The organism is Raineyella fluvialis (assembly GCF_009646095.1).
In the GTDB taxonomy this organism is placed as follows: domain Bacteria; phylum Actinomycetota; class Actinomycetes; order Propionibacteriales; family Propionibacteriaceae; genus Raineyella; species Raineyella fluvialis.
The window spans coordinates 285,935-343,605 of record NZ_CP045725.1; the positions used below are offsets into that span (position 1 = coordinate 285,935).

Consider the following 57,671-nt stretch of genomic DNA (forward strand, 5'->3'; position numbering starts at 1 on the left):
GATCTGCGAAGGCACATTCGTCTCGGCACGGAAAAGCGGGGACCCGCTATCGGGTCCCCGCTGAGCCTGCCGGTACGGAATAGGGGTCAGGAGGCACCGGGGTGGTCGCGGCGGATGGCCTCGTGGTGGCGGACGACCTCGGAGACGATGAAAGTCAGGAACTTCTCAGCGAACTCCGGGTCCAGGTGCGAATCCTCGGCGAGCGCACGCAGCCGCTGGATCTGCTCAGCCTCACGGTCGGGATCGGCGGCCGGCAGGTCATGGGTGGCCTTCAGCACGCCGACGCGCTGGGTGATCTTGAATCGCTCTGCCAACAGGTGCACCAGGGCGGCATCCATGTTGTCGATGGAGGAGCGCAGACGCCTCAGCTCGGCCATCACGTCATCATTGTCAGCAGCCACGAGCCGACCCTATCCCAGCGGATGCCCTCCGCCTGTGCGGTTCCGCCCCCGAGGCGCGTACGCCGCACGTCGGCGGGAGCAGCCCTCGGTCATCATGGCCACAGGCACGAATGGCCACAGGCACGACACGCTGCGGTCGTCCGGACTGGGGAAATCTTCCGCAATTGCAGAGCGGGCCGACACCGTGAGGGTGTCGGCCCGCTCTGTTACACCACCCGAGGGGTGGTGTGTGTTGTCCGGCGATGTCCTAGTCTCCCACACACTCCCGTGTGCAGTACCATCGGCGCTGGAAGGCTTGACTTCCGGGTTCGGAATGTGGCCGGGTATTTCCCTTCCGCCATGATCACCGTAACACTGTCGAAACAGTTTCACACTATTCAACTGTCACCACCCCGCCCTTACGGGTTGGGTGGCCAGGAACCGTGTGTTTGTGTTCCGGGAACAACATAGTGGACGCGAGTCTTTGCAGCATATTTTCTTGGTGTGTAAGGTAAGCCCTCGGCCTATTAGTATCGGTCAGCTCCACCCATTTCTAGGCTTCCACATCCGACCTATCAACCCAGTCGTCTACTGGGGGCCTTACCAAAAAGTGGGAGTCCTCATCTTGAAGCGTGCTTCCCGCTTAGATGCTTTCAGCGGTTATCACTTCCCAACGTAGCCAACCAGCCATGCTCTTGGCAGAACAACTGGCACACCAGAGGTTGGTCCGTCCCGGTCCTCTCGTACTAAGGACAGCCCTTCTCAAGACTCCTACGCGCACAGCGGATAGGGACCGAACTGTCTCACGACGTTCTGAACCCAGCTCGCGTGCCGCTTTAATGGGCGAACAGCCCAACCCTTGGGACCGACTCCAGCCCCAGGATGCGACGAGCCGACATCGAGGTGCCAAACCATGCCGTCGCTATGGACGCTCGGGCAAGATCAGCCTGTTATCCCCGGGGTACCTTTTATCCGTTGAGTGACGGCGCTTCCACACGCCACCGTCAGATCACTAGTCCCGACTTTCGTCCCTGCTCGACCCGTCAGTCTCACAGTCAAGCTCCCTTGTGCACTTACACTCGACACCTGATTGCCAACCAGGCTGAGGGAACCTTTGGGCGCCTCCGTTACTCTTTGGGAGGCGACCGCCCCAGTCAAACTACCCATCAGGCACTGTCCCTGAACCAGATCATGGTCCGAGGTTAGATAACCAGAACAACCAGAGTGGTATTTCAACAATGACTCCACAACCACTGGCGTGGCCGCTTCAACGTCTCCCACCTATCCTACACAAGCTGTACCGATCACCAATACCAAACTATAGTAAAGGTCCCGGGGTCTTTCCGTCCTGCTGCGCGTAACGAGCATCTTTACTCGTAGTGCAATTTCACCGAGTTCGTGGTTGAGACAGTGCCCGAGTCGTTACTCCATTCGTGCAGGTCGGAACTTACCCGACAAGGAATTTCGCTACCTTAGGATGGTTATAGTTACCACCGCCGTTTACTGGGGCTTAAGTTCAGTGCTTCACCGAAGTTGACACGTCCCCTTAACCTTCCAGCACCGGGCAGGAGTCAGTCCGTATACATCGTCTTACGACTTGGCACGGACCTGTGTTTTTGATAAACAGTCGCTTGGGCCTGGTCTCTGCGGCCATCAACGCTTCACCACGCAAAGGCGGATCACGCATCCGGCCCCCTTATCCCGAAGTTACGGGGGTATTTTGCCGAGTTCCTTAACCACGATTCTCTCGATCGCCTTAGTATTCTCTACTCATCCACCTGTGTCGGTTTAGGGTACGGGCGGCTCATGACATCGCTCACGAAGCTTTTCTCGGCAGCATAGGATCACCCACACCACCACACGAATGTGGCAGTGGCATCAGGTCTCAGACACACAAGGCACGGATTTACCTATACCTCGTCCTACACCTTTACCCTGGGACAACCACCGCCCAGGATGGGCTACCTTCCTGCGTCACTCCGTAGCTTGCCTACTACACGTCTGGGTCGCAGAGTCACTGAACCCGGCCACCCGAAGGTGACATGGGAACAGCTTCCGTGCTCAGCATCGCGCGCCTCGGCAGGGGCGCCATTACACCGGTACGGGAATATCAACCCGTTGTCCATCGACTACGCCTGTCGGCCTCGCCTTAGGTCCCGACTTACCCAGGGCAGATTAGCTTGACCCTGGAACCCTTGGATATTCGGCGGACGGGTTTCTCACCCGTCATTCGCTACTCATGCCTGCATTCTCACTCGCGCACACTCCACGGCCGGGTCACCCCGCCGCTTCACCACGTGCACGACGCTCCCCTACCCATCCACAACTAGTGTGAATGCCATAGCTTCGGCGGATTACTTAAGCCCCGCTGAATTGTCGGCGCAGAATCACTTGACCAGTGAGCTATTACGCACTCTTTCAAGGGTGGCTGCTTCCAAGCCAACCTCCTGGTTGTCACCGCAACTCCACATCCTTTTCCACTTAGTAACCACTTAGGGGCCTTAGCTGATGATCTGGGCTGTTTCCCTCTCGACAATGAAGCTTATCCCCCACTGTCTCACTGCCACGCTCTGGCTTCACCGGCATTCGGAGTTTGGCTGATTTCGGTAAGCTTGTGGGCCCCCTAGACCATCCAGTGCTCTACCTCCGGGAAGAAACACGTGACGCTGCACCTAAATGCATTTCGGGGAGAACCAGCTATCACGTAGTTTGATTGGCCTTTCACCCCTATCCACAGCTCATCCCCCCAGTTTTCAACCTAGGTGGGTTCGGTCCTCCACGACGTCTTACCGTCGCTTCAACCTGGCCATGGATAGATCACTACGCTTCGGGTCTAGAGCATGCGACTCAACGCCCTTATCGGACTCGCTTTCGCTACGACTACCCCACACGGGTTAACCTCGCCACACACCACTAACTCGCAGGCTCATTTTTCAATAGGCACGCCGTCACCCTCACAGGCTCCGACGGCTTGTAGGCGACCGGTTTCAGGTACTATTTCACTCCCCTCCCGGGGTACTTTTCACCATTCCCTCACGGTACTGATCCGCTATCGGTCACCAAGGAGTATTTAGGCTTAGCGGGTGGTCCCGCCAGATTCACACGAAATTCCAGGAGTCCCGTGCTACTTGGGAACCGCCCCATGGAGTGCACACCTTACGTCTACAGGGGTATTACCTGCTCTGCCGGACCTTCCCAGAATCCTTCGACTTCAGCGCACATTTTTGACTCCACGACCCGTCGACAGCCAGGTCAAAGACGGCCCCACAACCCCACGCATGCAACCCCTGTCAGGTCTCACACACACGCAGTTTGGCCTCATCCGCGTTCGCTCGCCACTACTTACGGAATCACTTTTGTTTTCTCTTCCTATGGGTACTGAGATGTTTCACTTCCCCACGTTCCCTCCCACTACCCTATAGATTCAGGTAGAGGTCGCTCCACATGACTGGAGACATTCGAGGTTTCCCTATTCGGACATCCCCGGATCACAGCTCGTTTACCAACTCCCCGGGGCTTATCGCAGGTTACAACGTCCTTCATCGGCTCTTGGTGCCAAGGCATCCACCGATCGCCCTTAGTAGCTTTCCCAACACAAATATCAAGAAAATAAATCTACAAAGATGCTCGCGTCCACTATGAAGTTCTCAAAACACAAACAACACCACAACCACACACACGTGCAGATGCAATCCCGTCCAAGACCACCACCCCCAAAGGGAGCAGCAGCCGCGTCACGCGGCCGAGGTCTCAGGACCCAACAGTGCGCCCCACCCACCACACCACCCCCGGACCCGAAAGCCCACGGACGCGCAGTGACCCCCGCCAGGCCAACCGGCCCAACGGGAGCAGTCAATGTTCCACCCAGAAAACCCTTACCGGCACGCCGGCCACACCACGTGACCGATCCACCGGCAACCACCCCACCCCCACCCACCAACGCGGGCAGACGCGGAATGTTCTGTTTCGGGCTCCTTAGAAAGGAGGTGATCCAGCCGCACCTTCCGGTACGGCTACCTTGTTACGACTTAGTCCTAATTACCAGCCCCACCTTCGACGACTCCCTCCCCAAAGGGTTGGGCCGCCGGCTTCGGGTGTTGCCGACTTTCATGACTTGACGGGCGGTGTGTACAAGGCCCGGGAACGTATTCACCGCAGCGTTGCTGATCTGCGATTACTAGCGACTCCGACTTCATGGGGTCGAGTTGCAGACCCCAATCCGAACTGAGACCGGCTTTTTGAGATTCGCTCACCCTCACAGGCTCGCAGCTCTTTGTACCGGCCATTGTAGCATGCGTGAAGCCCTGGACATAAGGGGCATGATGACTTGACGTCATCCCCACCTTCCTCCGAGTTGACCCCGGCAGTCTCCTATGAGTCCCCAACCGAATTGCTGGCAACATAGGACAAGGGTTGCGCTCGTTGCGGGACTTAACCCAACATCTCACGACACGAGCTGACGACAGCCATGCACCACCTGTAAACCGGCCCAAAGGGAGGCCACATCTCTGCAGCTTTCCGGCATATGTCAAACCCAGGTAAGGTTCTTCGCGTTGCATCGAATTAATCCGCATGCTCCGCCGCTTGTGCGGGCCCCCGTCAATTCCTTTGAGTTTTAGCCTTGCGGCCGTACTCCCCAGGCGGGGCACTTAATGCGTTAGCTACGGCACGGATCACGTGGAATGTGACCCACACCTAGTGCCCACCGTTTACGGCGTGGACTACCAGGGTATCTAAGCCTGTTTGCTCCCCACGCTTTCGCTTCTCAGCGTCAGGAAATGTCCAGAGAACCGCCTTCGCCACTGGTGTTCCTCCTGATATCTGCGCATTCCACCGCTCCACCAGGAATTCCATTCTCCCCTACATTCCTCTAGTCAGCCCGTATCGAAAGCAAGCTCAGGATTAAGGCCTGAGTTTTCACTTTCGACGTGACAAACCGCCTACAAGCTCTTTACGCCCAATAATTCCGGACAACGCTCGCACCCTACGTATCACCGCGGCTGCTGGCACGTAGTTGGCCGGTGCTTCTTCTGCAGGTACCGTCACAAAAGCTTCGTCCCTGCTGAAAGCGGTTTACAACCCGAAGGCCGTCATCCCGCACGCGGCGTTGCTGCGTCAGGCTTCCGCCCATTGCGCAATATTCCCCACTGCTGCCTCCCGTAGGAGTCTGGGCCGTATCTCAGTCCCAATGTGGCCGGTCACCCTCTCAGGCCGGCTACCCGTCGAAGCCTTGGTGAGCCACTACCTCACCAACAAGCTGATAGGCCGCGAGTCCATCCCCCACCGCCGGAGCTTTCCACCCCCACCCATGCAGGCAGGAGTCATATCCGGTATTAGCCACCATTTCTGGTAGTTATCCCAAAGTGAAGGGCAGGTTACTCACGTGTTACTCACCCGTTCGCCACTCGTGTACCCCGAAGGGCCTTACCGTTCGACTTGCATGTGTTAAGCACGCCGCCAGCGTTCGTCCTGAGCCAGGATCAAACTCTCCATCGAAAAAATATCGCAAAACCCCGAAAGGCTGATGCGTCACAATGAAAAGAGATCTGACAATCCCAGACATAAACTGGTCATTACATATCTCAAAGAAATCCGACCATCACCGAAGCAATGGCCGAGGACAACACAAAAACAACATATTGTGATGTCAGACACCCCACAAAGAGGCGCCTATTTGGCATTGACTAAACAAAGCACACTGTTGAGTTCTCAAACATCGGACACACACCTCACCACCCCGGAACAACCCGGAGCCGCTCGGGGCGACCAGATCAACTTTACTCGCCGTTCCCCCTCAAGTCAAATCCGACTTTCAGCAGAACAACCAGCCCCGAAATCCATCCCTGAACCCCAGGATCACCAACCCGTTTCACCGGCCCGGCAACTCGACTTACTTTAGTGAGAACCACACCCGGAGTCAAATCCGAATCCGTGTCCCACCACCCCCCGAAATCACCCCGGAAAACCCCCGAAAAGGCCACCCGAAACAATCCCGAAAAGCTTTCGCCACCACCCCGACAAACACCCGAAAAACAAGCATTCCCCGCGGAAAGCAACTCCCCCACCCTAATGAAGCCACCAACCGGAGTCAAATCCGACCAGCACCCCCACCCACCCCCGAACAGCCGAAAAGAACCGACCACCCACGAGCAGACCCCACCCGACACACAACCGAGAAGGAGAATGAGTACCCCACCACACCACCCCCAGACGAGGGCCCGTGCCGCAGAGCCAGATGAACATTACGCGTACGGGACGCGCCGGTCAAACCCGGAGTCGAGGCCGGTCCCGTTGTCCAGAACGCCGGACGGCAGGACCGCCCGGACGGGCTGAACCAGCCGAGGCCGGACCCGCGACGTGAGCGGATCCGGCCCCGGGAGGACGGCGACGACCCTACGTCCGCGGGAGCGGTCGTACGGTCCGAACAGCAGGTTCAGAGGCGGTGCAGGACCACCTCGACGCGCTGGAACTCCTTGGTCTCGGTGTAGCCCGTCGTGGCGAGAGCGCGCTTGAGAGCGCCGACGAGGTTCATTGTTCCGTCCGCGGTGTGCGAGGGGCCGACCATGATCTCCCGCAGGGATCCCACCGTCGGGAAGTGGACCCGCTCGCCACGCGGGAGTTCCTCGTGCCAGGCCTCGGCGCCCCAGTGGTAGCCACGCCCGGGCGCCTCGTCGGCGGAGGCCAGGGGGGCGCCGACCATCACGGCGTCAGCGCCGACGGCGATCGCCTTGGCGATGTCGCCGGAGCGGCCCACCGCACCGTCGGCGATCACGTGGACGTAGCGACCGCCGGATTCGTCGAGGTAGTCGCGTCGGGCCTCGGCCACGTCCGAGATCGCGGTGGCCATCGGGACCTCGATGCCGAGGACGCGGCGGGTCGCGTGGGTCGCCGCACCACCGAATCCGACCAGCACGCCGGCGGCCCCGGAGCGCATCAGGTGGAGCGCGCTCTGGTAGGTGGCGCAGCCGCCCACGATGACCGGGACGTCGAGTTCGTAGATGAACTTCTTCAGGTTCAGCGGTTCCCGGCGGCTGGAGACATGCTCGGCCGACACCACGGTGCCACGAATGACGAAGAAGTCCGGTCCGGAGGCCACGACATCGTCCGCGAACTCCGCGGTGTTCTGCGGGGACAGGGAGCCGGCGACCGGGACCCCGGCGTCACGGATCTCGGCCATCCGCTCCCGGATCAGCGCCGGCTTGATCGGCTCGGCGTAGATCTCCTGCAGCCTCCGCGTCGCGAGCACCGGGTCGTCCAGGGCGGCGAGTTCCTCCAGAAGCGGCTCCGGGGCGTCGTACCGGGTCCAGAGGCCCTCCAGGTTGAGCACGCCCAGCCCCCGAGGCGGCCCATCTCGATCGCCGTACTAGGGGACATGATCGAGTCCATCGGTGCAGCGATCAGCGGGAAGTCAAAGCTCAGCGCGTCGATCGTCCAGGTGAGGTCGACCTCCTCGATGCCGCGGGTGCGCCGCTGGGGCACGATGGCGATGTCGTCCAGGGCGAACGCGCTCTCGGCGCGCTTGCTGCGACCGATGTCGTACATGACTGCTCCTCCTCGGACCGGGCGCCCGAAGAGCCCCGGCGTGGTCCACGGGCGAACCGGCCCGCGTCGGCTGCGGACGTACGCCCGCGTGGTATCAGACGATCACTTCTCGTGCGCCGAGTAGTTCGGCGCCTCGACGGTCATCTGGATGTCGTGCGGGTGCGACTCGCGAAGGCCCGCACTGGTGATGCGGACGAACCGGCCCTTGGCGTGCAGCTCGGGGATGGTCCGCGCGCCGGAGTAGAACATCGACTGATGGAGGCCACCGATGAGCTGGTACGCGACGGCCGCCAGCGGGCCCTTGTAGGGCACCTGCCCCTCGATCCCCTCGGGATCAGCTTGTCATCGCTGGCGACGTCGTTCTGGAAGTAGCGGTCCTTCGAGTACGAGGCCTTGCGCCCACGGGTCGCCATCGCACCGAGTGAGCCCATCCCCCGGTAGGTCTTGAACTGCTTGCCGTTGACGAAGATCAGGTCACCCGGCGCCTCGGCACAACCGGCCAGCAGCGAGCCCAGCATGACGGTGTCCGCGCCGGCGACGAGTGCCTTGGCGATGTCGCCCGAGTACTGCAGGCCGCCGTCGCCGATAACCGGGACCCCGGCGGGGCGGGCCGCGCGGGCAGCGTCGTGGATCGCGGTGATCTGCGGCACGCCGACACCGGAGACGACGCGGGTCGTGCAGATGGACCCCGGCCCGACCCCGACCTTGATGCCGTCGACGCCCGCCTCGACGAGAGCCTTGGCCCCGTCGTACGTCGCGACGTTGCCGCCGATGATGTCGACGCCCTGGGCGCGCTGCTCCTTCTTGAGCCGCTGGATGATGTCGATCTCGGAGCGGGAGTGACCATGGGCGGTGTCGACCACGATGACGTCGACACCCACCTCGATCAGTGACATCGCGCGCTCCCAGGCGTCGCCGAAGATGCCCACACCGGCGCCGACCCGCAGCCGGCCCTGACCGTCCTTGGTGGCGTTGGGGTACTGGTCGGACTTCACGAAGTCCTTGAGGGTGATCAGCCCGGTCAGCCGGCCGTGGTCGTCGACCAGTGGGAGCTTCTCGATCTTGTGCTTGGCGAGCAGGCCGAGGGCCTCGTCACCGGAGATGCCGACTCGTCCGGTCACCAGCGGCATCTTGGTCATCACCTCGGAGACCTTGCGCGTCGGGTCGGACTCGAAGCGCATGTCACGGTTGGTGATGATGCCGACGAGCTTCATGTCGCCCTCGACGACGGGCACGCCGGAGATGCGGAAGTGCGCACAGATCCTGTCGACGTCCTTGAGCGTGGCGTCCGGCGCGATCGTGATCGGCTGGTCGACCATGCCGGCCTCCGAGCGCTTCACCTGGTCGACCATGCCCGCTTGGTCTTCGACGGAGAGGTTGCGGTGCAGGACGCCGATGCCTCCCTCCCGAGCCATCGCGACGGCCATCCGGGTCTCGGTCACGGTGTCCATGGCGGCGCTGATCAGCGGCACCTTGAGCTCGATGTTCTTCGTGAGGCGAGAGGTGGTGTCCACCTCGGAGGGGATCACGTCCGACTCGTTGGGCTGCAGCAGCACGTCGTCGAACGTGAGACCGAGCACCGCGAACGGGCTGGGAACCTGTGACGTGACCAGATCACCGAAATCCGACACTGTGAACCTTTCGCTGGAGTTGCAGCGCGCCCTCCGCCGTGCGGCGCCCCACCTCATGCTAGCCCTCGTCCCTCAGGGCACCGGTGCGCCGACGCCAGACGGCACGACACCCTAGACCTGCGACGGGCCAGCGGCCCCCTCAGCAGCCGAGTGTGTCTCGCAGGCGGTGCAGGAAAGGGACCTGCGACCGTACGATCCGCTCCTCGGCCTCCTCGGGGGTGAGCCAGGCGCCGCGGTCGGCCTCGGGGAACTCCTGCATCCGCCCACTGCGTGGCGGCCACTCGAGGCCGAAGGTGTTGCTCTCCCGGAAGGCGAGCGCGGGGTCGGCCTCGACCGCGTACGCCCTGATCACCTTCGCACCACTGCGGACCGTCCCGAGGTCGACCAGTTCACCGGCGGGCGCCGGCACGCCCACCTCCTCGGTGAACTCGCGGCGCGCGACCGCCCGGAGGTCGTCCTCCTCACCGGCTTCGGCCAGGCCCTTCGCGAGTGACCAGGCCGCGGTGTCCTTGCGGGCCCAGAACGGTCCGCCCATGTGCACCAGGAAGACACGCAGACCCTCACTGTCGCGGTACCACGGCAGTAAACCGGCGCTGAGGACGGCAGGCATCAGGCCCGCGTGAGCGAAGTGACGAAGTCAGCGATGATCGCGTTGAAGGCCTCCGGGTCCTCCTGGTGCGGCCGCGCACCTGCGGCGATGGCGCGAGCGGTGCCCTGCGGCAAGCGCCCGGCGAGCTGTTCGGCCACCTCCCGGGCGGCACGATCCGCCTCGGGGTAGAGGACGAGGACGGGGCAGTCGACCTGCTCGGGCGCGTCGCCGAGGTCGAGAGTGGCGAGCATGTCCATGGCCGCGAGCAGGCGGTCCTTGTCGATGTTCTGCGCGGCCAGCCGACCGCGGGGCATCAGCCGCAGGGCCGTACGCTGCCGGCGCAGCTCCCGCCCGCCCGGCGCGACGAGGGGGTTGACCAGCACGAGCCCGCGGACCAGGGCCGGGCTGTCCGCGGCGCAGCGCAGCGCGACCGTCGCACCGAGCCCCATGCCGACCATCGCGAACGACTCGACGCCGTGTTCGAGGGGGATCACGCTCAACGCGTCCGCCGCGGCCTGGAGGTCGAAGACGTCCTTGTCGATCGGCTTCATGCCCCGCAGCCAGGGGGTGAGCGGTCGCCATCCGTCGGGCAGGGCGCCGACCTGGTCCTGCCAGGTCAGTGGGGTGTCGGCCATGTCGTGGAGGAAGACGAGGATGTCCTCCGGGCGTGGCGGCACCGGGGCGTCCGGCTGGTCGAAGGGCGGCAGCGACTCTGACATGACCCCCACTCTAAGGGCCGTACGCTGGGCGCCATGGATTCAGGTGACAGCACGGCTTCCCGGGCGGGCAAGGATTCCGGGGCGGGGCTCTCCCCCGCCGACCGTACGGCACTGGTCAGCGCCGGCACGCAGATGATCCGAAGCCTCGAGGCATGTGCCGCCGCCCTCGACCGGCTGGGCGAGGAGGCCCGCAAGCAGCACGCCGGGGGCGCGACGGTGGAGCAGATCGCGGAGGCGCTCGAGGTGAGCGTCGAGTTCGCCACGGCGCTGGTGTCGACCGACCGGCGGCCCACCGTCCGGCTCCAGCTCCCCTAGCCTTTCGGCAGGGAACGCGGAACGGGGGCCCCCGAAGGGACCCCCGTCTCGCGCAGTTGGTGATCGCGGCGCCGCAGCGCCGACGATCACTCGGCGGCCGCAGCCTCCGCAGCCGGCTTCTCCACCACCAGGGTCTCGGTGGTGAGCAGCAGCGAGGCGATCGAGGCGGCGTTGGTCAGCGCGGAACGCGTGACCTTGACCGGGTCGATGACGCCCTGGGCGATCAGGTCGCCGTACACACCGGTGGCAGCGTTGTAACCCTCGTTCGGGCCCATCTCGGCAACCTTGGTGGTGATGACGTAACCCTGCTCGCCACCGTTCTCGGCGATCCAGCGGAGCGGCTCGACGACCGAGCGGCGGATGATCTCCGCGCCGACCTTCTCGTCACCCTCGAGATCGAGATCGGCGAGCACCTTGGAGGCGTGGATGAGGGCCGCGCCGCCGCCGGCGACGATGCCCTCCTCGATGGCCGCACGCGTCGCGGACACGGCGTCCTCGATGCGGTGCTTGGTCTCCTTGAGCTCCACCTCGGTGGCGGCGCCGACCTTGATCACGCACACACCGCCGGCCAGCTTCGCGACCCGCTCCTGGAGCTTCTCGCGGTCCCAGTCGGAATCGGTGTGCTGGATCTCGGCCTGCAGCTGACCCACCCGGGCCTCGACCTCGGCGACGTCGCCGCCACCGTCGACGATGGTGGTGTCGTCCTTGGTGACGACCACGCGGCGGGCGCGACCGAGCACGTCCAGGCCGACCTGGTCGAGCTTGAGGCCGACCTCGGGGGCGACGACCTGGCCACCGGTGAGGATGGCCATGTCCTGCAGCATCGCCTTGCGGCGGTCACCGAACGCCGGGGCCTTGACCGCGACGGAGGTGAAGGTGCCGCGGATCTTGTTCACGACCAGGGTCGACAGCGCCTCACCGTCGACGTCCTCGGCGATGATGAACAGGGTGCCGCCGGCGCCGATGACCTTCTCCAGCAGCGGGAGCAGGTCGTTCATCGAGGAGATCTTGCCGGCGTGCAGGAGGATGTACGGGTTCTCCAGGACGGCTTCCATGCGCTCGGTGTCGGTCACCATGTACGGGGACAGGTAGCCCTTGTCGAACTGCATGCCCTCGGTGAACTCGAGCTCGGTGCCGAAGGTCTGGGACTCGTCGACGGTGATCACGCCGTCCTTGCCGACCTTGTCGAACGCATCGGCGATCAGGGCACCGATCTGCTCGTCACGCGAGGAGATCGTGGCGACGGACGCCATGTCCTCGGTGGTCTCGATCTGGCGGGCCTGCTGGGCCAGCTCCTCGACGACGATCTGGACGGCCTTGTCGATGCCGCGCTTGAGCTCGATCGGGTTCGAGCCGGCTGCGACGGCGCGCAGGCCCTCGTGGACCATCGCCTGGGCCAGCACCGTCGCGGTGGTGGTGCCATCACCGGCGACGTCGTTGGTCTTGGTGGCGACCTCCTTGGCGAGCTGAGCGCCCAGGTTCTCGTACGGGTCGTCCAGCTCGACCTCACGAGCAACGGTCACGCCGTCGTTCGTGATGGTCGGGGCGCCCCACTTCTTGTCCAGCACCACGTAGCGGCCCTTGGGGCCGAGGGTCACCTTGACGGTGTTGGCGAGGATGTCGACGCCACGCTCGAGCGAGTGGCGTGCCTCCTCATCGAACTGCAACAGCTTGGGCATCAGCGCGTCTCCTCAGCAGTCACTTGCTGACGACCGCGAGGATGTCGCGGGCGTTGAGGAGGAGCAGTTCCTTGCCGTCGTACTTGACCTCGGTGCCGCCGTACTTCGAGTAGATGACCACGTCACCCTCGGCGACGTCCATCGGGACGCGCTGGCCCTTGTCGTCGATGCGGCCCGGGCCGATCGCGAGGACGGTGCCCTCCTGCGGCTTCTCCTTGGCGGTGTCCGGAATGACCAGACCCGACGCGGTGGTGGTTTCGGCTTCCAGCGGCTGAACGAGGACGCGGTCCTCGAGCGGCTTGATCGTGACTGCCACGTCAAACCCCTTTCACATGTCTCGATGTTTCAGTGTCTGTTGAGTGGCAGGGGCGTCGTCGCGGGTGCCGTCCCTGACCGTTGGCACACTCCCAAGGAGAGTGCTAACGAGAACGTTAGTCGGGGTTAGCACTCACGCAACCCGACTGCCAGAGAGCTCTGGTTCCTCCTGCCAGGACCCTGGGACCTGCTGCCGGCCCGGCTCCTAGCATGGATGGATGGAGCAGGGGTCCATTGATGCGTTCGACAGCCTCGCGTCCGACTACGACGCGTGGTACGACCGGCACACGCCCGAGTTCGCCGCCGAACTACGCGCCGTGCAGGCGATGTTGGACGCCCCGGACGGGAGTTCGCAGCCCCGCGCCGCAGACCGACTCGAGATCGGTGTCGGCACGGGTCGGTTCGCGGCGGCGCTGGGCATCCGGTTCGGCCTCGAGCCGGCCCCGCGGATGGCCGCGTACGCCCGGGACCGCGGGATCGCCACGGTGATCGGGGTGGCGGAGGAGCTGCCCTTTGCCGACAGCGCCTTCGCCGTCACCGCGTTCATCACCTCGCTCTGCTTCGTCGCCGACCCGTTGCGGGCGCTGCGGGAGGCCCATCGGGTGACGCGCGCCGAAGGATCGATCGTGGTGGCGTACCTGGAACCTGAGAGCGAGGCCGGGAGGCGGCTGCTCGACGAGAAGGCGGACAGTCCCTACTACTCCACCGCCACCCTCCTGTCGGGGCGGGAGGTCGAGCGCTTGCTCTCCTCGGCGGGCTTCGTGGTCGAGGATGCCTGTCACCTGGAGGCGGTCGCGGCAGGTGGTGCCGAACGACCCGAACCGCACCCGGGGCGGACGGGTGGCCTGTTCTGTGTGATCCGGGCGCGGCGGTCGTCGACGGCCCAGGACGGTGGGAGCATGGCGCCATGACCACACCGGAGACAGGGCCGGAGCAGCGCCCCGACGAGGTGCCCCAACCTGCGCGGCCTGCCTCGCCGGGGACCCCCCAACCCGAGGCGCCGTGGTACTCGTCCACCCCGCGCCGCGCGCCCGAGGGACCTGCGTCGTCCTCCACGCCTGGGCGACCGGCACCCGGGCCGCTCTTTCGGCCGGCGGTGCCTGACGCGCCTGAGGACTCTGCGGTGGCGGACCAGCCGACGTACGACTCCTTCTACCGGGACGTCTACGGGGAGCCGGTCCCCCTCGACCGCCCGACGCCCCCGGCCTCCCCGGTCCAACCGCCGGGCCCATGGTCCGCCTCGGGACCGCGCCCCTATCCGACCCCAGGCTCCTATCCAGCCCCACGCTCGTATCCGGCCCCGGCTCCTCTCCGGCCGCGCCGGGCTACCCCACAACAACGCCTGGCTACCCCACGACCGGTCCGGGCTACCAGGGCACCGGCTACCCCTATCCCACGAGCGGAATGGGCTACCCCGTGCCCACCTCGCCCCCGCGGGATCTCGGGCTCGCGATGCTGCTCACCGCCGTGGGCTTCTTCGGCGTCGCCGGACTGCAGTACTTCTACATCGGCAAGATCGGGAAGGGCGTCGCGTACCTCCTGACCGCCGGCTGGGTCGGTATCGGGACCATCGTCAGCCTCTTCACCATCGGCGACGAAGTGGCCCGTACGAACGACGAGCGCCGGCGGGGTCTGCGCTGACGCGCGGAAGGAGGATGCTGGTCGCGTGCATTTCGTCGGAATCGACCTCGCCTGGGGCGAGCGCGCCCGTACCGGTCTCGCCGTCCTCGATGACGCCGGCACGCTGATCCACCTGTCGGCCGCCACTACGGACGACACCATCGCCGCCGCGCTGGCACCCTTCCTCGATGACGAGTGCCTGGTGGCCATCGACGCCCCCCTCATCGTCACGAACGCCACCGGGAACCGGCCGTGCGAGGCCGCGCTCAACCGGGACTTCGCCCGCTTCGAGGCCGGCGCGCACCCCTCGAACACCTCCCGTCCGGAGATGCGCGACACGCCTCGGGGGCCCGGCTGGCGGCCCGCTTCGACCTGGATATGGATCCCGAGTCGATCCGTACCCGCCGAGCCATCGAGGTCTACCCCCACCCGGCGCTCGTCGCCCTCTTCCGCCTCGGCCGCACCCTGAAGTACAAGCAGCGGCAGAACCGGCCCTTCGAGTCGATGCGCGACGAGATGCTGCGCCTGATCGGCCTGTTGGAAGGGCTGGCCGGTGCCGAACTACCCCTGCGCCTGGACTCCTCCCCGGAGTGGCACTCGCTCGTGACCGGGGTGCGGGAGGCCCGGCGGAAGAGCGAACTGCGCACCCTCGAGGACCGCATCGACGCCGTCGTCTGCGCGTACGTCGCCCTCCACACCCACCGGCACCCGGAACGTACGACCGTCTACGGGGACGCGGCGATGGGCTTCATCGTCACGCCCACCCTTCCGCCCGACCTCGTCCCCGAGCCACCCTCCCCGATCCCCGCCGTCCCTGACGCCACCGCCGCCCTGCTGGTGCGCGGCGCCGTCCGGGAGTACGCCGAGATCCAGCCGTACGCGGCGGAGGCGGCCCGTCGCCTGACCGCCTGGCTGACCACCACGCTCGACGACGCGGGCGTCAACTACCTCGACATCACCGGGCGAGGCAAGGGCACCGCGTCCTTCGCCGCCAAGGCGAACAAGTCCGTCGACGGCCACCCCGTCCATCCCGACCCGTTGGCCGACATCACCGACCAGATCGGGACCCGGGTCATCACCTACGTCCGCAGCGACGTCGCCGTGGTGGCCGACCTTTTGACCGACCAACTGACCGTGCTCGACGATCGCGACATGGGGCAGCTGACCGCCAGCGAGGGCCGCTTCGGTTACGTCAGCCGCCACCTGGAGGTCGCCCTCGACCCGATCTGGCTCGGTGACCTGCCCGTCGAGACCTTCCGCGTGCCGAGCGCGCAGGTGCAGATCCGTACGGTCCTCCAGCATGCCTGGGCCGAGTTCGAGCACGACATCCGCTACAAGGGGTCGGTGCCGGAGGAGCTCGCCCCCGACCTGAACCGCCGGTTCACCCTGGCGGCCGGCCTGCTGGAGCTCGCGGACCGGGAGTTCGAGGTGATCCGTGAACGGTTGCGCGAGCGGATACCCCCCCGCGACCTCGACGCGGACCCCAACGATCCACGGATCCGGGCCGAGGAGCTGACGACGTTCCTGGCCGGGCAGTTCCCCGACTCCGGCTGGTCGCGCACGGACCACTACACCTGGATCTCCGGGGTGCTGCTCGAGTTGGGGATCGATTCGCTGCACAAGCTGGCCGGCCTGCTCTCGTCGGTCGATTCCGCGGCGATCACCGACCGGATGGGCTATCGCCACCCGCCGGGCGCCGTCCGACGGCTCGACGACGCCCTGCTCGCCGTCTTCGGGACCGCGTACATCGCGTTGCCGAGCAACGCCCATCGGGTCGCGCTGCTGAACACCCGGCTCGACCGGTTGCGCGGCGGCACCGTCCAGGCCTGAGCCACGGGGTCGGCCGGTCGCCCGGGAGTGCGGTCTGCAGGGGCGAACTGGGTATCAGGCGCCGACGATGGCCTGGCCGCAGACCCTGATCACCTGGCCGTTCACCCCGCTGGTGGCCGGGTCGGCCAGATAGACGATCGTCTCCGCCACGTCGATCGGCCGGCCGCCCTGGTGGAGGCTGTTCATCCGGCGGAACATCTCCTTCTGCACGAACGGGATGGCCGCAGTCATGTCCGTCTCGATGAAGCCCGGGGCGACGGCATTGACCGTGAGCGGACGGTCCGCGTACGCCTCCCGCAGCGCCAGGACGATGCCGATCACCCCGGCCTTGCTGGTGGCGTAGTTGGTCTGCCCACGGTTGCCGGCGATGCCGCTCGTCGAGGCGCTGGCGACGATGTGGACGTCCTCGGCGTAGCCGCCGGGCAGGGTGGGATCGAGCAGGACGGCGTTCAGCCGGAGCTGAGCGGCCAGGTTCACGTCGAGCACCTGCGCCCAGCGCTTCTCGTCCATGTTGGCCAGCATCCGGTCACGGGTGATCCCGGCGTTGTGCGCGATCGCCTGGATCCGGGCGTCCTCCCCGTAGCGTTCGGCGACATGCTCGGCGATCCGATGCCCCGCGTCGGGCGCGGTGATGTCGAGCTGGAGCGCGGTGCCCTGCACCTCGTTGGCGACCGCACCGAGCGCCTCACCGGAGCGGGGGACGTCGACGGCGACGACCGTCGCCCCGACCCGGTGGAAGGTCCGAGCGATCTCGGCGCCGATACCGCGGGCGGCGCCGGTGACGACGACGATCCGGCGGCTCTCGGGCCGCTCCGCGGCCGAACGGCGCCGGCCGACCAGCCACGCCTGGCCCGAGACGTACGCCGACCTGCCCGACAGCAGGAAGTCGAGGGTGGAGGCGAGGTCATCCGCTCCGGCATCGGCTGCGAGCCGGACGAGATTGGCGGTGGCACCGCCCCGCACCTCCTTGCCCAGGGAGCGCACCAGCCCGTCGAGGCCGCGGGCGACCGCCTTCGCCTCGAACCCCTCGACCTCCTCGACCACCGGACCCACCAGGATCACCCGGCCGCACGCCTCCAACCCCCGCACCGCCGGGCGGAGCACCGCCCGGACGCTCTCGAGCACGGCGACGCTGCGCACCCCGGTCAGGTCCAGCACGACCCCGCCCAACGGGGCGTCGTACGCCGGGGGCTGGGGTCCATGGTCGGGGTCGGCGGTGCGCGTCGCCGGCTCATCGTGCAGGGGCCGGATCGTCGACACCCCGAGCCGCACCAGGGCGGCCAGCACCGGAGCATCCTCGCGGGCCGCCTCCCCCAGGGCGTCGTACGCCACCGGGCCCGTCGGCAACCCCGACCCGCGGCGCAGTCGTGGCCCCTCGGGCAAACCCAACTGCTTCGCCAGCGAACGGCCGAACGGCGAGGAGAGCAGGCCCTCGAGCAGGGCATCGGGTGAGAGCGGATTGGCCGGTCGGGACATCACATCGCCTCCAGGATCGCGGCGACGCCCTGGCCGCCGGCGGCACAGATCGAAATGAGCCCACGGGCACCTGGACCGCGAGCTGCCAACAATTTGGCCAGGGTCGCGACGATCCGCCCGCCGGTGGCGGCGAACGGATGCCCGGCCGCGAGCGAGGACCCGGTCACGTTGAGCTTCTCCGGGTCGATGGTGCCGAAGGCGCCCGGCAGACCCAGGGTGCGGCGGCAGTAGTCGTCATCGGCCCAGGCGGCCAGCGTGACGAGCACCGTGGCGGCGAAGGCCTCGTGGATCTCGTACAGGTCGAAGTCCTGCAGGGCCATCCCCTGGCGGGCCAGCAGCCGGGGCACGGCGTGCACCGGGGCCATCAGTAGGCCTTCCTTGCCGGATGCGTAGTCCACCGACGCGACCTCGGCGTCGACGATCCTGGCGAGCACGGGCAGCCGCCGCTCGCGGGCCCACTGTTCCTCGGCGAGCAGCACCACGGCGGCGCCGTCGTTGAGCGGGGACGAGTTGCCGGCGGTCATCGTCGCCCCGGGACCGCCGAACACCGTTGGGAGCGCCGCCAGCTTCTCGAGTGAGGTGTCGGGACGCAGCGATTCGTCGCGCGTGACGCCCCGGCGCGGGGTGACGAGGTCGTCGAAGAAGCCCGACTCCCACGCCGCGGCGAGCTTGCGGTGGCTGCCGAGGGCGTACTCGTCCTGGGCGGCGCGGCTGATGCCCCACTTCGCCGTTGTCACCGCCTGGCTCTCGCCCATCGACAGCCCCGTCCGCGGCTCGGCGATCAGCGGCGGGATCGGCGCCAGATCGTTGAGGCGCAGGTCGGCGAGCGCGGCCAGCTTGGCCTGCGGCGACTTCGCGCTGTTGAACCGCAGCAGCGCCCGCTGCAGGCGAGGGCTCACCTCCAACGGCGTGTCGCTGATGCTGTCCGCACCGCCGGCGATGCCGCTGTCGATCTGGCCCAGCCGGATCTTGTTGCTGATGTAGATGGTCGCCTCGAGGCCCGTCCCGCAGGCCTGCTGCAGGTCGACAGCCGGGGTGTCGGGCGCAAGCGCGGAACTGAGCACGGCTTCGCGGGTCAGATTGAGCAGGGTGCCGTGCTTGAGCACGGCACCCGCGGCGACCTCGCCGAGACGTTGCCCGGCCAGTCCGAAGCGGGCGACCAGTCCGTCGAGGGCTGCCGTGAGCAGGTCCTGGGTGGAGTCGGCGGCGTACGATCCCCGGGCCTTGGCGAAGGGCATCCGGTTCCCGCCCACCACCACCGCCGTGCGTTCTCGAGCTCCGGTGCTCTGCGTCGACTCAGCGTGCTCGGACGACATTGTCGGGACCTCCCCCGGGAGACCTGTGCCCAGCCTGGTCGGCGTGACACCACTCACATAGTCTAGGGGGTAGCCATCGTCGCGGGGCGGGTTCCGGCGCAGGTCCGAACCGCACCCGCGTGGACGGAACGTCCAGGGAGCCGACATGTCTGCCAGCGTTCGACGCGACGCCCCCGTGGGGGCAGAAGTCCCGCCGTCGCGCGAGGCTGCCCCTGACTTGGTCACGGGCCAGGTCGTCGCGGGCCCGGCCCCGGACGGCGCGGAGCCTCTCCGCGAGGCCATCCCCACCTCCACCGCTGAGCTGGTGCCGACGGGGCTGACGCCCCCCGATCTTGCCGCGGCGCTGGTCGAGGCGGGTGACGGGGCCTTCCACGCACTGCGCCAGCGGCTGCGCCGGGAGGTGCTGACCGGCGATCTGGTCCGCGATCCTGGCCAGGACCTGGCGACCGCCCGGGAGTGGACGAGCGAGCAGGCCCGACGCTTCGCCGCCAGCGGTCACGCCGCCCTGGGCTATCCGCGTCACTACGGCGGCACGGGCGACGCCACGGACCTGCCGGTGGGTTTCGCCATGCTCGGGTACGGCGACCTGTCCTTCGACGTCAAGGTCGGGGTGCAGTTCGGGCTGTTCGCCGGGTCGATCCTGGCCCTCGGCGGCCAGTGGCACCGGGAGACGTACCTGCGTGACGCGCTCACGATGGAGCTCCCCGGGGCGTTCGCCATGACCGAGGCGGGACATGGCAGTGACGTCCAGCACCTCGAGACGACCATCACCTATCTGCCGGACAGCGACGAGTTCGAGGTGGATTCTCCGACGCCGTCGGCGACCAAGGTCTACATCGGCAACGCCGCCTGCGACGCCCGGATGGCCATCGTCTTCGGTCAGCTGCGGACGGGCGGCACGGATCATGGCGTGCACGCGATCCTCGTGCCGATCCGCGACGAGGCTGGCGAACCGTTGCCCGGCGTGACCATCGGCGACCACGGCTACAAGGGCGGTCTGCCGGGCGTGGACAACGGCACCCTCAGCTTCCATCGGGTCCGCGTACGGCGTCGGCTGCTGCTCGACCGGTTCGGCGGCGTCGACACGTACGGCACCTACCATTCACCGATCGCCAGCCCGCAGGCGCGCTTCTTCACCATGGTCGGGACCCTGGTCCGCGGCCGGATCAAGGTCGGCGGCTCGGCCGCGGCGGCGGGACGTCGGACAATCGCTCTGGCCACGCGGTACGCGTTGCGGCGGACCCAGTTCCCGCGCCCCGACGGGAAGGGCGACGTGCTGCTGCTCGACTACCTGACCCACCAGCGGCGGCTGCTGCCGCGCATCGCCGAGGCGTACGCGTACAGCTTCGCCCAGAACGAACTGCTGCTGCAACTGAGGCGGTGGGACGCCCTCGAGTCACCGGACGATCGGGTCGAACGCGAGCTGGAGACCAGAGCGGCCGCCCTCAAGGTGGCGCAGACGCGGTGGGCCGTGGACACCGCCCAGGTGATGCGTGAGGCGTGTGGCGGTGCCGGCTACATGGCCGAGAACCTGATCACGCAGATCCGGGAGGACCTCGACGTGTTCGCGACGTTCGAGGGGGACAACACGGTGCTCGAGCAGCTCGTCGCCAAGGAGCTCCTGGTCCATTACCGCACGGTCTGGGGCGATCTGGACCTGCTGGGGATGGCCCGCGCGACGGCACGTAGCTTCGGGGAAGCCGTCCTGGAACGGACCGCGGCCCAGCCACTGATCTCGCGCATGGTGGCCCGCGCCCAGATGCGCGGCGATGACGGCCTGCCGCTGGAGCGCGGCTGGCAGGTGCTGATGTTCGAGGACCGGGAGCGCCACATCCTGGAGTCGCTGGCCCACCGCGCGCGGGAGGCGGCGCGGGCCAGGCCCGACGAGGCCTTCACTGCGCTCAACTCCCTGGCCCCCCACATGCGGGCTGCGGCCAGGGCACACACCGAGCGGCTGGTGCTGGAGGCGTTCATCGCCGGCATCGATGCCACCCAGGACGGCCGAGCCGCGCTGCTGCTCGATCGCCTCTGCGACCTCTACGTGATGTCGACGATCGAGGCGGATCGCGCGTGGTTCCTCGAGCACAACCGCCTGACGCCGACCCGGAGCAAGGAGATCTCGGCCGAGGTCGACGCCCTGTGCGCGGAACTGCGGCCGTACGCCGCCGATCTGGTCGACGGCTTCGGCATCCCGGAGGCCTTGTTGGACGCGCCGATGCTGCGGGAGTGAGCGGGCCGACGGTGTGGAGCTGGGCTGACGGCTCGAGCCGGGCTGACGGTTCGAGCCGGCCGATGATTCTGAACCCGGCCGATGATTCTGAACCAGGCCGACCGCTCTCACCCCGGCCGACCTACGAAGATCGGCCGTCTTCGGAATCATCGCAGTGCCTCAGAATCGTCGCACGACGTGAGGATCGTCGGCCCGCCGGGGCTGCTGAGCCTTCGCCGCGGCCGGCACCCACCCCGCCGCGGCATATCCCACGAGGCGGTGAACCCGTCCGACCCTTCTCAACCCGACCTACGCGTCTCCCCCAGCCGACGATTCTGAACCTGGCGGACGATTCTGAACCCTGACGACCTACCAAGATCGGCCCGGCTGAGAATCGTCGCAGTCCCTGAGATTCGTCGCACTGCCTCACAGCGTCGTACGACATGAAGTGACGGGGACGTTGCGCAGCGGCTGAGTCGGGCGACGGGGGCCTCCGCGACGAGTTGGTGCTGAACCATCGCCGATTACCGGGTGACATGGGACGCTGGGACCACCGGCGTCGAAGGACACATGATGACTCTGAACATTCGGAAGCGGCACGTGGCCACGACGGCCGCTCTCACGGCTGCGACCGCGGTCTCCGGCAGCATCGGTACCGATCCACAGTCGTCCTGGTACCGATCACTGGATCTGCCTGACTGGCAGCCGCCGGGCTGGGTGTTTCCGATCGTGTGGACAGCGCTGTACGGCGATATCGCCGTGACCTCGGCCGCGGTCCTGACCGAGCTCGAGGACGCCTCCCGTGACGAGGACGCCGACGACTTCCGCCGGGCCCTCCTGCTCAACCTGGCTCTCAACCAGGGCTGGAGCTGGGCCTTCTTCACGGGCCACCGCCTCGGGGCGTCCGTGGTCATCGCCGCCCTGCTCGCCGCCAGCTCCGTGGACCTCGCCCGTCGTGCCGGACAAGCCGGTCGGGGCGCCGGGGTGGCGCTTGTCCCCTACGCCGCGTGGTGCTGCTTCGCGACCGTGCTGACCGAGGCCATCCGACGGCGGAATCGCTGACCATCCGTCCGCGCGCTCGTAGAACCAGCCCCGACGTGCGCCCGCTCGTTCCTCTCCGGGTCATGCGTCCGGCGACGGAGGACATCGGGCGTGTCGCCGCCGCGCCTCTCGGCAGCCGCCGCGCCACATCGGGGTGCAGCCGCCGCACTTGTGGTCAGCAGCGGCTGCCTCATTCAGCCGCGGCGTGCCGACGCGCGGCATCTAGCTGGGAGCGCGGCGGCTCCACGAAACTGCGGCGGCTCCACGAAACCGCGGAGATCCGAAGGGCCACGGGTCGCCGGGCCCCGACACCGACCCCCGAGCCCCGACCCCGTACCCCGACGCGCTCAGTCCCCCAACGGCCTGACGTGCCGCTCCGCGATCTCCGCCACCTTGCCGACGCGCCGGGCGTACTTCTCCTCCGTCGTACCTAGGTAATCCGTGGTCATCCAGGCCCTGACCACGTCGAGCGCCAACGCCGACCCGATGATCTTGCCGCCGATGCAGAGGACGTTGGTGTCGGAGTGTGATCGGGCGAGCCCCGCGCAGAACGGGTCCTGGGCCACCGCGGCGAAGACGCCGGGCAACTTGTTCGCGATCATCGCACTGCCGTAGCCGACCCCATCGACGAAGATGCCGCGGTCGGCCTCTCCCCGAGCCACCGCCAGGGCCGCCGGGTAGACGAAATCGGGCAGGTCGCAGGCCTGCGTGTCGTGGGTGCCGAAGTCCTCGACCTCGTGGCCCTGGTCGCGCAGCCACTCGGCGATCTCGAGCTTCAGGGCGTAGCCGGCGTGGTCGTTCGCCATCGCGATCCTCATGGCGTCACGCTACGCCGCCATACTCGCGTCGACCTGAGCTTCGACCGAGCGTCGACCGAGCTCTGGGCGCGGGGGCCCACCTCTGCGACCATGAATCATGGCGGACGGCATGGCAGACGGCCTTCTTCTCGACATCGACGGGGTCCTCGTCATTTCCTGGCAGGCGATCGACGGCGCCCTGCAGGCGTTCGAGACGCTCCGACGCGCCGATGTCCCGATGCGCCTGGTCACCAATACCACCTCCCGCACGCGGGAAGGGATCACCGAGGCCCTCCGTTCGGCGGGTTTCCCTGTGCAGCAGGACGAGGTGATCACGGTGGCGTCCGCTGCGGCCGCCTACGTCACCCGGAGCCATCCGGGCGCCCGCTGCCTGCTGCTGAACAGTGGTGACCTGACGGCCGACCTGGCCGGTCTCACGCTCGTACCGTCCGACACCGACCCCGCTGACGTGGACATGGTACTGCTGGGCGGGGCAGGCCCCGAGTTCACCTACGACGCTCTCAACCACGCCCTGGCTTGCCTGTTGGCGGGGGCCGAACTGGTCGCCCTGCACCGCAACCTGGTCTGGCGGACGTCGGCGGGGCTGTCGCTGGACACGGGAGCATTCGTCGCGGGCCTGGAGCAAGCAGCCGACATCGAGGCGGTCGTCATCGGCAAGCCGGCCCCGGCGATGTTCGCGGCAGGCGTGTCCGCCCTCGGGCTGAGCGCCGAGCGGGTGGCGATGGTCGGGGACGACCTCACCTCCGACGTCCGCGGCGGCATGGCGTCGGGACTCATCGGCGTCCAGGTCCGGACCGGCAAGTTCCGGGAGGACCAACTGCACGACGCGGGCCCGGCCCCTGATGTCGTGCTGGACTCGTTCGCCGACCTCCCGGGCTGGCTCGGCCTCGCCTGACCGCGCCATTCAGCCGGAGCGGCCGGATCGGCGTCCGGTCCAAGCGAGCAGGTCCTCGACCGGCCAGGTGTTCACGATGCGGTCCAGCGGCACACCGGCCTCCTCGGCGCGGGCGCACCCGTACGGTTGCCAGTCCAGCTGGCCCGGGGCATGTGCATCGGTGTCGATCGAGAACAGACAGCCGATCTCGACGGCTTCGCGCAGCAGTCGCATCGGCGGGTCGAGGCGTTCGGGCCGGGAGTTGATCTCCACCGCCACGCCGAAGTGCGCACACGCCTCGAACACCAGCCCCGCGTCGAAGGTCGACTCCGGCCGGGTTCCTCGCCCTCCCGCGACGAGCCGGCCGGTGACGTGACCCAGGATGTTGACGTGCCGGTCGGCGAGCGCAGTGATCATCCGCCGCGTCATGTCCGCGCGGGGCATCCGCAGTTTCGAGTGGACGCTCGCGACGACGACGTCGAGCCGATCGAGGAGCGCGGACTCCTGGTCCAATGCGCCGTTCTCGAGGATGTCGACCTCGATCCCGGCCAGGACGCGGATCCCGGGATCGGATGCGTTGATCTCGGCCAGCACGCCCAGTTGCGTACGCAGCCGCTCGGCCGACAACCCGTTCGCCACCTTGAGCCGCGGCGAGTGATCGGTCAGCGCCAGGTAGCGGTGCCCCAGACCGGCGGCGGTGGCCACCATCTCCGGGATCGGGGAACCACCGTCCGACCAATCCGAGTGCAGGTGCAGATCCCCCTGGAGCGCGGCGCGGATAGTCTCTCCCCCGGTGACGACCGGCCCGGCGACCTCGCCTTCGAGATGGACGAGGTACTCCGGCGTACGTCCCTCGAGGACGTCGGCGACGACAGCAGCCGTACGTTGCCCGATGCCGGGCAGTTCCGTCAGGGTGCCGGCGGACAGGTGGCGACGCAGTTCCTCAACACCGACCTGCTCGGCGGTGTCCGCGGCATGGCGGAACGCGCGCACCCGGAAGGTGTCCGCGGAGGCGCGCTCCAGCAGGTAGGCGATCCGGCGCAGGGTGATGACAGGATCGAGGTCAGCGGTGGCCACGGCCCCAGTCTTCCACCGTGGGAACCGGGGCCCTAGTTCCCGGGCTCCACGAGCGGCCCGGCCGGGCGCCCTCACCAGAACGGCGTGGGGGTCCCAGGCAGGTCTCGCCAGGGTCGCCCCACGGCGCGACAATGGGGGCAGGAGGTCATCATGTCCGCCGCCATCACATCCCGGCCGCGTACCCACGGTCACCACCGACGGGGCCTCACCTTGCTCGGCACGATCCTCGCCGCGATGCCTCTGGCCAGCGGGCTCGCCGCGGGCGTGGCAGCCCTGTTCACGCCGCGGTTCGGAGGGATGGACGGCATCCTGACGACCCTGTGGTACGTCCCGATGGTCATGTCCCCGCTGGCCCTGATCGGCGCTGCCGTGCTGATCGTGGCGGTCCACGCCGAGCGCCGGCCACGGAACCTGGTCATCGTCGCCACCACGTTCACGGTGGTGGGTCTGGTGCTGCTGGTGACCCTCGCCACCTACACCGGTATCACCCTCACGTCCGAACCCCTCACCGCCAAGCCGCCACTGCCGTTCATCGTGGGACTGAGCATCCTGACGCTGATGTACCTGGTCGGTTCGGTGTCCTTGGTCGCTCTGGGCGCCCGCCACCTGCACGGCGAACCCCCGCGGCCCGTTCGTCACCGGAGAAGTGCCGGCCGGATGGCCTGAACCACCGGCACGCGCGCCGATGGCCACCCGGTTGCCCGGGTGGCCATCAGCAGTGGGGTGGAGGAGCCGTCAGCCGCGGCTCGCGGTCTCCCGCTTGTGCCGGGCCGCACCGAGTGAGGCACCGTTGATCTTCTTGAACCCGCTGACGGTGTTGACCGTCGCACCATCGACCTTGACCGGGGCCTCACCGGTCTCGGAGCCGGTGGCCGGCAGACCCAACGCCGGGCCGCTCTCGGCGGACCCGCCGCGGCCGCCACCGACGGCTCTGATGATCATGTCGATGAAGTTCGACTTGCCGCGCAGCTTGCTGATCACGTCGAAGGCGACGGCTCCCAGCAGCACGAGGCCCTTGATGATCTGGATCCAGTTGGAGTCGACCGACATGTTGGCCAGGCCAAGGTTGAGCACGCCCATCACCAGACCACCGATCATCGAGCCGGCGACCGTACCGACACCGCCGGCGACCGCGGCACCACCGATGAACACGGCGGCGATGGCGTCCAGCTCGAAGTTCTGGCCGTCCTTGGGGTTGGCCGCGTTGAGGTAGGCGGTGAAGACCATGCCGGCGATCGCGGCGAGGAAGCCCATGTTGACCATCACGAAGAAGTCGATCTTCTTCGTGTCGACGCCGGACAGGCCGGCCGCGTGCCGGTTGCCACCGACCGCGTAGATGCGGCGTCCGGTGACCGTCTGCTGGGTGACGAAGGTGTAGGCGATGACCAGCGCGAGGAGGATCAGGCCGACGACGGGCACGCCACGGTAGGAGGCGAGGAGCATGCCGAAGATCATGATGAGGGCACCGAGCACGACCAGCTTGATCACGGAGCCGATCATCGACGGCATGGGCATGTCGTGCTGCTTGAGATCGGCACGGCGGCGGAACTCGAACCAGACCATGGCGACGACGGCAAGGATGCTGAGCAGCAGGGTGATGTTGTGGTAGCCCGTGTTCGGGCCGATCTCGGGCAGGTAGCCGTTGGCGATCTTCTGGAAAGCCTCCGGGACCGGGATCGACTGGGCGTTGAGGATCATCAGGTCGAGGCCGCGGAAGAGCAGCATGCCCGCCAGGGTCACGATGAAGGCCGGGATGCCGACGTACGCCACCCAGAAGCCCTGCCAGATGCCGACCACGATGCCCATCGCCAGGCCCAGCAGGATCGCCGCGGGCCACGGGAAGTGCCAGGTGTGCATGGCGGTGGCGACCGTGGCGCCGACGAAGGCGCAGACCGAACCGACCGACAGGTCGATGTGCCCGGCGATGATCACCATCACCATGCCGATGGCGAGGATGAGCACGTAGCCGTTCTGCACCAGCAGGGAGGTGACGTTGCGCGGCTGGAGGAACAGGCCGTTGGTGAGGAACTGGAAGAGCAGGACCAGCAGGCCCAGGGCGATCATCATGCCGTACTGGCGCAGGCCGCCGCCGCCGACCGCATCGCGGAACTTCTTCAGGACGGAGGTCCTGGGGCTCCCCGTCTCGGAGGTGATCTCTGCCATGTCAATCGGCCTTTCGCTGGGTCATGTAGCGCATGAGGGTCTCCTGGTCGGCGTTCTCACGCGGGACGTCGGCAGTGATGACTCCGGCCGACAGGGTGTAGATGCGATCGCAGATACCGAGGAGTTCCGGCAGCTCGGAGGAGATCACGAGCACGCCCTTCCCGGAGTCCGCGAGCTTGTTGATGATTTCGTAGATCTCGTACTTGGCCCCGACGTCGATGCCGCGGGTGGGCTCGTCGAGGATGAGGATCTCGGGATCGGTGAAGATCCACTTGCCGAGGACGACCTTCTGCTGGTTGCCGCCCGACAGCTTGCCCACGCCCTCCTCGATCGAGGGAGCCTTGATGTGCAGCGACGTGCGGTACTCGTTGGCCGCCTTGATCTCGAGGTTGGCGTTCAGCACGCCGCGCTGGGAGATCTTGTGCAGCTTCGCCGACGGGATGGAGCGGCGGATCGTGTCGATGAGGTTGAGCCCGAGCACCTTGCGGTCCTCGGTGACGTACGCCAGACCGTCCTCGATGGCTCCTTCGACGGTGCGCAGCTTCAGGAGCCGCCCGTTGAGGCGCGCCTCGCCGGACACCTTGTGGCCCCAGCTCTGCCCGAAGAGGCTGCGGGCGAACTCGGTGCGGCCCGCCCCCATCAGACCGGCCAGGCCGACGATCTCACCGCGACGGATCGACAGGTCGGCGTGCTTGACCACGAGGCGACGGGGATCGTCGGGGTGGGCGACGGTCCAGTCCTTGACCTCGAACATGACCTCGCCGATGTGCGACTCGTGCGGCGGGTAGCGGTGCTCGAGGTCGCGGCCGACCATCCCGCGGATGATGCGGTCCTCGTTCACCTCGCCGGAACCCACCTCGAGGGTCTCGATGGTGTGACCGTCGCGGATGATCGTGATCGAGTCGGAGATCTGCTCGATCTCGTTCAGCTTGTGGCTGATCATGATGCTGGTGATGCCCTCGGCCTGCAGCCCCTTGAGGATGCCGAGGAGGTGCTTGCTGTCGGTGTCGTTGAGGGCCGCGGTGGGTTCGTCGAGGATGAGCAGCTTGACGTCCTTGGCCAGTGCCTTGGCGATCTCGACGAGCTGCTGCTTGCCGACACCGATGCTGCGGATCGGCGTGTCGGGGCTCTCGTCCAGGCCCACCATGCGGAGGTACTTCAGGGCACGGGCCCGGTTCTCCTGCCAGTCGATCACACCACCCTTGGCGTGCTCGTTGCCGAGGAACATGTTCTCGGTGATCGTGAGCTCAGGAATCAGGGCGAGCTCCTGGTGGATGATGACGATCCCGGCGTGCTCGCTCTCCCGGATGTTCCGGAAGTGGCACTCCTGGCCGTCGTATTCGATCTCGCCGGTGTAGGAGCCGTACGGGTGGACCCCGGACAGGACCTTCATCAGGGTGGACTTGCCTGCGCCGTTCTCGCCGCAGATGCTGTGGATCTCGCCCCGGCGCACCTCGAGATTGACGTCGGACAGGGCCTTGACCCCAGGGAACGTCTTCGTGATGCCGCGCATGGACAGGAGGGTGTCGGTCATGATGCCTTCCTCGTGGTGCCGACGTGGTTTCCGGTACGGCCGGGAGCCGGGTCACAGCCCCCGGCCGTACGGAATCCGGACTACTTGAGCTGGTCGGCCGTGTAGTACTTGGCGTCGGTCAGGATCTGCGAGCAGTTCGACTTGTCGCAGGGGACCGGGTCGAGGAGCATCGTCGGGACGACCTTCACACCGTTGTTGTAGGAGGAGGTGTCGTTCGTGGTGACGGTCTGGCCACTGGCGATCTGCTGGATCATCGTGACCGTGGTGTCGGCGAGCTTGCGGGTGTCCTTGAAGATGGTGGAGTACTGCTCACCCGCGAGGATGCTCTTCACCGACTCGAGCTCGGCGTCCTGGCCGGTGACGACCGGGAGCTTCTTGCCGCCGGAGCCGTAGCCGGCACCCTTGAGGGCGGCGATGATGCCGCGGGAGATGCCGTCGTAGGGGGACAGCACACCGTTGACGTCGGCCGAGGAGTACGACTTGGTCAGCAGGTTCTCCATCCGCTTCTTGGCGGTGGCGGCGTCCCAACGGAGGGTGGCGACGGTGTTGAAGTCGGTCTCACCGGAGCGGACCTTGAGCTCACCGGAGTCGATCTTCGGCTGCAGGACGCTCATCGCGCCCTTGTAGAAGAAGGTCGCGTTGTTGTCGTCGGGGGAACCGGCGAAGACCTCGATGTTGTACGGCTTCGGGGCGCTGCTGGCCTCGAGGCCCTTGACGAGGGACTCGCCCTGCTGCACGCCGACCTTGTAGTTGTCGAAGGTCGTGTAGTAGGCCACCGCGTCGGTCTCACGGAGCAGGCGGTCGTAGGCGATCACCGGGATACCGGCGTCCTTCGCGTCCTTGAGGGCACCCTTGAGGGCCACACCGTCGATGGCGGCGACCACGAGGACCTGGTTCTTCTTGGTCACCATGTCGGAGACCTGGGTGACCTGGGTCGGGATGTCGTCGTTGGCGTACTGGAGGTTGACCTTGTAGCCGGCGGACTCAAGAGCGTTCTTGATGTTGTCGCCGTCCTTGATCCAGCGTTCGGACGTCTTGGTGGGCATCGCCACACCGATCGTCCCCTTGGTCGCCGTCGACCCCGCGGGCGTCGAGGCCGTCGAACGACCACAGGCGGCCATGGCCAGGGCCATGATCCCCGCAAGGATGATCGCAAGAAGCTTGCGCATTATTGCTCACTTTCCCCGATCACGCATCGTTGCGAGATCGGATCAAGCCTGCCCGGGACCCCCGGGAGGCGTTTGGGTCGTGCCTACTGCCCCGGAGCGAGGAGGCGGCAGGTGATGGTCCGGCACCTTGACTGCAAGGGACGGCCGATTTGGTTGGCCCCGGGCCAGATCCTCGAGCGATGGCCGGTCAGGACCGGCCGTTCGTCGAAGCGCTGGACACGAGGGTGACGGAACGAATGATGGGTCACGGGATCGATGGATGCCGTGACCGTGCACGCGCGCGAGAGCGACGGCGACATTCGACCCGTGAAGGTTGTGTCTGCATCATGGCAGAAAAACATTCTCGGCGTCATCCCCCCACTCGCCTCCTTGCGCGTGATGCGGTCCGCGGAAAACCGGGCCGTCCTGGTTCGTTGTCACCATGTTAACGGTAACATCAGCCTGTAGCAGTATTCTCACACCTTGTACCCAGGCTCTGTCAAGCCCGGCGCGACACTCGTTCGGACGGCCTTCTGGGAGACGCCCACGGGGGCCCTGAAACGGCGCTATCGGACAAGTTCATGGACCGAACGCGAGGACGCGGCAAACGGCCCGGCGGCCGACGGCCTCGCCCGGCAACTGTGTCTGAGGGCACACGGCCCGCGAGGGCGCCGGCCTCCGAGGACCACGCTTCGCTTTTCGCGGCCGGCCCCCGAGGGGACGACACTCGCAGCAGACCTCACGAAGATGGCCCCGACGATCCGTGATCGTCGGGGGCCGGAGCCGAGCCGGGGCCTTGTCAGGCCTGGGCGGACCTCGCCTGCCACTGCTGCCAGGAGTCGTTCCAGGCGGTCCACCCGTTGCCGTCATCCAAAGAACGGTTCGTGCCGGAGACGACGACGGGGTCGCCCACCTGGATGATGCCGAAGATCTTCTGGGCATCCGCCGTGCTCATGCCGACGCACCCGTGGCTGGCGTTGGTGTTGCCGAAGTAGGCCTGGTTCCACGGCGCGGCGTGAAGGAACTCACCACTGGTGGTGATCCGGATCGCATACTTGACCATGAGGTCATACCCGTCGGGCGAGTTGTTGGCGATGCCGACGGTCTCGGACGCCATCCGGGTCTCGGGCAGCTTCTCCATCGCCACGCTGGTCCCGCTGCGCGTCTCGTCACCCTGCTTGCCGCCGCTGACCGGGATGGTCGCCACCGACTGGCCGTTGACGTACTGGGTGAGTTGCTTGGAACCGAGGTCCACCTTGGTGATCCGGGACTGGCCGATGGTGAAGTCTGCCGACGCCGAGTTCTGGCCGTACGTGCCGTTGCCCGCGCTCACGCCGTTGAGATCCGCCTTGACCGAGACCTTGGTACCGGGCTGGAAGTAGTCCTGCGGGCGCCACTGCACCTCGCGGTCGGAGACCCAACCCCAGGACCCGTTCTGCGCGGGGACTGTGGTGATCTTCAGGTTCTGCTCGAACGCCTTCTTGTCCTTCACTGGCAGGTCGAACTGGACGATGACCGGCATGGCCACGCCGTACGTCGACCCCGACTGGTTGGTGATCGTGACGTAGATCTGCTGCTTGAGCGAGAGCGCGGTGGTGGTGAACGTCGAGGTCAGGGACGACTCGCCGGCAGGGGCCGAACCCGTGGAGACGACGGTGTACGTCGTCGCGGGGTCCAGGCGCTCCGAGGCGGTCCAGGAACCATCGGCGCCGACCGAACCCTTGACCGTGGTGCTGACCGTCTTGCCGTTGCGGTCGGTGGCCGACCCGGTGACAGCGACATCCTTCAGCGCACCCGTGGAAGCGCTGACCTTGAGCAACGTGTCGACCGGCACATCCTTGGCGTCGGCGGCGACGTTCGACGTCACGGCGAAAGCGGCCGGGGCCGGATTCGCGGACGCGGAGGTGCCGGCAGGCGCGCGATTTGCGGGGCTGGCCGGCGCACAGGCGCTGATGGCGAGGGCGAGGGTGATCGCCGTGAGTGCGGCGACGCCACGGGCCTTCCAGGTCATATGGGCCTCCGAACACTACTACGAGTAAGCATCGATGCAAAGACTACCCGGCAGGAGTCACAGTTCGATGCAGCGGCTCCACAGGTTGCGCTGAGTCTGAGTGTCGTCTTAGGGCTGAGGGCGAACCGCCGGTGCAGCTTCCGCGTCTCGGGGTTTTCGGCGACGGGCGCCTGGCAAACTCCTGGAGTCGCCGAGGCGCCTCGCGTATCGGCGGCCGGCCCGGTGGCGTTGGGTGGGGTCATCCCGACCCTCCGGTCCTGTGGCGGGTGGCGGGTGGCGGGTGGCCGGTGGCGGGTGGCCTCCGACGGCCTGTAGCCGCCGCGCTTCTCGCCAGACGCCGCCCGCTCAGTTCCCCGCCGGGCGCCGATGCCCGGCAGCTGAATGGGAGTCCGGCGGCTGTCCGGAACAGCCGCGACTGCGGCACCGCGGGTCACGGGCAGGACGTCCAGTGCCCGACACGACGAAGGGCGCCGGCGGAAACATTCCGCCGACGCCCTTCGTGGGGGTGTGGATCAGGCGGCCTTGATCGCGGAGATCTCGAACTCCAGGGTGATCTTGTCCGACACCAGGACACCACCGGTCTCCAGCGCCGCGTTCCAGGTCAGACCGAACTCCTTGCGGTCCACCACGGTCGAGCCCTCCAGGCCCACACGCTGGTTACCGAACGGGTCCAGCGCCGCACCCGCGTACTCGAAATCGATCGTGACGGGCTTGGTCACGTCCTTGATCGTCAGCTCACCGGCAACCCGCAGCGTGTCATCGGCCACCGCGGTGACATCGGTCGAGGAGAACGTGATCGTGGGGAACTGCTCCACATCGAAGAAGTCAGCCGACTTCAGGTGACCGTCACGACCCTCGTCGTTGGTGCTGATCGAGGGAACCTGCACGGTCACCTCGATCTTCGGGTCAACAAGACCAGCCTTGGTCGAGGCCGAACCCGAGAACTCCGCGAAACGGCCACGAACCTTGGTCACCATCGCGTGACGGGCAACGAACCCGATCTGGGTGTGCGACGGATCCAGGTTGTAGGTCCCGTCCAACTGGAACAGCGGGCCCGTGGTCGACACCGTCGCGACCGGGGCCGGGGTCTGGTCAGCAGCGCGCTTGGCCTTGTTGAAGAAGCTCATGTTCATCTCGCAATCAGAGTGGAAGTCGTTCAACCCGGGGCAGGTTTAGTTGATAGTTAAATAGTACAAGGTGTGAGCAAGACCAGCAAGTCGACCGTTCCAAAGACCAGCACCCTGACGGGAGGCACTCACGCCGAGTAGCGCCGTGTGCACTCACACCGGGTAGCGCCCTGTCAGCGGCTCCGTCTCAAGCGCACCACCAGACGGCTCAGCGGGCCCCCGCCGCATCAGTGCTCGACCGGAGCCACACCGACTCCCCCACGGACGGCATCCACCCGGAGGAGGACGACTCCCACCCAGCCGAACCACACCGGCAGGAGTAGTCCGTAGAGGAGGTAGGCCACGCCGATCACCGGCCGCAGGACCTCGCTCACCATACCGAGGACACCGGCGACGATTCCGAGGACGGCCAGTCCACGACGGCTGTCACCTCGCCACATCGCCAGGGACAGCACGAGGATGCCGGCAGCGGTCAGCACGCCGGCCCAGGGCATGGCGTTCGCGATGGCCACCAGGGCATCGGCCGCGCCCACCAGGGTGAGGCGCTCTGCCTCGCTGGTCGCGCTCGTATAGGCGTCGCTGAGCAGGACAAGACCACCATGCAGGGATTCGGGGCTGCTGCCGACTGCCAACGCGATGATCTCGGAGGAGATGCCGAAGAGTCCTCCGATTGCGGCAAGCCCCCTGGCCGGGCGTGCGAGGGAAACCGCGAGGGCGGCGAACACCACCAGGGCAGGGATGCTCAGCCCGACAAAGCACACCAACTCGACGAGGTAGACGACACGGTGGGCGGCGATGTAGTCGAGGACGGCGCGACCCTCGGCCGGTGGAAGGGGTGCGACGAAGACGAGCGTCACCGGGATCAGCACGAGGGCGACGTACACCCAGGCCGAAACGCCGCCCCACCGGTAGAGCGGCTGCCACGACAGGTCGGGGCTCGTACGGATGGCCGCTTCGTCTACGAGGTGCACCATTGGACCGTCGCCCCCTGTCGTAGCGCCGGTGGATGCCGTCGCCCGTCTCGTGGCGACGGATGCCATCGCCAGTACCAGGCTAGGACCGTGCGCCGCCCGACATCAGGGGAACGGCATGGGGATGCTGCTCACACGGCGAACAGCACGAAGGGCGCTCCGGGAGTACCGGAGCGCCCTTCATTGGGGGCGTGGATCAGGCGGCCTTGATGGCGGAGATCTCGAACTCGAGGGTGATCTTGTCCGAGACCAGGACGCCACCGGTCTCCAGCGCCGCGTTCCAGGTCAGACCGAACTCCTTGCGGTCCACCACGGTCGAACCCTCCAGGCCCACACGCTGGTTACCGAACGGGTCCAGCGCCGCACCCGCGTACTCGAAATCGATCGTGACGGGCTTGGTCACGTCCTTGATCGTCAGCTCACCGGCAACCCGCAGCGTGTCATCGGCCACCGCGGTGACATCGGTCGAGGAGAACGTGATCGTGGGGAACTGCTCCACATCGAAGAAGTCAGCCGACTTCAGGTGACCGTCACGACCCTCGTCGTTGGTGCTGATCGAGGGAACCTGCACGGTCACCTCGATCTTCGGGTCAACAAGACCGGCCTTGGTCGAGGCCGAACCCGAGAACTCCGCGAAACGGCCACGGACCTTGGTCACCATCGCGTGACGGGCCACGAAACCGATCTGGGTGTGCGACGGATCCAGGTTGTAGGTCCCGTCCAGCTGGAACAGCGGGCCGCTGGTCGACACCGCCGCGACCGGGGCGGGGGTCTGGTCAGCAGCGCGCTTGGCCTTGTTGAAGAAGCTCATGTTCATCTCGCAATCAGAGTGGAAGTCGTTCAACCCGGGGCAGGTTTAGTTGATAGTTAAATAGTACAAGGTGCGAGCAAGACCAGCAAGTCGACCGTTCCAAAGACCAGCACCGCCCGATCAGAAGGGCAAGGGTGCTGTCGCCGTGGCCCGCCCGCCCCGATCACACTCCGGCGAGAGTGCCGGTCGAGCCACCGAGGCGCTGGGGTAAGCCGGCTCCTCGTGCCATGAGTTCGGGAGCCGGCGGTCCTCGGCGTCCCCACGGTCACTCCCGCAGCGCTCCCTAGTCACCCTCGCCGACACGTACGTCGATGTCACGAGACTGCCTGAGAGGGCACGCAGGACCGCGCCGAGGACCCTCGGTGGGTACCGCGATCGGACCATAGGTTTCTCCTATGTCAAGCGGCGGCCGGCAGACAGGGCTGGGGTGCTGATCGTCGGGCGTTCTTGAGGGTGGTGAAGACCAGGCGGATGAGGTGGCGTTTGAGGCAGCGCAGGGCTTCGCGGTTGGACATGCCTTCGGACTTCTTCTTGTCGTAGTAGGCCCGACCCAGACTGTCCTTGAGCCGGGTCTGGGTGACCGCGATGCGGTGGATGGCGCAGTTGATCTGCCGGTTGCCCGAGCGCGTCATCCGGACCCGGCCCTCGGTCCGGCCCGACCAGACCGGGATCGGCGCGATCCCGGCATGGCGGGCCAGCTGGGCCTCGTTGTCGAACCGGTCAAGGGCCCCGATCTCGCCGACCAGCTTGGCCGCGGTCAGCGCCCCGCAACCGGGCAGCGCCACCAGTTCAGGGGCCCGTTGGGCGACCAGGGCAGCAATCCTCTTCTCCAGCACGTTGATCCGCCCGGTCAGGGCGATCACGTCCTCCAGCTCGTCGGTGGCCAGTTCGGCCACGATGCCCGTCTGCGCGGCCAGCCAAGCGGCGAGCGTGCTGGTGCTTGGCCCGGTCCAGGCCGGACGGCTTGATCGGGTACTCGGGGTCGAGTTCATGGACCCGCCAGCGCAGGCTGTTGATCGTGGCGGTGCGCTGGGTGATCAGCGTGTCGCGCCGGTCGACCAGCAGCTTCAGCTCCCGGGCCTGGTCATCGTGGCAAGCCCTGGGCAGGTTCGGCTCGGCCAGCGCGGCCCGGGCGACGGCCAGCGCGTCGATCGGGTCGGACTTGCCACGGGTGCGGGCGATCGCGCGGGCCTGGCCCGTCATCTTGGGCGGGACCCGGACCACCGTCTGCCCGGCGCCCAACAGGTCACGCTCCAGCCGCGACGACAGGTGGCGACAGTCCTCGATCGCCCATTCCAGCTCGTCACCGAACTCCCGGCGGGCCCAGCTCAGGGCCTTCAGATGCCCTGCCGTGATGGCCTCGACGGTCAGCTGACCCAGTTTGCGGCCGGTCTGGTCGACCGCAACGAACGTGTGGCTGCGCTTGTGAACATCGGCTCCGACGACAACCATGGTGGTTGCCTCCTTTCACCCTGATCAGTGAGGGACGGTCGGGCCGGTCGGCGGACACATCTCAGTGGGGGCGGTGCCACGCTCCTATCAAGTCACGCCGGCCGGTCCTTCACACTGACCGGCGACAAAACCTATGAACGCCATGCAGGCAGCACCCCTACGAGTCAGCCGACCAGTGATCCGGATCCAACCACCGCGTCAACAGCGGCACCACCCAAAATGACACTGAGGCAGCCCTATGGTCAAAAAACCGTGCACACACTCCGGCGCGGATCAGTTCCAGTTCGACGGCCCACTGGACCCGGCGCGGTATTCGTCGAGCGGCACGCGCCCGTCGGCCCACGCCTCGACGACCGGGGTGAGGATGCGCCAGCATTCCTCCGCGACGTCACCGCGGACCGCCAGCAGCGGGTCACCCTTGATGATCCCGTACAGGATCTGTCCGTAGGGCCGCACCGGGCTGTCGGTGAGTTCGGCATAGAGATCGGTCTGCTCGAGGTCCCACCGGTCGCCCTCGGCGTTGGTGGCCAGGCGGATCCCGAGGGTCTCGGGGCTCATCCCGATCGACAGCACATCGCGGGCGGCTTGGTTGCGGAAGCCCTCCGGCTGGTGCGCCACCGGACGGAAGACCACGGTGATGCCGCGGACCCCGTCGCCCAGTGCCTTGCCGCTACGCAGCCGGATCGGCACCCCGGCCCAGCGGCTGTTGCGGATCTCGACGATGACCTCGGCCAGGGTCTCGGTCATGGCCGACGGGTCGACGCCTTCCTCGTCCACGTACGCCGGGATCTGCCGCCCTCGATGGTGCCCGCGGTATAGCGGGCACGCCGGGAACTCGCCACGGGGTCGTTGTCCCACAGGTGGGTGGACCGCAGGGTGTGCACCATCAGGTCCCGCAACTCGACCGCGTCGAGGCGGGCTGGCTCCTCCAGGGCGAACATCGCCATCACCAGCAGCAGGTGGCTCTGGATCATGTCCTTCAGCGCGCCCGCGTGGTCGTAGTAGCGCGCCCGGCCCTCCAGGGCCAGCGTCTCGTCGGCGACGAACTCCACCCGCTCGATGTTGGTGGCGTTCCACACCGGCTCGAGGATCCGGTTGGCGAAGCGCAGGCCGAGCAGATTGAGGACCGTGGCCTTGCCGAGGAAGTGGTCGACGCGGAAGATCTGCTCCTCCGGCACCAGCCGGGCCAGCAGCGCGTTGAACTGCTGGGCGCTGGTGAGATCCGAGCCGAAGGGCTTCTCGATCGCCAGCCGGATCCCGGCCGGCAGGTCGACGTGGGCCAGCGCCTCGCAGGACCGCATCGAGACCGCCGGCGGCAGCGCGAAGTAGAGCACGATCTGGCCCGACAGCTCGGTCAGGAACCGCTGCATCTGCGCCGCGTCGGTGACATCGAGTCGCTCGTAACGGGTGCCCTCCACCAGCCGGCGGATGCCGGCCGCCGAACACCCACCGTCGGTGAGTGCCGAGCTCACCCGATCGGCCCACTTCTCCTGCGACCAGTCCAGATCGGACGCGCCGACCAGGGTGACGTCCAGCTCCGGTTCGGCCTTCAGCAGGGTCGCCAGGCCCGGCAACAGGAGCCGGCCCGTGAGGTCCCCGGAGGCTCCGAGGATGACCAGCGTGACAGCTTCAGGGGCATCGGACATGACACGTACTCTACGAGCGCGCGACCCGCCAGCGGCCGCACATGCGGGATCTTGCCACCGCCAGCCGGAATCTCGCACTGGTGTGAACGCCGTCGGCGGGTTGTAATGGGGGTCACACAGTCCCCCGACGATGAGGAGCCGGCCGATGACCGCACCCCCGCAGCTCCGGCGCGCCGAGATCAGCGACTCCTGGACGCGGTGTGCGGCGACGGGCGTGAGCATCGACCTGCCGGCTGCCCCGGTCACCCTGGACGAGGGCGCGCTGCTGCTCCGGCGTGATACCCACCCGCTCGGTCGCGTACGCCCCCTGCTGGAGGACGTCCTCGGCGACGCGGTCCACGACTGCGAGGCGGTGCTGGCGCTGGGCGACGTCGACGGTCACCTGCTCTGGGTCAGTGGCGCCCGGGCCGCGATGCGGCGCGCCGAACGGATCGGCTTCGTCGCCGGCAGCAACTGGGACGAACGGGTCGCCGGCACCAACGCGCCGGGCACCGCCCTGCGGCTCGACACCCCGTTGGTCGTCCGCGGCGGAGAGCACTACGTCGACGCGGTGCGCGGCTGGAGCTGCGCCGCCACCCCGATCCACGACCCGGCCACGCGATCGGTGATCGGGGTGCTGGACGTGACGGGCGGTCCGCGGATCGCCATCCCGCAGACGCTCGCGATGGTCCGGGCCGCCGCCCGGATGGCCGAGGCCGAACTGGCCCGCCTAGCCCCCGGACCGGGCGATGACACGGCCCCCGGCCGACCCCCGGCCGATGTCCGGCTGGAGGCCCTCGGGCGGACCGAGGCGCTCCTCACCCCGACGGCGGATCCGGCCCGCGCCGTCCGACTCGGGCCGCGCCACAGCGAGATGCTCGTGGTCCTCGCCGCCCATCCCGGCGGCCTGACCGGCACCGAACTCGCCGAGCTCGTCTATCCCCACCCCGTCGGCGACGCAACCGTCCGGGCCGAGGTCAACCGGCTGCGCGCCCTGCTCGGGCCCGAGATGCTGGAGTCCCGCCCGTACCGGTTACGGGCCCGGCTCGGCGGGGACTGGTGCGACGTCCGGACGATGCTCGCCGACGGCGATGTCGAGGGCGCGTTGCGTACGTACAGCGGTCGACTGCTCCCCCGCTCCACCTCACCGGCCGTCGAAGCTCTGGCCGCCGATCTCGAGTGGGCCCTGCGCGCCGCGGTCCTCGACAGCGGACGGCCCGACCTGATGGCGTCGTGGACGCGCACCGCAGCGGGCGCGGACGACCTGGAGATGTGGACCGCGCAGCACCATCACCTGCCCGCCACATCGCCGCTGCGGCCGATGGTGGCCGCGCAGATCGCCCGGCTCGACCGGGAATTGGCCGCCCCGACCCCTGTCCGCCGGAGGTAGCCCCCCGCAGCGTCCTGCAGCCTCATGCAACGTTCCCGCAACCTCAGCGTGACTAGTGTCACACGCCATCGGACAACGAGGTTCGGACGAAAGGAATCCAGCATGACGGTGTACAGCCGACCGGGCAGCTCCAGCTCGACGATCGACGTCAAGGACACGTACGGCCACTTCATCGGTGGCGACTGGGTCGCCCCGAAGAAGAAGGACTACTTCGAGAACTTCTCGCCGGTGAACGGCCAGGCGTTCACCCGGATCGGACGCGGCACGGCCGAGGACATCGACGCGGCGCTCGACGCCGCGCACGCCGCTGCTCCGGCCTGGGGCCGCACGTCGCCGACGGATCGCGCGAACATCCTCCTCAAGATCGCCGACCGGATGGAAGCCCACCTCGAGGACCTCGCCGTCGTCGAATCCTGGGACAACGGCAAAGCCGTCCGCGAGACCCTCAACGCCGACCTGCCGCTGGCGGTCGACCACTTCCGCTACTTCGCCTCGGCGATCCGTACGCAAGAGGGCTCGATCAGCGAGATCGACCACCAGACGTACGCCTATCACTTCCACGAGCCGCTCGGCGTCGTCGGCCAGATCATCCCGTGGAACTTCCCGCTGCTGATGGCCGTCTGGAAGCTCGCCCCCGCGCTGGCCGCCGGCAACTGCGTGGTGCTGAAGCCTGCCGAGCAGACGCCGTGGTCCATCCTCAAGCTCGTCGAACTGATCGGGGACCTGCTGCCGGCCGGCGTCCTCAACGTCGTCAACGGCTTCGGCATCGAGGCCGGCAAACCGCTGGCGTCGAGCAAGCGGATCCGCAAGATCGCCTTCACCGGCGAGACCTCGACCGGCCGCCTGATCGCCGGCTACGCGTCGGAGAACCTCATCCCGGTCACCCTGGAGCTCGGCGGCAAGTCGCCGAACATCTTCTTCGACAGCGTGGGCCAGCACGACGACGCGTTCTACAGCAAGGCGCTCGAGGGCTTCACGATGTTCGCGCTCAACCAGGGCGAGGTCTGCACCTGCCCGTCGCGGGCGCTGGTCGAACGGTCGATGTACGGCGACTTCATGACCGACGCCGTCGCCCGGGTACAGCAGATCAAGCAGGGTGACCCCCTCGACACCGAGACGATGATGGGCGCCCAGGCCAGCGACGAGCAGCTGAAGAAGATCACCTCCTACCTCGACATCGGCCGCCAGGAGGGCGCCAAGGTGCTCACCGGCGGCGGACATGCCGAGCTCGGCGGCGACCTCAACGGCGGCTACTACGTCCAGCCGACCGTCTTCCAGGGCGACAACACGATGCGGATCTTCCAGGAGGAGATCTTCGGCCCGGTGCTGTCGGTCACCTCCTTCGACGACGAGGCGCACGCGCTGTCGATCGCGAACGACACCCTCTACGGCCTCGGCGCCGGCGTGTGGTCGCGCGACGCCTCCCAGGCGTTCCGGATGGGCCGCGGGATCGAGGCCGGCCGGGTGTGGACCAACTGCTACCACCAGTACCCGGCGCACGCCGCGTTCGGTGGCTACAAGCAGTCCGGCATCGGCCGCGAGAACCACAAGATGATGCTCGACCACTACCAGCAGACGAAGAACCTGCTGGTGTCCTACTCCCCCGACCCGCTGGGGTTCTTCTGATCGACCCCTGGTTTCTGATCAACTCCCGGTCCGGTCCACGTACGCAGCGAAGGGGCGTACGTGGACCGGCATCGGGTTGAGGCCGATGCCCCAGGTGGCCCGGTAGTCCTGGACGCACGCTGGAGTCATGAACACCACACCTCGCGAGGCCGTAGCGATCCTGACGGCCGGCCCTCGGCTCATCGAGGGAACCGACGAACGCTTCACCGGGTACGGCGTGATGGGCCTGCCGTACGCGATTGGTCACTACCTGGCGCTGCGCGACTTCCTGGCCACGTCGATCGGACCCGCGTACCGGTCGATCTGGCACCGAGCACCGGACGGGCGCTGGGAGATCTTCACCACCGTCGCGCCGGAGTTGAGTTGCCCGCGCTACTTCGGGTCGCAGGCCCCGGGCGAGCAGGTGCCGGCCATCGACGTCCACTGGAGCGACGACTGGACCGTCGAGGTGACCATGGGCCGACGACTGTCCTGGCGGTTGGCTCTGGCGAGCACCCCCGCGACCCGGATGATGACCTCGATGGGCGGGGCCCTGCCGGACGCTGCCTGGAACAGCGACGTCGTCCTCGGTTCGATGGGCCCGATGGCGTCCGCGTTCCTGGGCACCGGCCGGACCCGGCTCCACGGCGCCACGCCGAACGGTCCGCTCTACAAGGCGGCACCCCAACAGGTGTGGCGCGTGGTGGAAGGGCAGGCCCACCTCGACGGCGAGGACCTGGGTGACGTCGGGCCCCTGGCCGAGCAGGGCCACCTGGGCGACTTCTGGCTCCCCCAACGCGGCATCTTCTACGCGGGCCGAGCCAGCTTCAGCCCCGTCCTGGCCAGCGCCACAGCGGTGTGACATGGAGCACACTTGAGGCATGCACCCCACGGCCCGAGACCTCGGCGAGGGCCTCCCGCGTCGCGTCGAGGTCCTGGCGGGTCTGTCGGTGGCCATCGACCTCGGCCTCGGCCAGCCGGCCGAGCACATGCTGAGATCCGCCATCCTCGCCTGCCGCCTCGCCGACCGGCTCGGGCTGACCCGCGACCAGCGCGCCACGACGTACTACACGTCGCTGGTCATGTGGATCGGCTGCCATGCCGACTCCCAGGAGTACGCGCGCTGGTTCGGCGACGACATCGCCGTGCGGCGTGCGGCCTACCTGGTGGACTGGACGGGGCTGCCGTTCCTGCGGTTCCTGCTCGGCAACGTCGCCCGCGGCGAGCCGGTGGCGCAGCGCCTGCTGACGACCGCGGCCCTGCTCCGCGATGCCCGGGGCCAGCTGGGAGCGCTGATGCACTCCCACTGCCTGTCCGCGGCGGCGCTGGCCCACCACCTCGGTCTGCCGGCCGAGGTGGAGCAGGCGGTGACGTACACCTTCGAACGCTTCGACGGGACCGGTCTTCCCCAGGGATGCCAGGGAGCCGCGATCCCGATCGAGATGCGGATCGCGCAACTGGCCGACACCGCCGAGGTCCACCACCGGCTGCACGGGGTCGGCGCTGCGGTCGCGATGGCGCGCCGGCGCCGCGGCGGGCACTTCGACCCGGACGTCGTCGACGCGCTGCTCACGTCACCGGCGGAAGTGTTCGCCGATGTCCCCGACTCCGATGCCTGGAAGGCCGCGATCGCGGCGGCGCCTGACGCCGAGGTCCGCCTCGACCCCGCCGGCCTGGACCTGTTGGTCTGCGCGATCGGGGACTTCGCCGACCTGAAGTGCCCCTTCACGCTGGGACATTCCCGCGCGGTCGCCACGCTGGGCGCCGCGGCAGGGGAGCTGATGGGACTCGCCCCGCGGGAGGTCCGAGCATTGCGCCGCGCCGGCCACCTGCACGACATCGGCAGGCTCGGGGTGTCGAACCAGGTGTGGTCGACACCCAGCAGACTGACCTCGTCGGAGTGGGAGCGGGTCCGGATGCATCCCTACCTCACCGACCGGGTGCTCAGCCGGATCAACGGTCTGGAGCAGGAACGTACGTACGCACGAGCCCACCACGAGCACCTCGACGGCACCGGCTACCCCGTGGGCATGAGCGGCGCCGCCCTCGGCCCCGGCGAACGTATCCTCGCCGCAGCCGTCGCCTACCGGTCCGGACTGGAACCGCGACCCTACCGGGAGGCCCTCGACGCCGAGCAGGCGGCTCGCAGACTGCGGGACCGGAGCGCGGCGGGACACCTCGATCCGGAGTGCGTGGACGCGGTCCTCGCGGCCGCCGGCCAACCCGCACCCCGGGTGGCGCGCGACGATGCGCTGACACCGCGGGAACGCGAGGTGCTCGGGTACGTCGCCCGGGGCCTGACCAACCGCCAGATCGCCGAGAAGCTGGTGCTGAGCGAGAAGACCGTCCGCAACCACGTGGAGCGGACGTACGCCAAGATCGGTGCGACGAACCGGGTCGGGGCCAGCCTGTACGCGCTGGGGCATGGGTTGGTGGCGACCGGAGTCGGTGGGGCAACGGCCTGATCAGCGAGAGGAATGAGCTGCCCCTCCGCGACCCTTGAGGTCCCCCGACGAGATGCCTGCCGCTAGATTCCCCGGCGGTAACGCCCGCCGACCTCGAAGAAGGCCTGCGAGATCTGGCCCAGCGAACAGGAGCGGACCGCCTCCATCAGGGCCTCGAAGACGTTGCCGCCGGACGTCGCCACCTCCTTGAGCCGGGCGAGGGCGGCGGGGGCCTCCTCGGCGTGCCGAGCGTGGAAGTCGGCCAGCCGGGCCAGCTGGGATGCCTTCTCCTCGGTGGTCCCCCGGGCGAGCGGGACGGTGGCGACCGGGCGCCCCTCCCCCACGAAGGTGTTCACACCGATCACCGGGATCGTCGCGGCGTGCACGCCCTGTTCGTACGCCATCGACTCGTCCTGGATCCGGCCGCGCTGGTAGCCGGTCTCCATGGCGCCGAGCACACCGCCGCGGTCGGCGAGCCGTTCGAACTCGGCCAGCACCTCGGCCTCGACGAGGTCGGTGAGCTGTTCGACGACGTACGACCCCTGCAGCGGATTGTCCGAGGCGGCCAGACCCCACTCGGACTCGATGATGAGCTGGATCGCCAACGCGCGGCGCACCGACTCCGCCGAAGGGGTGGTGACCGCCTCGTCGTAGGCGTTGGTGTGCAGGCTGTTGGCGTTGTCATAGACCGCGCACAGTGCCTGGAGCGTGGTCCGGATGTCGTTGAAGTCCATGTTCTGCGCGTGCAGCGACCGCCCCGACGTCTGGATGTGGTACTTCAGCTTCTGCGCCCGCTCCCCGGCGCCGTACACGTCGCGCATCGCGATCGCCCAGATCCGGCGCGCCACCCGACCGATGACGGTGTACTCGGCGTCCATGCCGTTGGAGAAGAAGAACGACAGGTGCGGTGCGACGTCGTCGACCGACAGGCCACGCGCCCGGTAGGCCTCCACGTAGGTGAGGCCGTTGGCCAGGGTGAAGGCGAGCTGGGTGATCGGGTTGGCCCCCGCCTCGGCGATGTGGTAGCCGCTCACCGACGCCGAGTAGAAGTGGCGTACGCCATGGCTGACGAACCACTCCTCGACGTCCGTCATCACCCGCAGGGAGAAGTCGGTGGAGAAGATGCAGGTGTTCTGTGCCTGGTCCTCCTTGAGGATGTCGGCCTGCACTGTGCCGCGCACCCGGCGCCACGTGTCGGCGGCGAGGTCTGCCGTCTCCTCGGCCGTCGGCCCGCGGCCGTGCTCGGCCTCGAATGCCCCTACTCGCTGATCGAGGGCAGCGTTGAGGAACATCGCCAGGATCGTGGGAGCCGGCCCGTTGATGGTCATCGACACCGACGTGGTCGGCGCGCACAGGTCGAAGCCGGCGAACAGGTCGCGCATGTCGTCCAGCGTCGCGATCGACACCCCTGACGTACCCACCTTGCCCAAGACATCGGGAGATTCGGCCGGGTCACGGCCGTAGAGGGTGACCGAGTCGAACGCCGTGGACAGGCGGGTCGTCGGCTGTCCGTCGGCGAGCAGGTGGAAGCGCCGGTTGGTGCGGGCGGCATCCCCCTCGCCGGCGAACATCCGCGTCGGCCGTTCACCGACCTCGCGGGAGGCGAAAACGCCGGCGGTGAAGGGGAAGTGCCCGGGCAGGTTCTCGGTGCGCAGGTAGGCCAGCAAGGCGCCGGGATCCGCGTCGCCGGGCGTGGCGATCCGCGGCAGGCTGAGTCCGGACAGGGTCACGTACGCCTCGGGGGCGGAATCGTCCCGGTCGTCGTTCGGGTCAGTGCGGGAGGCCCAGGCGTCGAGCAGCGTACGGGCATCCGGCGAGACGTCGCCGGCCAGGCGATCCACGAGCGCATCGAGGGCTGGGTCCGGCGCGTCAAGTCGGGCGCGGGTGGCTGCCGCCGAGGTCCAGGCCCGGACGGCATCGACCTGGCGTCGGGTCTCCGCGTGGTAGTCACGCACCGCCTCGGCGACCTCGGCGAGGTGGCGCTCGCGCCCGCGCGGCACCACCCGGGCAAGCGTCGATGAGACGCGACCGGGGACGGTCGGCAGGTGACCGGTGGCGACCTTGAGACCGTGCTCGCGGAGCAGACCGACGAGGTGGTGGTAGAGCGCCGTCGTGCCGTCGTCATCGAAGGCCGAGGCGCGGGTGCCGAAGACGGGCATCTCCTGCCAGGGCGTCCCGAAAGCCTCCCGGTTGCGGACCACCTGGCGCGCCACGTCACGCAGCGCGTCTTCGGCACCGCGGCGGTCGAACTTGTTGATCGCGACGGCGTCGGCGCGCTCGAGCAGAGCGATCTTCTCCAACTGGGTCGCCGAGCCGTACTCCGGCGTCATCACGTACAGGCTGACGTCGGCGTGGTCAACGATGGCGACGTCGCCCTGGCCGACGCCGGGTGTCTCGATGATCACCAGGTCGTGGCCGGCCGCGGCACAGGCCGTGATGATCTCATCGAGCGCCGCGGGCAGGGGGCGGGTGACGTCGCGGGTGGCCAGCGACCGGAAGAAGGTGACGCCGGGGGCGAGCGCATTCATCCGGATTCGGTCGCCGAGGAGAGCACCCGTTCCCCTGGCACGGCTCGGATCGATAGCGATGACCGCGATCCGGGCCGTGTCGCCGGTGTCGCGACGCAGCCGCACGACGAGTTCATCCACCAGCGACGACTTCCCGGATCCGCCGACGCCGGACACCCCGAGCACGGGCACCCGGCGGCCGTGGGCCCGCAGCGTCTCGGCGAGGTCGTCGGCGCGTCCGTCCTGGAGCAGGGTGATCGTGCGGGCCAGCGCGGCCTCCTCCCCTGCCAGGACCCGGTCCGCCAGCCCGTCCGGCGCCGGGGGCATCACGTCGCACGTACGGACCAGCTCGTTGACCATCCGGGGCAGGCCGAGCCGCTGCCCGTCCGCGGGGGTGAAGATGCGGACGCCGAGTCGCGCCAGGGCCTCGACCTCCTCGGCCACGATGACGCCCCCACCGCCACCGAACACGCGTACGTGACCAGCCCCGGCGCGTCGTAGCTGCTCGACCAGGTAGCCGAAGTACTCGAGGTGGCCGCCCTGGTAGGAGGAGATCGCGACGCCTTGGACGTCCTCCTGGATCGCGGCGGTGACCACGTCGTCGACGCTGCGGTCGTGCCCGAGGTGCACGACTTCGACCCCCTGCGCCTGCAGGATGCGGCGGATGATGTTGATCGCGGCGTCATGGCCGTCGAAGAGCGCGGCTGCGGTGACGAACCGGACGTGATGGGTCGGAACGTGGAGGGCGTCGGGGTCCTGCCCGGGCATCGGGGAGGCCATGGTCATCGCCGACCCGTCGAGGGTCGGACGATCCGGGTGCCAGGAGCTTCGCAGAGATCTCCCATGTCTCAACGCTAGCCCCGGATCAATGCTGGCCCCGGTCGTTCGAGTGGCAGTAGTGCGGGCGCTGGGGCGTGGTGCGGGTGGCCGCCCGCGCAGGCGCCGGGACTCCAGTCAGCTGCCGGGCATCGGCGCCCGGCAGCTGATGGGTAGCCCGGCGGCTGTGCGGAGGGTAGCTGCGCCGGGAGGGTAGCTGCGCCCGGCACGTCCGCCCGCCCGGCACGTCCGCCGGACGGACCTGTCACCCCACCAGCGAGGGTCCCGGCTCGGTCACCCTCGCCTCCCGCCGGGGCGCCACCAGCCACGCGGCCAGTACCAGGCACCAGAGCACGAAGACGTAGAAGGTGAAGTAGAGCGGTGCGGTGATCCCGCAGACACTGGCCAGCACCGAGAAGACCCGCAGCCACGTGGGCATCGGTGCGCGGATGGCGAGGATGAGTGCCGCCACTCCGATGACGATCGAGGGGCCGCAGGCGCCGAGCAGGTTCGCCATCTCCGACAGCACGTACGTCAGGGGATGGCTGAGGCCGGCCTGCACCTCCGGTCCCCCTCCGCCAGCGCCACGGAGATGCCGCCGCTGAGCATCCACCCCGCCGCGCCGAGGGTCGCACCGACCGTGGCGAGTCGCTCGAGCGCCGCCCCTCCCCTGCTGCCCAAGACCGTGCGGGCGTGGTGCGCGACGACCAGGAGAGCCAGGGCCGCGGCGACGCCGACGTACGCCATGACGAAGGCTGTCACCCAGTGGTCGCGCCCCACCCAGGTCGTGACGACGGCGTCCTTGTACTGCCCTCCGGGCCCGGCCTGGGTGAGGGCGACAGCGGTCCCCAGACCGAAGAGGGCCAGACCGAATCCGAGGCTGCGTCGAGCGTTCATCATTGCTCCCATGGCTGTGCGGACCGGGCGATCCGGCCCACTCACCACGCTAGGAAGGAGCCGGCGCCACGGCGTCCTGCTGGCCGATGAACCTCGGCTCAGGCCTGGGGAGGAGCCACGATCGTCCGCAAGGAGGAGGCCGCGCGGGGCTTGTTCGGCGTAGGGTCGGCGGCATGGACCGGCGCAGCTGGTGGTTCGACGCGACGATCGCCGCGGGTGTGATCATCGTCGGCCAGTTGGACGGCTGGCTGGGCGTCACGGCGACGCATCGCCAGGGGCCGCACTGGGCCGAAGCCCTCCTCTACGCCATCGGCGGTGCCCTGTTGCTGTGGCGGCGTGCGCGGCCCTTGGCCGTGCTGAGCGCGATCGTCGCCGCCGCCGTGGTCGAGTTCGCCACCTTCGGGTCGCCGGAGGGCTTCGGCGTCGAAATGCCTGCCCTGATCGCGGCCTACACGGTCGCCCGGTGGGAGCAACGCCGCTCGACCTGGTGGGCGCTGCCTCTCCTGGGCGTCTACGGTGCCGCGTGGATCCTGCTGGATCCCCTCCAGATCACGGCGACGCAGCGGTTCGGCGGGCTCTTCTGGGTGAGCCAGTTGTTCATCGGCTGGCTCATCGGCGCGCTGGTCCGCGGCCGCCTGCGCACTCTCGAGCAGAGACGTCTTCGGCGTGCCGAACACCAGCAGCGCGCCATCGCCGAGGAACGCACCCGCATCGCCCGGGAACTGCACGACGTCATCGGACACAGCGTGAGCGTGATGACGCTCCAGGCCGCGGCCGTGCGCCGTCGGCTCACCCCGAGCAGGCCGCCGAACGCGAGGCGCTCGAATCGGTGGAGGCCGTGGGACGCGAGGCGATGACCGAGATGCGACGGATGGTGGCGGTGTTGCGCGACCGGAACGAGCTGGTGGGCCGGGAACCTCCGCCGAGTCTCGCCCAGGTGGAGGGGCTCGTCGAGAACTTCCGGAGCGCCGGGCTCCCGGTCGAGCTCAGGGTCACCGGCACCCCACGGCACCTGGCACCGGGACTGGATCTGGCCGCCTACCGGGTGGTCCAGGAGGGCCTCACGAACGTCCTGCGGCACGCCGTCGATCCCCGCAGGGCCGTGGTCACGATCGACTACGCCACGGACCGGCTCGAGCTCCACGTCCGCGACGACGGGGCGACGATGCCGGTGGAGGTTCAGTACGGCGACGGGCTGCTCGGGCTGCAGGAACGCGTCGCCATGAACGGCGGCACCTTCCAGGCGGGGCCGTTGCCGGACCGGGGCTTCGAGCTGCGGACGACGCTACCGCTGGAGGCGCCATGACCATCACGGTGCTGGTGGCCGATGACCAGGCGCTGGTCCGCCGAGGTTTCCGGATGGTGCTCGAGATCGAGCCCGATCTCGAGGTCGTCGGGGAGGCGGCTGACGGTGCCGAGGCCGTCAGGCTGTCCCGCCAACTGCGTCCGGACGTCGTGCTGATGGACGTACGCATGCCAGGCGTGGACGGCATCACGGCGACCGAGCGGATCGCGGCGGACCCGACGTTGACCACCCGGGTGCTGATGCTGACGACGTTCGACCTGGACGAGTACGTCTACGAGGCGCTGCAGGCCGGGGCGAGCGGGTTCCTGCTGAAGGACGTCGAGCCCGAGGTTCTCGTCGCCGGCATCCGGGCCGTGCAGGCGGGCGAGTCACTGCTTGCTCCCACGGTGACCCGCCGGATGATCGGGGCGTTCCTGGCGCGCCGGCCCGTGGCCGACCCGGCATCGGACCGCGAGCTGGGCCAGCTCACGCCGCGCGAGCGGGAGACCCTGGTCCTCGTCGCCCACGGACTCACCAACGCCGAGATCGCCGACAGGCTGGTCCTGTCCGAGACGACCGTGAAGACCCACGTCGGCCACGTCCTGATGAAGCTGCAGCTCCGCGACCGCGTCCAGGCGGTGATCTGGGCCTACGAACACGGTCTGGTGAGCTGATCCGGTAGGCCTAGAGGCCGGACACCCTCAGAACCCGATCGGCCCTCTCAGCCATGGACTCGATCAGCTGAGCGTTGACCTCGTCCGTGCCCAGCGCCCAGTCGCGGGCTGCCTGCTCGGACTTGCCGTACGCCACGTGGCGCCGGATGAGCCAGCGGTGACGATGCTCCCGCTCCGGGTCAAGGAACCAGGTCTCGGTGAGGCAGGCGCGGGCCCGTGGCCAGGCGCCGACGTCGGCCAACAGATAGTTCCCCTCGGTGATGACCAGGGGACGTCGGCGAACACCGGGATGCTGCCGGCGATCGGCTCCTCGAGGTCCCGGTCGAAGCTGGGGGCATAGACGATGTCACCCGGCTGCTGGCCCCGGATGCGCTCCAGCAGGTTCGCGTAGCCGGCGTCGTCGAAGGTCTGAATGGCGCCCTTGACCTGGCGGAGCCCGTGGGCGAGCAGCACGGCGTTCGCCAGGTGGAATCCGTCCATGGGGACCAGAACGGCCCGAGTAGGTCCCAACGCTTCGACGAGGCGACCGCCGAGCAGGGACTTGCCGGCCCCGGGGGCGCCGGTGATGCCCAGGATGGTGCGGCGTCCGCTGGCCGCGAGCTCGCTCGCGGCGTCGACCAACTCCTCAACGGTGACCGATGTCGTCATGCTTCCCCGTTCCTCAGGAACTCGACCAGCGTCGTCTCGCCGATCTCGGCCAACCACGCGCGGGTACCGGGCGAGATGCACTTCAGCGCAGCGACATGGCTGGCGAAACGCAGGCAGTCGACGGTCCGGAGCGTGTGTTCTTCATGGTCACGCATCACGCGGGCGAAGCTGTAGGCGCCGTGGAAGAAGTCCCCGGCGCCCAGCGTGTCGATCGCCCGGATCTGCTCGGCCGCCACCATTCCCCGCGACGTACGCGTCCTCCACTCGATGGGATCGGGGCCATGGGTGACAGCAGCCAACTCGGGCCCTTGGGACAGGATCCAGGACATCAGGTCCAGCCGTTCACGGCGCTCGTGGTCATCGGGCACCGCGAAGGTTGCCGAGCACAGCACGTCCGTGGCCAGCGGGACGAGCCTCGCCATCACTGTCTTCCAGCGGCCCGCATCGACGACGCGCGGAACGCCGTGCGAGGCGCCCCACTCGGCGACCGTCAGCGTGAGGTCCGGATGATGTCCGTCGCAATGGACGATGTCGACCGGAGCCACGCGCTCCAGGTGGCGGACGATCCTCTGGCGGACATCGGATGCCGACGTCGCCGGCTCCCCCGCTCCTCGGGCATCCGTGGAGACGACCTGGCGTTGTCCGGTCGAGTCGTCGACGGTGATCGTCGAGATGGCCGGCGCGAAGGAAGGGTCGGCGAGGTCGATGATCTCCACGCCGCGCGATGCGACATCGTCCCTGATGAAGGAGGACAAAGCTCCTTCGCCGAGCCGTGTCACGAGGGACGACCGTCCTCCAAGGGCCGAGAAGACGACGGCGGCGTTGAGCGCGGGACCTCCCGCGGCGATGTCCGTGCGCGACGCCGTGACCTTCTCATCAGCTCCCGGCACGTGGGGAACGCGCTGGATGATGTCCAGCGTGGCGAGCCCGACGAACAGCCCCTGCGGATCATGCTCCATCGCTTGATTCCTCCGTCGGTTCCATGGCCGGCTGCTCCGACGGACAGACTCAGCGCTCGAACGTCAGGTGGATCGTCCCACTGGGTGCGGTCTCGGCCATGACGTCGTAGCCCTTGTCCAGGCCCGCATGCCGTCCCAGAGGTTGATGCCGCGCCCGAGCAGGATCGGCGCGATGGCGACGTGGAGGTGGTCGACGAGCCCCGCCTGCAGGAAGTCACGCACGACCGTGGCGCCACCGCCGATGCGTACGTCCTTGCCCTCGGCTACCTCGACGGCTCGCTCCAGCGCCTCGGCGGGAGTGGCGGAGAGGAAGTGGAAGGTGGTGCCACCCGCCATCTCGAGCGAGGGCCGCGGCGTGTGGGTGAGGACGAACACGGGCGTACGGAACGGCGGTTCGTCGCCCCACCAGCCGCGCCAGTCCGGGTCGTCCGGGAAGTTGTGCAGCCCGAACATCCCGGCGCCCATGATCTCGGCCCCCACCTCGGCGAAGTAGGCCTCTGCGTACCGGTCGTCAACCCCGGTCGTCCCCTCCCCGCTGGTGTCGTGGAGCACGCGGCTGCGGAAGGTCTTCGTGGAGACGTACGCCTCCGTCAGGCGGGACCAGTCCTCCCCCATCGGGTCGTCGGGCGTCTGGTCGGTGGTGGTCATGAAGCCGTCCAGTGAGATGTTCAGATCAACCCGTACGGACATGTCGTCTCCCCGTTGTTGTGGTGTGAGTCACTCTACGAGGCAGGGCGGACACTGCGCCGGTAGCGCTCGTAGATCACCCGGGAGCTGAACGTCCTGGTCTCGACCAGGTCCAGCTCGATCGGTGTAGCGACCGGGGGCAGCAGGGGCGTGCCGCCACCGAGGACGATGGGGTGGCGGAAGATCCGCAGTTCGTCGACCAGGCCGAGCTCGATCGCCTGACCGGCCAGGTCGGCGCCGCCGATCTCGACGTCCTTGTCCGTCGCGGCAAGCGCCGCCGCGACCTCGTCGGCAACGGTACCGGTGGCGAGTCGGGCGTTGCCCTGGACGCGGTCGAGCGTACGGCTGAAGACGACCTTCGGGATGGCGCTCCAGACCTCGGCGAACTCGGCCTCGAACTCGTCGTCAGGGAACGACGGATCCGTCTCCCACACCAGCATCGTCTCGTAGAGCCGGCGGCCCAGCAGTTCGACGCCGATCTCACGTACGCGCGCGAGGTGGAAGCGGAAGAGCTCCTCGCTCGGGACGGACCATCCGAGTCCGCCCTCTCGGTCATTGATGAACCCGTCCACGGAGACGCTCATCGAAACCATCAGCATGGCTGCACACTCCTCGTACGTGACTGACGGATGACGGTGTCCATGAGTCCTCCTGGATCGAACCTCAGCGAGCTGATCCCCGCTGCTTACTGGGGACGGGCCTGCTCCTGGATGATGTCGACCGAAACCTCCACCGCGGGGACGGTTCCCTTGTTCTCGAGCCAGTGGACCGTGTTCCGATCCTCGGGCCAGCCCAGTCCGGGCCCGTAGTCGGTGGCGACGCCGTTGCGGTGATCGGTGATCGTGCCCTGCAGGATGTACACGATGCCCGGACGGCCCTTGTGGTCGTGGACCGGGCCGAAGACGGCGCCGGGCTCGAAGGTGAACCGCCGCAGGCGGAGTCGCCGGCCTTCCATCCCGTCGAGCTCGGGGCCGAGATCGACGGTGCCCAGGAGTTCGGCAGTGACGCCCTTGGTCTCGGGCGCCACCTCGTCGGCGGTCACGCTGTGCTCCTCGATGCCGTCCCCACGAGGGCCACCTTCGGTCAGAAGCTCAGCCATGGCGACGGGCTGGGTGAGGGAGCTGAGATGACCGCCCGGCGTCACCTCGACCTCGAGGCCGAGGCGCTCCGCCACGACGCGGCGCTGGAAGTCCAGCGGGAACAGGCGATCGTCACGGGCGGCCAGGAACCGCGTCGGCACGCTCGGCCACGCCGCCAACGGCCAGGGATCCTGCATCGGCCGCCCCGATTGCACCTGCCCCGGCCCGGCCTTGGCCTCCGCCAGCAGCTGCGCATCGGCGTCGTGGAAGAACGTCTCCCAGGGGTCATCAAGCGACGCGAGGTCACGTCCCTGCTGCTCGGCGTACGCTCGGGCAGCCTCGGCCTGCCCGGTGGTGGCCCACCAGTCGGCGCCGGTCTCTCCGGGCGAGGGGGTCATGGCGTTGACCAGGATGATCTGTTCCACGTCGAGGCGGTCACAGACCAGCGGCGCGATCATGCCGCCCAACGACTGCGCGACCAGGGTCACCGGGCCGGCAATGTCGACGGACCGTACGACGGCGTCGGCGTACGCGTCCAGACCGGCGGAGTCGTCGCCGGCAGGAAGGTCCACGGCGATCGCCCGGTGCCCACGCGACCGCAGCTCCGGCACCAGTCGGCGCCAGAACGAGGCCTGACCACCTGCTCCGGGAATCAGCACGAACGTCGTCATCTCACCCCGCTCCTCGCTCCCTGGGCGACCCTGACGTTGCCGAGCGCCAGGAGGACCATGGCCCTCCTCGAGCCCGAGACCACGTGTGACCGAGGTCTCACTGGATGCTTCGGACGCTAGCAGAGAGGTCACTCATCGTCACCGTCCCTGGACGGCCGATCGGTGGATCATGACGCTTCGCCGTCGTGGTCGTCGCTGTCGAATGTCGGCGACGGTCGAGATCGGCTCGCCTCCCTTCGTCGCGGTCGTACGCCCGTGCGAGGATCACCGGGTGAGCGCTGCGCGACGAGGCACCGGAGGTCCGCGACAAGGGTGTCCCGATCTCGGACATCTCCCGGAGGGCGATCCCGCCGACCTCTCCCCCGGTGCCGACGTCTCCGGGGTCGACTTCACCGACCTGGCCGTTGCGTCCCTCGACCTGGCCGGGGCACTCGTCACGTCGACCCGGGTCGCGGCCCTGTCGGCGAAGGACGTCGACCTGACCGGGACACGACTCTCGGAGGTCGAGCTGAGTCGCGTCGACCTCCCCTTGGTGCGTGCCGCCCTAGGTCACTGGAACGCGGTGACGGTGAACGGCCGCTGGGGAGCCCTGGAGGCGTACGAGGCCCAGTGGAGGTCGGTGCGCTTCGTCGGCTGCAAGCTCGGGTTCGTCAATGTACGTCGAGCCAAGCTGGCCGAGGTGGAGTTCACCGATTGCGACATCGAGGAGCTCGACCTGGTGGACGCGCAGGTGCGGCGACTGCGCTTCTCCGACTCACGCATCCGGCACCTGGACGTCACGCACGCCACTCTGCGTGACGTCGACCTGCGCGGTGCCGCCCTCACCTCGGTCGCCGGGGTGACGGAGCTGCGGGGCACGACCCTGACCACGGACCAGGTCACGTTCCTGGCGCCGATGCTGGCTGCCGGGCTGGGGATCAGGGTCGATCCCTGAGCGCCTGAACCACCCTGTCACCGACTCGTGCAGCAGTTCCCCGTATACGCCTACGCTTCAGATATGTGGAGGGTCCTGCGCTCGCGGCTCACGCCGCTCCTCACCTGCCTGCTGGTGCTGGGTGTGCTGCTCAGCGCCTACGTGATGGTCCAACAAGCCCTTCGGCACAGCGCCGACATCCCTCCACAACTCACCGCCCGAGCACTGGCCGACGCAGCCCGAGGCGGAGCTACCGATGCCACCACGCAACTGAACCCGCCGACCGGCACCACGGCGCTGCTCGTCCGGGACGGGGATATCGTCGCGGCGAGGCCGCAATGGGCCGGCGCCATGCCGCCAGCAGGTGCCTTGCAGGCCTCGGAGGCCACAGGCGAGAACCGGGTGACCTGGAAGGACACAACCGGGACGCGGCGGGCCCTGGTCGTCGAACAGGTTTCCGGACAGCCCCACACGTACGCCCTCGCCTTCCAGCCACTCGACCCCTTCGAGCAAGCCATCGACGACGCCACCCGCGTCTGGCTGGGCGCCTCGACCGCCGCCGTCCTCGTGTGCGTCGGATGGGTCCTGATCGAAGCGAAGAACCCCCACGGCACCGATCCACGACGGTCAACGACGAATTGACACAGCACCGGGTCTTGTCGGCATGGCTCCCTGTCCCCGGGTCCTCGGTCCCGCAGCCGGCCCACGGCAGGATGGACGAGCAGAACACCGTCATGGCACCATCTTTCCGACGCCCAACCCATGACATTGACCAACGACCGACATTGGATCGTCCACCGATATTAGACTGGAAAGATCCACTCTCCATGTCGCGGATGCCCACCGGTATCAGCAAGCACGGGAGGCGAAATCGACCGGACCAGTTCCGCGACTCCCTGTGAGCGCCCGAAATCCGGTCGAGGAGTATTCCGATGTCCGTGTATGCCAGGCCGACGATGGCCACTGAAATCCCGGCTTCCATTACCACCCCCGACACCGTGGAGACGCGTCTGGGGACCCTTCGCTTCTTCGACGGACTGCCCGACGAAGCGACCGTCCAGACGGTCTACGACAACCTCGACTTCCAGCGCGCCGTGCAGGCCTTCCTGCTGGCCATGCCGTACGCGCCGCACCACGCGTTGCGGACGGGGTTCCGAGCCTTCGGTCCCGACAACCGTACGATCCTGATCGCCGAGTCGCTGCTGGATTCCCGCACCCTGATGCACGGGGCGAACACGGAAACCATCTACAACTTCGGCTGGCTCGACACGCACAAGGGCCCGTTGGTGGTCGAGGTGCCGCCGCACGTACTCGGCTTCATCAACGACTTCTGGGGGCGCTTCGTCGTCGACGTCGGCAACGCCGGTCCGGACAAGGGCCAGGGCGGGAAGTACCTGCTGCTGCCCCGGACTACACCGGCGAGGTCCCCGAAGGTTACTTCGTCGTACGCTCCCGGACGTACGGCAATCTGCTCACCTTTCGCGGCTTCGTCGTCGACGGTGACCTGCGGCGCGCCGTCGAGAACACCCAACGCCACTACCGCGCGTACCTGCTCGCCGAGGCGGCGGACCGACCGGCGATGAGCTTCGTCAACATCTCCGGTGAGGCCTGCAGTTTCATCCATCCCACCGATGTCTCCTTCTACGACGCCCTCGCCGAGGTCGTCCACGAAGAACCGCTGGACGCGATCGACCCCGAGATCCGCGGGCTGCTGGCCGCCATCGGCATCCGCAAGGATCGGCCCTTCGCACCCGACGAGAGGATGCAGCGGATCCTCGCCGAGGCCGCGTCCGTCGGCAACGCAACCGCCCGCACGCTGGCCTTCAGCACCCGCAACCGGGAGGGCTACTACTACCCCGACAGTGCCTGGCAGATCGGCTGGCTCGGCGACTACCAGTTCTCGCCGGGAGGGGTGCTGGACGTCGACGCCCGTACGTACATCTTCTACGTCGGATGGGGCACGAGCCCCGCGATGACGATCAAGATGGTCGGCCTCGGCTCCCAGTACGCCTGGACCTGCCGCGACTCGACCGGCCGCTACCTCGACGGCGGCAACGCCTACCGCCTCCACCTGCCCGCGGACGTCCCGGCCAAGGATTTCTGGTCGGCGATCGTGTACGACCCGCAGACGCGCTCGATGCTGCAGACCGACCAGCGGTTCCCCAGCCTCAGCAGCCAGAAGCCGGACCTCGCCGTCAATGCCGACGGATCGGTCGACCTCTGGTTCGGGCCCGAGGCACCGGCCGGCCGGGAGGCGAACTGGGTCCAGACCATTCCCGGCAAGGGCTGGTGGATGATCCTGCGTCTCTACGGCCCGCTCGAATCGTGGTTCGACAAGACCTGGCGGCCGGGAGAGATCGAGTTGATGGAAACAGAAGGACAGGCAAACCTCACCTGAGAAGAACCGGATGCCGACATCCGTCCCACGCTCCGAAAAAGTCCCGAGCATCCATTGAAAAGGACCGACTATCGGGCCGTGAAAACCCATCGTTCCACCACAGTAATGGGCAGCCGACCACTATTCCCAAGAGCTGCCGGGCCAATTCCTCTTGGAGCCACACCATGAGTACGTACACCATGACCACGGACATCCCCGCCTCCATCACCACTCCGGACTGCACCGAGACGCGGCTGGGGACATTGCGGTTCTTCGACGGGCTACCGGACGAGACGACCGTGCAGGCGGTCTACGACAACCTCGACTTCCAGCGTGCCGTGCAGGCGTTCCTCACCGCGCTGCCGGCGGCCTCGCTCTCCGCGACACGGGCGGGTATCCGCAGGTTCGGTCCGGACAACCAGACGATGCTGATCACCGAGTCGCTG

Annotated in this window: 46 protein-coding genes, 3 rRNA genes and 5 pseudogenes (1 of these 54 cut by a window edge); 22 read left to right on the forward strand and 32 right to left on the reverse strand. The window is 67.8% G+C overall.

Translation table 11 applies throughout. The features are described from left to right. Window positions 1–86 precede the first annotated feature (86 nt). The 8 genes and pseudogenes from Rai3103_RS01300 to Rai3103_RS01335 all read right to left on the reverse strand — a co-directional run bounded on the left by Rai3103_RS01300 (window position 87) and on the right by Rai3103_RS01335 (window position 10,861). Entirely contained in the window at window positions 87–377 is a 291-nt protein-coding gene (locus Rai3103_RS01300) for a chorismate mutase (RefSeq protein ID WP_153573548.1), read from the reverse strand. Window positions 378–635: 258 nt separating this feature from the next. Continuing rightward, window positions 636–752, reverse strand: a 5S ribosomal RNA gene (rrf, locus tag Rai3103_RS01305). Window positions 753–887: 135 nt separating this feature from the next. Beyond that, a 23S ribosomal RNA gene (locus Rai3103_RS01310) occupies window positions 888–3,971 on the reverse strand. Between the two features lie 388 nt (window positions 3,972–4,359). Beyond that, window positions 4,360–5,876: ribosomal RNA gene (locus tag Rai3103_RS01315) — 16S ribosomal RNA — on the reverse strand. The 16S, 23S and 5S rRNA genes sit together here, the layout of an rRNA operon. Window positions 5,877–6,813: 937 nt before the next feature. Further along, window positions 6,814–7,922, reverse strand: a pseudogene (locus Rai3103_RS01320) (GuaB3 family IMP dehydrogenase-related protein). Between the two features lie 102 nt (window positions 7,923–8,024). Then, window positions 8,025–9,610: pseudogene (guaB, locus tag Rai3103_RS01325) on the reverse strand (IMP dehydrogenase). An 82-nt stretch (window positions 9,611–9,692) separates the two neighbouring features. Then, a complete protein-coding gene (locus Rai3103_RS01330) occupies window positions 9,693–10,163 on the reverse strand; it encodes an NUDIX hydrolase (protein ID WP_153571057.1) in 471 nt (156 codons plus the stop codon). Beyond that, entirely contained in the window at window positions 10,163–10,861 is a 699-nt protein-coding gene (locus Rai3103_RS01335) for an alpha/beta fold hydrolase (protein WP_153571058.1), read from the reverse strand. The genes Rai3103_RS01330 and Rai3103_RS01335 overlap by 1 nt, the downstream gene beginning before the upstream one ends. Window positions 10,862–10,894: 33 nt before the next feature. Between Rai3103_RS01335 and Rai3103_RS01340 the strand changes: the two genes are divergently transcribed. After that, a complete protein-coding gene (locus tag Rai3103_RS01340; protein ID WP_153571060.1) occupies window positions 10,895–11,176 on the forward strand; it encodes a hypothetical protein in 282 nt (93 codons plus the stop codon). An 86-nt stretch (window positions 11,177–11,262) separates the two neighbouring features. Here the strand turns inward: Rai3103_RS01340 and groL are convergent, their stop codons facing one another. Both groL and groES read right to left on the reverse strand, forming a co-directional pair. Continuing rightward, window positions 11,263–12,858 (reverse strand): chaperonin GroEL, encoded by a 1,596-nt coding sequence (groL, locus tag Rai3103_RS01345; protein ID WP_153571061.1) that lies wholly within the window; start codon window positions 12,856–12,858, stop codon window positions 11,263–11,265. Window positions 12,859–12,874: 16 nt separating this feature from the next. Then, entirely contained in the window at window positions 12,875–13,171 is a 297-nt protein-coding gene (groES, locus tag Rai3103_RS01350; RefSeq protein ID WP_153571062.1) for a co-chaperone GroES, read from the reverse strand. A gap of 217 nt (window positions 13,172–13,388) precedes the next feature. Between groES and Rai3103_RS01355 the strand changes: the two genes are divergently transcribed. The 4 genes from Rai3103_RS01355 (at window position 13,389) to Rai3103_RS01365 (ending at window position 16,620) form a co-directional block, all read left to right on the forward strand. Next, window positions 13,389–14,081 (forward strand): class I SAM-dependent methyltransferase, encoded by a 693-nt coding sequence (locus tag Rai3103_RS01355; protein ID WP_153571063.1) that lies wholly within the window; start codon window positions 13,389–13,391, stop codon window positions 14,079–14,081. A 505-nt stretch (window positions 14,082–14,586) separates the two neighbouring features. Then, window positions 14,587–14,811, forward strand: a complete 225-nt coding sequence (locus Rai3103_RS01360) for a TM2 domain-containing protein (protein ID WP_228489066.1) — start codon at window positions 14,587–14,589, stop codon at window positions 14,809–14,811. Between the two features lie 25 nt (window positions 14,812–14,836). Continuing rightward, window positions 14,837–15,259, forward strand: coding sequence for a DUF429 domain-containing protein (locus Rai3103_RS18320; protein WP_277872990.1), 423 nt, complete (start codon window positions 14,837–14,839; stop codon window positions 15,257–15,259). After that, entirely contained in the window at window positions 15,169–16,620 is a 1,452-nt protein-coding gene (locus tag Rai3103_RS01365; RefSeq protein ID WP_277872991.1) for a DUF429 domain-containing protein, read from the forward strand. Before Rai3103_RS18320 ends, Rai3103_RS01365 begins: the two co-directional genes overlap by 91 nt. Window positions 16,621–16,674: 54 nt before the next feature. On the opposite strand, the gene Rai3103_RS01370 is transcribed toward Rai3103_RS01365, so the two are convergent. Together Rai3103_RS01370 and Rai3103_RS01375 are read right to left on the reverse strand one after the other, a co-directional pair. Then, the gene (locus Rai3103_RS01370) at window positions 16,675–18,096 is read right to left on the reverse strand and encodes a 3-oxoacyl-ACP reductase (RefSeq protein ID WP_153571066.1); all 1,422 of its coding nucleotides are present in this window, start codon (window positions 18,094–18,096) and stop codon (window positions 16,675–16,677) included. Next, the gene (locus Rai3103_RS01375; protein ID WP_153571068.1) at window positions 18,096–19,412 is read right to left on the reverse strand and encodes an acetyl-CoA C-acetyltransferase; all 1,317 of its coding nucleotides are present in this window, start codon (window positions 19,410–19,412) and stop codon (window positions 18,096–18,098) included. Before Rai3103_RS01375 ends, Rai3103_RS01370 begins: the two co-directional genes overlap by 1 nt. 145 nt (window positions 19,413–19,557) lie before the next feature. On the opposite strand from Rai3103_RS01375, the gene Rai3103_RS01380 reads away from it, so the two are divergent. Then, the gene (locus Rai3103_RS01380; protein ID WP_153571070.1) at window positions 19,558–21,642 is read left to right on the forward strand and encodes an acyl-CoA dehydrogenase family protein; all 2,085 of its coding nucleotides are present in this window, start codon (window positions 19,558–19,560) and stop codon (window positions 21,640–21,642) included. 549 nt (window positions 21,643–22,191) lie between these two features. Further along, window positions 22,192–22,683, forward strand: a complete 492-nt coding sequence (locus tag Rai3103_RS01385; RefSeq protein ID WP_228489067.1) for a TspO/MBR family protein — start codon at window positions 22,192–22,194, stop codon at window positions 22,681–22,683. A gap of 326 nt (window positions 22,684–23,009) precedes the next feature. Here the strand turns inward: Rai3103_RS01385 and Rai3103_RS01390 are convergent, their stop codons facing one another. Continuing rightward, window positions 23,010–23,480, reverse strand: a complete 471-nt coding sequence (locus tag Rai3103_RS01390) for an RpiB/LacA/LacB family sugar-phosphate isomerase (RefSeq protein WP_153571074.1) — start codon at window positions 23,478–23,480, stop codon at window positions 23,010–23,012. A 109-nt stretch (window positions 23,481–23,589) separates the two neighbouring features. On the opposite strand from Rai3103_RS01390, the gene Rai3103_RS01395 reads away from it, so the two are divergent. After that, window positions 23,590–24,375 carry an HAD-IIA family hydrolase gene (locus Rai3103_RS01395; protein WP_153571077.1) on the forward strand — a complete coding sequence of 262 codons (786 nt, stop codon included), beginning with the start codon at window positions 23,590–23,592 and terminating at the stop codon, window positions 24,373–24,375. A gap of 9 nt (window positions 24,376–24,384) precedes the next feature. Here Rai3103_RS01395 and Rai3103_RS01400 read toward each other — a convergent pair whose 3' ends face one another. After that, window positions 24,385–25,431 (reverse strand): PHP domain-containing protein, encoded by a 1,047-nt coding sequence (locus Rai3103_RS01400; RefSeq protein WP_153571079.1) that lies wholly within the window; start codon window positions 25,429–25,431, stop codon window positions 24,385–24,387. A 150-nt stretch (window positions 25,432–25,581) separates the two neighbouring features. On the opposite strand from Rai3103_RS01400, the gene Rai3103_RS01405 reads away from it, so the two are divergent. Beyond that, entirely contained in the window at window positions 25,582–26,097 is a 516-nt protein-coding gene (locus tag Rai3103_RS01405; protein WP_153571080.1) for a hypothetical protein, read from the forward strand. A 69-nt stretch (window positions 26,098–26,166) separates the two neighbouring features. Here Rai3103_RS01405 and mmsB read toward each other — a convergent pair whose 3' ends face one another. The 10 genes and pseudogenes from mmsB to Rai3103_RS01450 form a co-directional block, all read right to left on the reverse strand. Then, entirely contained in the window at window positions 26,167–27,594 is a 1,428-nt protein-coding gene (gene mmsB, locus Rai3103_RS01410; protein WP_153571081.1) for a multiple monosaccharide ABC transporter permease, read from the reverse strand. Between the two features lies 1 nt (window position 27,595). After that, on the reverse strand, window positions 27,596–29,128 hold the full coding sequence (gene mmsA, locus Rai3103_RS01415) for a multiple monosaccharide ABC transporter ATP-binding protein (RefSeq protein WP_153571083.1): 1,533 nt from the start codon (window positions 29,126–29,128) through the stop codon (window positions 27,596–27,598). 80 nt (window positions 29,129–29,208) lie between these two features. Next, the gene (chvE, locus tag Rai3103_RS01420) at window positions 29,209–30,297 is read right to left on the reverse strand and encodes a multiple monosaccharide ABC transporter substrate-binding protein (protein WP_153571084.1); all 1,089 of its coding nucleotides are present in this window, start codon (window positions 30,295–30,297) and stop codon (window positions 29,209–29,211) included. Between the two features lie 778 nt (window positions 30,298–31,075). After that, window positions 31,076–32,287, reverse strand: a complete 1,212-nt coding sequence (locus tag Rai3103_RS01425; protein ID WP_153571085.1) for a L,D-transpeptidase — start codon at window positions 32,285–32,287, stop codon at window positions 31,076–31,078. Between the two features lie 512 nt (window positions 32,288–32,799). Next, entirely contained in the window at window positions 32,800–33,420 is a 621-nt protein-coding gene (locus tag Rai3103_RS01430) for a YceI family protein (protein WP_338420045.1), read from the reverse strand. 221 nt (window positions 33,421–33,641) lie between these two features. Beyond that, window positions 33,642–34,388 (reverse strand): hypothetical protein, encoded by a 747-nt coding sequence (locus Rai3103_RS01435; RefSeq protein ID WP_153571086.1) that lies wholly within the window; start codon window positions 34,386–34,388, stop codon window positions 33,642–33,644. A gap of 193 nt (window positions 34,389–34,581) precedes the next feature. Beyond that, window positions 34,582–35,202 carry a YceI family protein gene (locus tag Rai3103_RS01440; protein WP_338420046.1) on the reverse strand — a complete coding sequence of 207 codons (621 nt, stop codon included), beginning with the start codon at window positions 35,200–35,202 and terminating at the stop codon, window positions 34,582–34,584. Window positions 35,203–35,594: 392 nt separating this feature from the next. Further along, window positions 35,595–36,648, reverse strand: a pseudogene (locus Rai3103_RS01445) (IS110 family RNA-guided transposase). A 273-nt stretch (window positions 36,649–36,921) separates the two neighbouring features. Beyond that, a complete protein-coding gene (locus tag Rai3103_RS18125; protein ID WP_422396018.1) occupies window positions 36,922–37,395 on the reverse strand; it encodes a hypothetical protein in 474 nt (157 codons plus the stop codon). Then, window positions 37,392–38,294, reverse strand: a complete 903-nt coding sequence (locus Rai3103_RS01450) for a hypothetical protein (protein ID WP_239022374.1) — start codon at window positions 38,292–38,294, stop codon at window positions 37,392–37,394. Before Rai3103_RS01450 ends, Rai3103_RS18125 begins: the two co-directional genes overlap by 4 nt. Before the next feature lie 145 nt (window positions 38,295–38,439). Between Rai3103_RS01450 and Rai3103_RS01455 the strand changes: the two genes are divergently transcribed. From Rai3103_RS01455 to Rai3103_RS01470, 4 genes are all read left to right on the forward strand, one after another. Next, window positions 38,440–39,663: a GAF domain-containing protein gene (locus tag Rai3103_RS01455; RefSeq protein ID WP_153571088.1), complete on the forward strand. Its 1,224-nt coding sequence runs from the start codon at window positions 38,440–38,442 to the stop codon at window positions 39,661–39,663. Window positions 39,664–39,765: 102 nt separating this feature from the next. Then, on the forward strand, window positions 39,766–41,289 hold the full coding sequence (gene exaC / locus Rai3103_RS01460) for an acetaldehyde dehydrogenase ExaC (protein ID WP_153571090.1): 1,524 nt from the start codon (window positions 39,766–39,768) through the stop codon (window positions 41,287–41,289). A 127-nt stretch (window positions 41,290–41,416) separates the two neighbouring features. Next, window positions 41,417–42,130, forward strand: a complete 714-nt coding sequence (locus Rai3103_RS01465) for a hypothetical protein (RefSeq protein WP_153571092.1) — start codon at window positions 41,417–41,419, stop codon at window positions 42,128–42,130. Between the two features lie 19 nt (window positions 42,131–42,149). Then, the gene (locus tag Rai3103_RS01470) at window positions 42,150–43,733 is read left to right on the forward strand and encodes an HD domain-containing phosphohydrolase (protein WP_153571094.1); all 1,584 of its coding nucleotides are present in this window, start codon (window positions 42,150–42,152) and stop codon (window positions 43,731–43,733) included. A gap of 62 nt (window positions 43,734–43,795) precedes the next feature. Here the strand turns inward: Rai3103_RS01470 and icmF are convergent, their stop codons facing one another. The 3 genes from icmF to Rai3103_RS01485 all read right to left on the reverse strand — a co-directional run bounded on the left by icmF (window position 43,796) and on the right by Rai3103_RS01485 (window position 47,935). Further along, a complete protein-coding gene (gene icmF, locus Rai3103_RS01475) occupies window positions 43,796–47,005 on the reverse strand; it encodes a fused isobutyryl-CoA mutase/GTPase IcmF (RefSeq protein WP_422396019.1) in 3,210 nt (1,069 codons plus the stop codon). A gap of 295 nt (window positions 47,006–47,300) precedes the next feature. Beyond that, a complete protein-coding gene (locus Rai3103_RS01480; RefSeq protein ID WP_153571096.1) occupies window positions 47,301–47,597 on the reverse strand; it encodes a hypothetical protein in 297 nt (98 codons plus the stop codon). Then, on the reverse strand, window positions 47,570–47,935 hold the full coding sequence (locus Rai3103_RS01485; protein ID WP_153571097.1) for a hypothetical protein: 366 nt from the start codon (window positions 47,933–47,935) through the stop codon (window positions 47,570–47,572). Before Rai3103_RS01485 ends, Rai3103_RS01480 begins: the two co-directional genes overlap by 28 nt. A 170-nt stretch (window positions 47,936–48,105) precedes the next feature. On the opposite strand from Rai3103_RS01485, the gene Rai3103_RS01490 reads away from it, so the two are divergent. The 3 genes from Rai3103_RS01490 to Rai3103_RS01500 are packed head-to-tail and all read left to right on the forward strand — an operon-like array spanning window position 48,106 to window position 49,891. Then, window positions 48,106–48,789, forward strand: coding sequence for a histidine kinase (locus Rai3103_RS01490; protein ID WP_194793219.1), 684 nt, complete (start codon window positions 48,106–48,108; stop codon window positions 48,787–48,789). Beyond that, window positions 48,786–49,238, forward strand: coding sequence for a sensor histidine kinase (locus tag Rai3103_RS01495; RefSeq protein WP_153571099.1), 453 nt, complete (start codon window positions 48,786–48,788; stop codon window positions 49,236–49,238). Before Rai3103_RS01490 ends, Rai3103_RS01495 begins: the two co-directional genes overlap by 4 nt. Next, window positions 49,235–49,891, forward strand: a complete 657-nt coding sequence (locus Rai3103_RS01500) for a response regulator (RefSeq protein WP_153571101.1) — start codon at window positions 49,235–49,237, stop codon at window positions 49,889–49,891. The genes Rai3103_RS01495 and Rai3103_RS01500 overlap by 4 nt, the downstream gene beginning before the upstream one ends. 63 nt (window positions 49,892–49,954) lie before the next feature. On the opposite strand, the gene Rai3103_RS01505 is transcribed toward Rai3103_RS01500, so the two are convergent. From Rai3103_RS01505 to Rai3103_RS17250, 5 genes are all read right to left on the reverse strand, one after another. After that, entirely contained in the window at window positions 49,955–50,539 is a 585-nt protein-coding gene (locus Rai3103_RS01505; protein ID WP_228489068.1) for a nucleoside/nucleotide kinase family protein, read from the reverse strand. Next, window positions 50,536–51,498, reverse strand: a complete 963-nt coding sequence (locus tag Rai3103_RS01510) for a PfkB family carbohydrate kinase (protein ID WP_153571103.1) — start codon at window positions 51,496–51,498, stop codon at window positions 50,536–50,538. Before Rai3103_RS01510 ends, Rai3103_RS01505 begins: the two co-directional genes overlap by 4 nt. A gap of 63 nt (window positions 51,499–51,561) precedes the next feature. Further along, window positions 51,562–52,188 carry a dihydrofolate reductase family protein gene (locus Rai3103_RS01515; RefSeq protein WP_228489069.1) on the reverse strand — a complete coding sequence of 209 codons (627 nt, stop codon included), beginning with the start codon at window positions 52,186–52,188 and terminating at the stop codon, window positions 51,562–51,564. A 32-nt stretch (window positions 52,189–52,220) separates the two neighbouring features. After that, complete coding sequence (locus Rai3103_RS01520; protein WP_239022375.1) at window positions 52,221–52,769, reverse strand: dihydrofolate reductase family protein; 549 nt, start codon at window positions 52,767–52,769, stop codon at window positions 52,221–52,223. A 101-nt stretch (window positions 52,770–52,870) separates the two neighbouring features. After that, window positions 52,871–53,935 carry an alpha/beta fold hydrolase gene (locus Rai3103_RS17250; protein ID WP_228489070.1) on the reverse strand — a complete coding sequence of 355 codons (1,065 nt, stop codon included), beginning with the start codon at window positions 53,933–53,935 and terminating at the stop codon, window positions 52,871–52,873. Window positions 53,936–54,206: 271 nt separating this feature from the next. On the opposite strand from Rai3103_RS17250, the gene Rai3103_RS01535 reads away from it, so the two are divergent. From Rai3103_RS01535 to Rai3103_RS01550, 6 genes and pseudogenes are all read left to right on the forward strand, one after another. Beyond that, window positions 54,207–54,869: a pentapeptide repeat-containing protein gene (locus Rai3103_RS01535; protein ID WP_153571107.1), complete on the forward strand. Its 663-nt coding sequence runs from the start codon at window positions 54,207–54,209 to the stop codon at window positions 54,867–54,869. A 63-nt stretch (window positions 54,870–54,932) separates the two neighbouring features. Continuing rightward, window positions 54,933–55,490: a hypothetical protein gene (locus Rai3103_RS01540; protein WP_153571109.1), complete on the forward strand. Its 558-nt coding sequence runs from the start codon at window positions 54,933–54,935 to the stop codon at window positions 55,488–55,490. Between the two features lie 578 nt (window positions 55,491–56,068). After that, window positions 56,069–56,185, forward strand: a pseudogene (locus Rai3103_RS18895) (DUF1254 domain-containing protein); the annotation flags it as partial. Continuing rightward, window positions 56,179–56,337: pseudogene (locus Rai3103_RS18900) on the forward strand (hypothetical protein); the annotation flags it as partial. The pseudogenes Rai3103_RS18895 and Rai3103_RS18900, both read left to right, overlap by 7 nt. 90 nt (window positions 56,338–56,427) lie before the next feature. Then, on the forward strand, window positions 56,428–57,246 hold the full coding sequence (locus Rai3103_RS17260) for a DUF1214 domain-containing protein (protein ID WP_228489072.1): 819 nt from the start codon (window positions 56,428–56,430) through the stop codon (window positions 57,244–57,246). Window positions 57,247–57,410: 164 nt separating this feature from the next. Next, a protein-coding gene (locus Rai3103_RS01550; protein WP_153571110.1) for a DUF1254 domain-containing protein crosses the window boundary here: on the forward strand, window positions 57,411–57,671 show its beginning. It continues 1,176 nt past the right edge of the window; 261 of the gene's 1,437 nt are visible here — the first part of the coding sequence; it begins with the start codon at window positions 57,411–57,413; its stop codon lies beyond the right edge, outside the window.

Excerpts from the sequence above, each read along its gene's own strand:
- Rai3103_RS01300 (WP_153573548.1), bottom strand. The coding sequence starts at position 377 with ATGGCCGAGCTGAGGCGTCTGCGCTCCTCCATCGACAACATGGATGCC.
- Rai3103_RS01330 (WP_153571057.1), bottom strand. The coding sequence starts at position 10,163 with ATGCCTGCCGTCCTCAGCGCCGGTTTACTGCCGTGGTACCGCGACAGT.
- Rai3103_RS01335 (WP_153571058.1), bottom strand. The coding sequence starts at position 10,861 with ATGTCAGAGTCGCTGCCGCCCTTCGACCAGCCGGACGCCCCGGTGCCG.
- Rai3103_RS01340 (WP_153571060.1), top strand. The coding sequence starts at position 10,895 with ATGGATTCAGGTGACAGCACGGCTTCCCGGGCGGGCAAGGATTCCGGG.
- Rai3103_RS01355 (WP_153571063.1), top strand. The coding sequence starts at position 13,389 with ATGGAGCAGGGGTCCATTGATGCGTTCGACAGCCTCGCGTCCGACTAC.
- Rai3103_RS01365 (WP_277872991.1), top strand. The coding sequence starts at position 15,169 with ATGGATCCCGAGTCGATCCGTACCCGCCGAGCCATCGAGGTCTACCCC.
- Rai3103_RS01370 (WP_153571066.1), bottom strand. The coding sequence starts at position 18,096 with ATGTCCCGACCGGCCAATCCGCTCTCACCCGATGCCCTGCTCGAGGGC.
- Rai3103_RS01375 (WP_153571068.1), bottom strand. The coding sequence starts at position 19,412 with ATGTCGTCCGAGCACGCTGAGTCGACGCAGAGCACCGGAGCTCGAGAA.
- Rai3103_RS01380 (WP_153571070.1), top strand. The coding sequence starts at position 19,558 with ATGTCTGCCAGCGTTCGACGCGACGCCCCCGTGGGGGCAGAAGTCCCG.
- Rai3103_RS01385 (WP_228489067.1), top strand. The coding sequence starts at position 22,192 with ATGATGACTCTGAACATTCGGAAGCGGCACGTGGCCACGACGGCCGCT.
- Rai3103_RS01390 (WP_153571074.1), bottom strand. The coding sequence starts at position 23,480 with ATGAGGATCGCGATGGCGAACGACCACGCCGGCTACGCCCTGAAGCTC.
- Rai3103_RS01395 (WP_153571077.1), top strand. The coding sequence starts at position 23,590 with ATGGCAGACGGCCTTCTTCTCGACATCGACGGGGTCCTCGTCATTTCC.
- Rai3103_RS01405 (WP_153571080.1), top strand. The coding sequence starts at position 25,582 with ATGTCCGCCGCCATCACATCCCGGCCGCGTACCCACGGTCACCACCGA.
- mmsB (WP_153571081.1), bottom strand. The coding sequence starts at position 27,594 with ATGGCAGAGATCACCTCCGAGACGGGGAGCCCCAGGACCTCCGTCCTG.
- mmsA (WP_153571083.1), bottom strand. The coding sequence starts at position 29,128 with ATGACCGACACCCTCCTGTCCATGCGCGGCATCACGAAGACGTTCCCT.
- chvE (WP_153571084.1), bottom strand. The coding sequence starts at position 30,297 with ATGCGCAAGCTTCTTGCGATCATCCTTGCGGGGATCATGGCCCTGGCC.
- Rai3103_RS01425 (WP_153571085.1), bottom strand. The coding sequence starts at position 32,287 with ATGACCTGGAAGGCCCGTGGCGTCGCCGCACTCACGGCGATCACCCTC.
- Rai3103_RS01430 (WP_338420045.1), bottom strand. The coding sequence starts at position 33,420 with ATGAACATGAGCTTCTTCAACAAGGCCAAGCGCGCTGCTGACCAGACC.
- Rai3103_RS01435 (WP_153571086.1), bottom strand. The coding sequence starts at position 34,388 with ATGGTGCACCTCGTAGACGAAGCGGCCATCCGTACGAGCCCCGACCTG.
- Rai3103_RS01440 (WP_338420046.1), bottom strand. The coding sequence starts at position 35,202 with ATGAACATGAGCTTCTTCAACAAGGCCAAGCGCGCTGCTGACCAGACC.
- Rai3103_RS18125 (WP_422396018.1), bottom strand. The coding sequence starts at position 37,395 with ATGACCGAGACCCTGGCCGAGGTCATCGTCGAGATCCGCAACAGCCGC.
- Rai3103_RS01450 (WP_239022374.1), bottom strand. The coding sequence starts at position 38,294 with ATGTCCGATGCCCCTGAAGCTGTCACGCTGGTCATCCTCGGAGCCTCC.
- Rai3103_RS01455 (WP_153571088.1), top strand. The coding sequence starts at position 38,440 with ATGACCGCACCCCCGCAGCTCCGGCGCGCCGAGATCAGCGACTCCTGG.
- exaC (WP_153571090.1), top strand. The coding sequence starts at position 39,766 with ATGACGGTGTACAGCCGACCGGGCAGCTCCAGCTCGACGATCGACGTC.
- Rai3103_RS01465 (WP_153571092.1), top strand. The coding sequence starts at position 41,417 with ATGAACACCACACCTCGCGAGGCCGTAGCGATCCTGACGGCCGGCCCT.
- Rai3103_RS01470 (WP_153571094.1), top strand. The coding sequence starts at position 42,150 with ATGCACCCCACGGCCCGAGACCTCGGCGAGGGCCTCCCGCGTCGCGTC.
- icmF (WP_422396019.1), bottom strand. The coding sequence starts at position 47,005 with ATGACCATGGCCTCCCCGATGCCCGGGCAGGACCCCGACGCCCTCCAC.
- Rai3103_RS01485 (WP_153571097.1), bottom strand. The coding sequence starts at position 47,935 with ATGATGAACGCTCGACGCAGCCTCGGATTCGGTCTGGCCCTCTTCGGT.
- Rai3103_RS01490 (WP_194793219.1), top strand. The coding sequence starts at position 48,106 with ATGGACCGGCGCAGCTGGTGGTTCGACGCGACGATCGCCGCGGGTGTG.
- Rai3103_RS01495 (WP_153571099.1), top strand. The coding sequence starts at position 48,786 with ATGACCGAGATGCGACGGATGGTGGCGGTGTTGCGCGACCGGAACGAG.
- Rai3103_RS01500 (WP_153571101.1), top strand. The coding sequence starts at position 49,235 with ATGACCATCACGGTGCTGGTGGCCGATGACCAGGCGCTGGTCCGCCGA.
- Rai3103_RS01505 (WP_228489068.1), bottom strand. The coding sequence starts at position 50,539 with ATGACGACATCGGTCACCGTTGAGGAGTTGGTCGACGCCGCGAGCGAG.
- Rai3103_RS01510 (WP_153571103.1), bottom strand. The coding sequence starts at position 51,498 with ATGGAGCATGATCCGCAGGGGCTGTTCGTCGGGCTCGCCACGCTGGAC.
- Rai3103_RS01515 (WP_228489069.1), bottom strand. The coding sequence starts at position 52,188 with ATGTCCGTACGGGTTGATCTGAACATCTCACTGGACGGCTTCATGACC.
- Rai3103_RS01520 (WP_239022375.1), bottom strand. The coding sequence starts at position 52,769 with ATGAGCGTCTCCGTGGACGGGTTCATCAATGACCGAGAGGGCGGACTC.
- Rai3103_RS17250 (WP_228489070.1), bottom strand. The coding sequence starts at position 53,935 with ATGACGACGTTCGTGCTGATTCCCGGAGCAGGTGGTCAGGCCTCGTTC.
- Rai3103_RS01540 (WP_153571109.1), top strand. The coding sequence starts at position 54,933 with ATGTGGAGGGTCCTGCGCTCGCGGCTCACGCCGCTCCTCACCTGCCTG.
- Rai3103_RS17260 (WP_228489072.1), top strand. The coding sequence starts at position 56,428 with ATGAGCTTCGTCAACATCTCCGGTGAGGCCTGCAGTTTCATCCATCCC.